The 57,671-nt window shown below is 34.3% G+C and carries 53 protein-coding genes and 1 tRNA gene (2 of these 54 running past the window's edge); 28 read left to right on the top strand and 26 right to left on the bottom strand.

Translation table 11 applies throughout. The features are described from left to right. From AAYQ05_RS01235 to flxA, 7 genes are all read right to left on the bottom strand, one after another. Positions 1 to 524: the 5' portion of an NADPH-dependent FMN reductase family protein gene (locus AAYQ05_RS01235; RefSeq protein WP_198854996.1), read on the bottom strand. The gene continues 379 nt to the left of window position 1, outside the view; only the first 524 of its 903 coding nucleotides appear in the window; its start codon is at positions 522 to 524; its stop codon lies beyond the left edge, outside the window. A gap of 137 nt (positions 525 to 661) precedes the next feature. Further along, the gene (locus AAYQ05_RS01230; RefSeq protein WP_343540616.1) at positions 662 to 1,561 is read right to left on the bottom strand and encodes a lysophospholipid acyltransferase family protein; all 900 of its coding nucleotides are present in this window, start codon (positions 1,559 to 1,561) and stop codon (positions 662 to 664) included. After that, positions 1,562 to 1,816, bottom strand: a complete 255-nt coding sequence (locus tag AAYQ05_RS01225; protein ID WP_008465907.1) for an acyl carrier protein — start codon at positions 1,814 to 1,816, stop codon at positions 1,562 to 1,564. Continuing rightward, positions 1,809 to 3,044 carry a beta-ketoacyl-[acyl-carrier-protein] synthase family protein gene (locus tag AAYQ05_RS01220; RefSeq protein WP_343540615.1) on the bottom strand — a complete coding sequence of 412 codons (1,236 nt, stop codon included), beginning with the start codon at positions 3,042 to 3,044 and terminating at the stop codon, positions 1,809 to 1,811. The genes AAYQ05_RS01225 and AAYQ05_RS01220 overlap by 8 nt, the downstream gene beginning before the upstream one ends. 175 nt (positions 3,045 to 3,219) lie before the next feature. Continuing rightward, positions 3,220 to 3,951 (bottom strand): flexirubin biosynthesis SDR family reductase FlxB, encoded by a 732-nt coding sequence (flxB, locus tag AAYQ05_RS01215; RefSeq protein WP_343540614.1) that lies wholly within the window; start codon positions 3,949 to 3,951, stop codon positions 3,220 to 3,222. A 95-nt stretch (positions 3,952 to 4,046) separates the two neighbouring features. Continuing rightward, complete coding sequence (locus AAYQ05_RS01210; RefSeq protein WP_343540613.1) at positions 4,047 to 5,255, bottom strand: WG repeat-containing protein; 1,209 nt, start codon at positions 5,253 to 5,255, stop codon at positions 4,047 to 4,049. A gap of 40 nt (positions 5,256 to 5,295) precedes the next feature. Beyond that, on the bottom strand, positions 5,296 to 6,816 hold the full coding sequence (gene flxA / locus AAYQ05_RS01205) for a flexirubin biosynthesis tyrosine ammonia-lyase FlxA (protein ID WP_343540612.1): 1,521 nt from the start codon (positions 6,814 to 6,816) through the stop codon (positions 5,296 to 5,298). A gap of 101 nt (positions 6,817 to 6,917) precedes the next feature. Here flxA and AAYQ05_RS01200 point away from each other — a divergent pair, with 101 nt between their 5' ends. Then, entirely contained in the window at positions 6,918 to 8,168 is a 1,251-nt protein-coding gene (locus AAYQ05_RS01200; protein WP_198854991.1) for an NAD(P)/FAD-dependent oxidoreductase, read from the top strand. Positions 8,169 to 8,216: 48 nt separating this feature from the next. On the opposite strand, the gene AAYQ05_RS01195 is transcribed toward AAYQ05_RS01200, so the two are convergent. The 5 genes from AAYQ05_RS01195 to AAYQ05_RS01175 form a co-directional block, all read right to left on the bottom strand. Then, complete coding sequence (locus AAYQ05_RS01195) at positions 8,217 to 8,822, bottom strand: hypothetical protein (protein ID WP_278019942.1); 606 nt, start codon at positions 8,820 to 8,822, stop codon at positions 8,217 to 8,219. Positions 8,823 to 8,975: 153 nt separating this feature from the next. Further along, positions 8,976 to 9,311: an L-rhamnose mutarotase gene (locus AAYQ05_RS01190; RefSeq protein ID WP_343540611.1), complete on the bottom strand. Its 336-nt coding sequence runs from the start codon at positions 9,309 to 9,311 to the stop codon at positions 8,976 to 8,978. A 10-nt stretch (positions 9,312 to 9,321) separates the two neighbouring features. Further along, complete coding sequence (locus AAYQ05_RS01185; protein WP_111423052.1) at positions 9,322 to 10,176, bottom strand: fumarylacetoacetate hydrolase family protein; 855 nt, start codon at positions 10,174 to 10,176, stop codon at positions 9,322 to 9,324. A gap of 252 nt (positions 10,177 to 10,428) precedes the next feature. Continuing rightward, the gene (locus tag AAYQ05_RS01180; protein WP_343540609.1) at positions 10,429 to 11,193 is read right to left on the bottom strand and encodes an SDR family NAD(P)-dependent oxidoreductase; all 765 of its coding nucleotides are present in this window, start codon (positions 11,191 to 11,193) and stop codon (positions 10,429 to 10,431) included. Between the two features lie 37 nt (positions 11,194 to 11,230). Next, the gene (locus AAYQ05_RS01175) at positions 11,231 to 12,886 is read right to left on the bottom strand and encodes a UxaA family hydrolase (RefSeq protein WP_343541151.1); all 1,656 of its coding nucleotides are present in this window, start codon (positions 12,884 to 12,886) and stop codon (positions 11,231 to 11,233) included. Positions 12,887 to 13,056: 170 nt separating this feature from the next. Between AAYQ05_RS01175 and AAYQ05_RS01170 the strand changes: the two genes are divergently transcribed. Continuing rightward, complete coding sequence (locus tag AAYQ05_RS01170; RefSeq protein ID WP_343540608.1) at positions 13,057 to 13,953, top strand: AraC family transcriptional regulator; 897 nt, start codon at positions 13,057 to 13,059, stop codon at positions 13,951 to 13,953. A gap of 152 nt (positions 13,954 to 14,105) precedes the next feature. On the opposite strand, the gene AAYQ05_RS01165 is transcribed toward AAYQ05_RS01170, so the two are convergent. The 5 genes from AAYQ05_RS01165 to AAYQ05_RS01145 all read right to left on the bottom strand — a co-directional run bounded on the left by AAYQ05_RS01165 (position 14,106) and on the right by AAYQ05_RS01145 (position 20,396). After that, positions 14,106 to 14,885, bottom strand: a complete 780-nt coding sequence (locus AAYQ05_RS01165) for an L-fucose dehydrogenase (RefSeq protein ID WP_343540606.1) — start codon at positions 14,883 to 14,885, stop codon at positions 14,106 to 14,108. Positions 14,886 to 15,140: 255 nt separating this feature from the next. Further along, positions 15,141 to 16,826, bottom strand: a complete 1,686-nt coding sequence (locus AAYQ05_RS01160; RefSeq protein WP_343540604.1) for a sodium/sugar symporter — start codon at positions 16,824 to 16,826, stop codon at positions 15,141 to 15,143. Between the two features lie 249 nt (positions 16,827 to 17,075). After that, positions 17,076 to 18,137, bottom strand: a complete 1,062-nt coding sequence (locus tag AAYQ05_RS01155) for a UDP-glucose--hexose-1-phosphate uridylyltransferase (RefSeq protein ID WP_343540603.1) — start codon at positions 18,135 to 18,137, stop codon at positions 17,076 to 17,078. Between the two features lie 16 nt (positions 18,138 to 18,153). Further along, positions 18,154 to 19,314, bottom strand: coding sequence for a galactokinase (gene galK / locus AAYQ05_RS01150; RefSeq protein ID WP_343540602.1), 1,161 nt, complete (start codon positions 19,312 to 19,314; stop codon positions 18,154 to 18,156). 29 nt (positions 19,315 to 19,343) lie between these two features. Further along, entirely contained in the window at positions 19,344 to 20,396 is a 1,053-nt protein-coding gene (locus AAYQ05_RS01145) for an aldose epimerase family protein (RefSeq protein ID WP_343540600.1), read from the bottom strand. A 101-nt stretch (positions 20,397 to 20,497) separates the two neighbouring features. Here AAYQ05_RS01145 and AAYQ05_RS01140 point away from each other — a divergent pair, with 101 nt between their 5' ends. Further along, complete coding sequence (locus AAYQ05_RS01140; protein WP_343541149.1) at positions 20,498 to 21,496, top strand: GntR family transcriptional regulator; 999 nt, start codon at positions 20,498 to 20,500, stop codon at positions 21,494 to 21,496. 82 nt (positions 21,497 to 21,578) lie between these two features. Here the strand turns inward: AAYQ05_RS01140 and AAYQ05_RS01135 are convergent, their stop codons facing one another. After that, a complete protein-coding gene (locus AAYQ05_RS01135; RefSeq protein WP_343540598.1) occupies positions 21,579 to 22,268 on the bottom strand; it encodes an NUDIX hydrolase in 690 nt (229 codons plus the stop codon). A 398-nt stretch (positions 22,269 to 22,666) separates the two neighbouring features. Here AAYQ05_RS01135 and AAYQ05_RS01130 point away from each other — a divergent pair, with 398 nt between their 5' ends. The 9 genes from AAYQ05_RS01130 (at position 22,667) to AAYQ05_RS01090 (ending at position 33,487) form a co-directional block, all read left to right on the top strand. Beyond that, entirely contained in the window at positions 22,667 to 24,205 is a 1,539-nt protein-coding gene (locus AAYQ05_RS01130) for an alpha-N-arabinofuranosidase (RefSeq protein WP_343540597.1), read from the top strand. A 9-nt stretch (positions 24,206 to 24,214) separates the two neighbouring features. Next, positions 24,215 to 24,439: a hypothetical protein gene (locus AAYQ05_RS01125; RefSeq protein ID WP_343540595.1), complete on the top strand. Its 225-nt coding sequence runs from the start codon at positions 24,215 to 24,217 to the stop codon at positions 24,437 to 24,439. Positions 24,440 to 24,469: 30 nt separating this feature from the next. Then, complete coding sequence (locus tag AAYQ05_RS01120; RefSeq protein ID WP_343541147.1) at positions 24,470 to 26,194, top strand: glycoside hydrolase family 127 protein; 1,725 nt, start codon at positions 24,470 to 24,472, stop codon at positions 26,192 to 26,194. Positions 26,195 to 26,501: 307 nt separating this feature from the next. Beyond that, entirely contained in the window at positions 26,502 to 28,193 is a 1,692-nt protein-coding gene (locus tag AAYQ05_RS01115; protein ID WP_343540594.1) for a ribulokinase, read from the top strand. Beyond that, positions 28,177 to 28,878 carry an L-ribulose-5-phosphate 4-epimerase gene (locus tag AAYQ05_RS01110; RefSeq protein WP_115887881.1) on the top strand — a complete coding sequence of 234 codons (702 nt, stop codon included), beginning with the start codon at positions 28,177 to 28,179 and terminating at the stop codon, positions 28,876 to 28,878. The genes AAYQ05_RS01115 and AAYQ05_RS01110 overlap by 17 nt, the downstream gene beginning before the upstream one ends. Before the next feature lie 182 nt (positions 28,879 to 29,060). Beyond that, positions 29,061 to 30,569 carry an L-arabinose isomerase gene (gene araA, locus AAYQ05_RS01105; RefSeq protein WP_111368490.1) on the top strand — a complete coding sequence of 503 codons (1,509 nt, stop codon included), beginning with the start codon at positions 29,061 to 29,063 and terminating at the stop codon, positions 30,567 to 30,569. Positions 30,570 to 30,708: 139 nt separating this feature from the next. Beyond that, positions 30,709 to 31,893 carry an aldose epimerase family protein gene (locus AAYQ05_RS01100; RefSeq protein ID WP_343540592.1) on the top strand — a complete coding sequence of 395 codons (1,185 nt, stop codon included), beginning with the start codon at positions 30,709 to 30,711 and terminating at the stop codon, positions 31,891 to 31,893. A gap of 169 nt (positions 31,894 to 32,062) precedes the next feature. Next, positions 32,063 to 32,941, top strand: coding sequence for an alpha/beta fold hydrolase (locus tag AAYQ05_RS01095; RefSeq protein ID WP_343540591.1), 879 nt, complete (start codon positions 32,063 to 32,065; stop codon positions 32,939 to 32,941). Between the two features lie 75 nt (positions 32,942 to 33,016). Next, positions 33,017 to 33,487 (top strand): OsmC family protein, encoded by a 471-nt coding sequence (locus AAYQ05_RS01090; RefSeq protein WP_343540590.1) that lies wholly within the window; start codon positions 33,017 to 33,019, stop codon positions 33,485 to 33,487. 37 nt (positions 33,488 to 33,524) lie between these two features. On the opposite strand, the gene AAYQ05_RS01085 is transcribed toward AAYQ05_RS01090, so the two are convergent. Then, positions 33,525 to 33,604, bottom strand: a tRNA-Leu gene (locus AAYQ05_RS01085). Positions 33,605 to 33,892: 288 nt separating this feature from the next. Here AAYQ05_RS01085 and AAYQ05_RS01080 point away from each other — a divergent pair. The 4 genes from AAYQ05_RS01080 (at position 33,893) to AAYQ05_RS01065 (ending at position 37,506) form a co-directional block, all read left to right on the top strand. Next, complete coding sequence (locus tag AAYQ05_RS01080; protein WP_177211423.1) at positions 33,893 to 34,834, top strand: ribose-phosphate pyrophosphokinase; 942 nt, start codon at positions 33,893 to 33,895, stop codon at positions 34,832 to 34,834. Positions 34,835 to 34,954: 120 nt separating this feature from the next. Beyond that, entirely contained in the window at positions 34,955 to 35,566 is a 612-nt protein-coding gene (locus AAYQ05_RS01075) for a 50S ribosomal protein L25/general stress protein Ctc (protein WP_111368498.1), read from the top strand. A 511-nt stretch (positions 35,567 to 36,077) separates the two neighbouring features. Then, on the top strand, positions 36,078 to 36,755 hold the full coding sequence (pth, locus tag AAYQ05_RS01070; RefSeq protein WP_343540586.1) for an aminoacyl-tRNA hydrolase: 678 nt from the start codon (positions 36,078 to 36,080) through the stop codon (positions 36,753 to 36,755). Between the two features lie 139 nt (positions 36,756 to 36,894). Then, on the top strand, positions 36,895 to 37,506 hold the full coding sequence (locus AAYQ05_RS01065; protein ID WP_091490394.1) for a superoxide dismutase: 612 nt from the start codon (positions 36,895 to 36,897) through the stop codon (positions 37,504 to 37,506). Positions 37,507 to 38,349: 843 nt separating this feature from the next. On the opposite strand, the gene AAYQ05_RS01060 is transcribed toward AAYQ05_RS01065, so the two are convergent. From AAYQ05_RS01060 to AAYQ05_RS01040, 5 genes are all read right to left on the bottom strand, one after another. Further along, a complete protein-coding gene (locus AAYQ05_RS01060) occupies positions 38,350 to 40,248 on the bottom strand; it encodes an amidophosphoribosyltransferase (RefSeq protein ID WP_343540583.1) in 1,899 nt (632 codons plus the stop codon). Between the two features lie 83 nt (positions 40,249 to 40,331). Continuing rightward, entirely contained in the window at positions 40,332 to 41,255 is a 924-nt protein-coding gene (locus AAYQ05_RS01055; RefSeq protein ID WP_177211420.1) for a PfkB family carbohydrate kinase, read from the bottom strand. Positions 41,256 to 41,544: 289 nt separating this feature from the next. Further along, a complete protein-coding gene (locus AAYQ05_RS01050) occupies positions 41,545 to 42,447 on the bottom strand; it encodes an alpha/beta hydrolase family protein (RefSeq protein WP_343540582.1) in 903 nt (300 codons plus the stop codon). A gap of 8 nt (positions 42,448 to 42,455) precedes the next feature. Beyond that, positions 42,456 to 42,860: a hypothetical protein gene (locus tag AAYQ05_RS01045; protein ID WP_343540581.1), complete on the bottom strand. Its 405-nt coding sequence runs from the start codon at positions 42,858 to 42,860 to the stop codon at positions 42,456 to 42,458. Continuing rightward, positions 42,844 to 43,431 (bottom strand): RNA polymerase sigma factor, encoded by a 588-nt coding sequence (locus AAYQ05_RS01040; protein ID WP_343540580.1) that lies wholly within the window; start codon positions 43,429 to 43,431, stop codon positions 42,844 to 42,846. Before AAYQ05_RS01040 ends, AAYQ05_RS01045 begins: the two co-directional genes overlap by 17 nt. Positions 43,432 to 43,759: 328 nt before the next feature. Between AAYQ05_RS01040 and AAYQ05_RS01035 the strand changes: the two genes are divergently transcribed. After that, complete coding sequence (locus tag AAYQ05_RS01035; RefSeq protein ID WP_343540579.1) at positions 43,760 to 44,107, top strand: DUF6249 domain-containing protein; 348 nt, start codon at positions 43,760 to 43,762, stop codon at positions 44,105 to 44,107. A 51-nt stretch (positions 44,108 to 44,158) separates the two neighbouring features. Here AAYQ05_RS01035 and rnhA read toward each other — a convergent pair whose 3' ends face one another. Further along, the gene (gene rnhA, locus AAYQ05_RS01030; RefSeq protein ID WP_281634457.1) at positions 44,159 to 44,635 is read right to left on the bottom strand and encodes a ribonuclease HI; all 477 of its coding nucleotides are present in this window, start codon (positions 44,633 to 44,635) and stop codon (positions 44,159 to 44,161) included. Between the two features lie 149 nt (positions 44,636 to 44,784). Continuing rightward, positions 44,785 to 45,348 (bottom strand): phosphoribosylglycinamide formyltransferase, encoded by a 564-nt coding sequence (gene purN, locus AAYQ05_RS01025; RefSeq protein WP_343540577.1) that lies wholly within the window; start codon positions 45,346 to 45,348, stop codon positions 44,785 to 44,787. A 175-nt stretch (positions 45,349 to 45,523) separates the two neighbouring features. Here purN and AAYQ05_RS01020 point away from each other — a divergent pair, with 175 nt between their 5' ends. From AAYQ05_RS01020 to AAYQ05_RS00970, 11 genes are all read left to right on the top strand, one after another. Further along, a complete protein-coding gene (locus AAYQ05_RS01020) occupies positions 45,524 to 45,760 on the top strand; it encodes an acyl carrier protein (RefSeq protein WP_007137004.1) in 237 nt (78 codons plus the stop codon). A gap of 237 nt (positions 45,761 to 45,997) precedes the next feature. Further along, the gene (gene fabF / locus AAYQ05_RS01015) at positions 45,998 to 47,251 is read left to right on the top strand and encodes a beta-ketoacyl-ACP synthase II (protein ID WP_343540575.1); all 1,254 of its coding nucleotides are present in this window, start codon (positions 45,998 to 46,000) and stop codon (positions 47,249 to 47,251) included. 9 nt (positions 47,252 to 47,260) lie between these two features. Continuing rightward, entirely contained in the window at positions 47,261 to 48,001 is a 741-nt protein-coding gene (gene rnc, locus AAYQ05_RS01010; RefSeq protein ID WP_177211413.1) for a ribonuclease III, read from the top strand. A 125-nt stretch (positions 48,002 to 48,126) separates the two neighbouring features. Continuing rightward, the gene (locus AAYQ05_RS01005) at positions 48,127 to 48,615 is read left to right on the top strand and encodes an IPExxxVDY family protein (protein WP_095930692.1); all 489 of its coding nucleotides are present in this window, start codon (positions 48,127 to 48,129) and stop codon (positions 48,613 to 48,615) included. Positions 48,616 to 48,620: 5 nt separating this feature from the next. Further along, a complete protein-coding gene (pyk, locus tag AAYQ05_RS01000) occupies positions 48,621 to 50,054 on the top strand; it encodes a pyruvate kinase (protein ID WP_343540574.1) in 1,434 nt (477 codons plus the stop codon). Between the two features lie 595 nt (positions 50,055 to 50,649). Beyond that, positions 50,650 to 52,329 (top strand): arylsulfatase, encoded by a 1,680-nt coding sequence (locus AAYQ05_RS00995; protein WP_343540572.1) that lies wholly within the window; start codon positions 50,650 to 50,652, stop codon positions 52,327 to 52,329. A gap of 61 nt (positions 52,330 to 52,390) precedes the next feature. Continuing rightward, positions 52,391 to 53,404 (top strand): HAD family hydrolase, encoded by a 1,014-nt coding sequence (locus AAYQ05_RS00990; protein WP_343540571.1) that lies wholly within the window; start codon positions 52,391 to 52,393, stop codon positions 53,402 to 53,404. Positions 53,405 to 53,469: 65 nt separating this feature from the next. After that, entirely contained in the window at positions 53,470 to 54,273 is an 804-nt protein-coding gene (locus AAYQ05_RS00985; RefSeq protein WP_343540570.1) for a hypothetical protein, read from the top strand. A 53-nt stretch (positions 54,274 to 54,326) separates the two neighbouring features. After that, a complete protein-coding gene (locus AAYQ05_RS00980; protein WP_343540569.1) occupies positions 54,327 to 55,775 on the top strand; it encodes a DUF1254 domain-containing protein in 1,449 nt (482 codons plus the stop codon). 11 nt (positions 55,776 to 55,786) lie between these two features. Next, positions 55,787 to 57,187 carry a DUF2252 domain-containing protein gene (locus AAYQ05_RS00975; protein WP_343540567.1) on the top strand — a complete coding sequence of 467 codons (1,401 nt, stop codon included), beginning with the start codon at positions 55,787 to 55,789 and terminating at the stop codon, positions 57,185 to 57,187. Positions 57,188 to 57,485: 298 nt separating this feature from the next. Beyond that, positions 57,486 to 57,671, top strand: partial view of a DUF4136 domain-containing protein gene (locus AAYQ05_RS00970; protein WP_111422276.1) — the 5' portion only. Its footprint extends 393 nt past the window's final position; 186 of the gene's 579 nt are visible here — the first part of the coding sequence; its start codon is at positions 57,486 to 57,488; the stop codon falls past the right edge of the window.

Raw genomic sequence — 57,671 nt, 5'->3', positions numbered from 1 at the left:
TTTTTCTTAACCCCAGAAAACATCCATTCTACAATTGTAATAACGCTGATTAGATTTCCAACACGATCTACCAAAGCTACATTTCCAACCAATTTGCCATTTGCTTTTCGCAGCAAAACTTTGATTTTTTCCTGAGCCATAATCCACATGTTTCTGGAACCGCTAATGGTAATAACAGGTGTATTGTTCAAAATTTTCTTGGCATCATCACTTTTCAAAAATGAATTGATCGGAATAGAAGGTGATAAATACCAAACTTGATAATGAAATAATACCAAGTCAAATTTTGTATTTAAAATTTCCTCAGGAACAGGTTTTAATGCGGTTGGAATCTGTAAAAAAGATTCTGGAAAGGCATCAAAAAATGATTCTTTGTTCCATGGAAACGGAAACGGTTTTTCTAATTGTATTTCGTGAAATGTAAGGTTTATTTCGTCTGAATTTAAGAATGGTTTTGCAATATTTTTTGCAATAGATTCCAACTGTCCAGATTGGGTATAATAAATTACGAGAACATTTTTCATTTAGGTTTTTTGGCTTTGGTGGTCAGCAAAAATAAGTAAATTTATTTAAACGAATTTTCTTATTCCTACGAATGGCCTAGAATTCCTAAATTTTTGATTTATTCAAAAAAAATGAAGTTAAAAGAGTTTATTCGGTGTTATTTTGGCAATGAATTTTTGTTTTCTAACTGGTTCCAAAAATCAAAATAATTGAACCATTGTAAAGGGTAACGATTCAAAATGCTTTCTACGCTTTTTACATATTCTTTCAAAAGCGCTTTTTCGTCACGATGTTTTACTTCGGCTTCTCTTGCGTACAAATGATAATGAAGGTTTGGTTCTTTCATTACGTAAACAAAAACTACTGGGACTTTTAATCTTGAAGCAATTAAAAACGGACCCGCAGGAAAATTGGCTTCTTTGCCCAAAAGGTTTTCAGAAAGTGATTTTGTTCCTTCAAAATAACGGTCGCCAGTAAAGCAGATTAATTCATTATTGGCCAAAGCGGCATTGATCTCAAAAATATGAGAGAGATCTTCTTTAATGATGATAAATTTTACGGTTGGTTTTTGAGAAACACTTTCTAGATAATTCTTAATAGCAGAATGTTCTAAATCTGTTGTAACAAGATTAATTTGGAAATTAAGGTCAATGTCTCCTAGAAAATGTTCTGCAATTTCAAAATTACCAACATGAGCGCTAATTAAAACACCGCCTTTTTTCTCGGCAAGTAATTTTTTTAGTGTTTCTATTCCATCAAATTCATAGGTAAATTTGTTTCGCATTCCTGCCGAAATAGAAACTTTATCAATAATGGTCTGTCCAAAAGTATAATAGCTTTTGAAAACCATTTTTTTGGATTTGAAATAGGAGTATTGAAGTCTTTCTTTAAAATAATAGAAAATGGCTTTGTTGCTTTTTCTTAGAAATAAAAAATAATAAGAAGCAACAAAATAAAGTAAGACATAAGCAGCTTTCACACCCGCTTTTTGAATTAAAAAAACGAATATTTTATAACCTAAAACAGTTCCTTTGGATTTACCATCCCATTGACTCATTTAAGCTGATTTGGCTTTTATTTTAGTTTCGATTAAGTCATAAAAACTTTGAAAATCAGAAATTCCAACAAAATCTGCTTCAACTAGTTTTACACCAAAGTTTGCCTCTATTGAAACGACTAAGTCAACATAATCCAGACTGTCTAACCCAAGTGTATCTTTTAAATTAGCATTTGGTTCAATGTCGTCATTATCAACTTCAAATTCATCAACTAAAAAACCATTAATTTTTGCTATAATCTCTTCTTTATTCATTGTTCAATTTAAACTTTTTAACCACCAACGCAGAGTTGGTTCCTCCGAAACCGAAAGAATTGGACAAAAATATGTCAAATTTTTTGTTTAACGTAGTTTTAACTAAATTTAATTTTGACGCATCTTCATCTGGGTTTTCCAAATTGATGTTTGGCGCGATAAAATCGTGCTGCATCATGAGGATAGAATAAATGATTTCGCTTGCTCCCGCCATCCAGCATTCGTGGCCTGTCATGGATTTTGTAGAACTTACCGGAGGATTTTTTTCTCCAAAAACTTCAAAAATAGCTTTGGCTTCATTAGCATCTCCAACAGGTGTTGAGGTTGCATGAGCATTTATATATTCAATATCTGAAGCTTTTAATTTGGCATCATCAAGTGCACGTTTCATAGCTGTTGCAGGTCCTTCAACGTTTGGAGTTGAAATGTGCCCTCCGTTTGAAGAAAATCCGTAACCGCCAATTTCTGCAATGATATTGGCACCGCGAGCAATTGCAGATTCGTAACTTTCCAAAATTAAAGTTGCGCCACCACCACTCGGAATTAATCCGTCGCGACCAATATCAAAAGGTCTTGAAGCTTTTGTCGGATCGCCTTCTCGGTTAGAAAAAACACCTAATCCATCAAAACTGCTCATGGCATATTTATTAATTTCCTGAGCGCCGCCAGTAATGACAATATCTTGGAAACCGCTTTTAATTAAAAAATAAGCCAAACCAATAGAGTGAGAACCGCTGGCACAAGCCGCACTCACAGTAAGATTGATTCCGCGAAGTTTAAAAATCGTCGAAAGATTCATCGTTACCGTAGAATTCATCGACTTAAAAATAGCACCAGAACCAATTAAGGCAGTGTCTTTTTTCTCGCGTACAATGTCTGTTGCGTCAATGATTGCTTTAGAAACACTGTCGTTTCCGTACATGATGCCTACTTCGTGTTCGTCAAAAAAGGCATCATCAATGTTCGCATTTTTTAATGCTTCTATAGTTGCCATATAAGCATACTCGGTTTCTTCACCGATGCTCATACGTTGTCTTCGCGTCAATAAATTTTTAAGATCGGCTTTCGGAACCATTCCTGTTAAGGCCGACTGGAAACCAAATTCTTTACGTTCAGAATCAAACTGAATACCAGATTTTCCTTCGTATAACGAATCTTTTACTTCGTCTAAAGAAGTTCCGATACAAGAATAAATTCCCATTCCAGTAATTACAACTCGTCTATTCATCGTCTTTCAAAAGTAATTTTTTATCCTTAAAGTGTAATTTTTTAATCTTGCCGCAAAGGCACTAAGGCACTAAGTTTTTTTAAAGTCTTTTTGCTTAAACTTTGCGACTCGGTGTCTTTGCGAGCAATTTTCTATGTATAAAAATCTTAAAATAATCTCGCAAACATAGTATTCTTTAAGAATATATTCCGCCATTTATGTTGATAATTTCTCCTGTAATATAGCTTGCTTTTTTAGAAATCAAAAAGCTTACCAAATCTGCTACTTCTTCGGCTTCTCCAAAACGGTTAACCGGAATAAGTTTTAGTAATTCTTTTTCGTCCAGTTGACTTGTCATATCGGTTCTAATGAAACCTGGAGCGACAGCATTTACAGTAATATTTCTTTTGGCAACTTCTTGAGCCAAAGCTTTGGTCGCTGCTACAATGGCACCTTTTGCAGCCGAATAATTGGTTTGTCCTGCAGTTCCTTTTACTCCAGAAACAGAAACCATATTTACGATTCGGCCGTATTTATTACGTAACATTTTTTGAATAAAAAACTGCGTAACATTAAAGAAACCGTTTACGCTTGTATTCATAACGCCATTCCAGTCTTCTGGTGTCATCCACATAAAAAGACCATCTTTTGTGATTCCGGCATTGTTTACAATTGCTTCAACCAATTTTTCAGGATTTGCTTCCTGCCAAGCAGTTAAAACATTTTGTACTTCTTCAAAATTAGAAACATCAAATCCCAAGATTTCGCCTGTTGCGCCTAATTTTTGTACTTCTTGTAATGTTTCTTCGGCAGCTGTTTTATTCGAATGATAATTAATCAGAATATGATAATCGGATTCTACGGCCAGTTTTTTACAAATCGCACTTCCAATTCCTCTCGAACCGCCTGTTACTAATACACACTTCATTGATGTAGGGTTTATTTTTTATTCGCCATAAATGAAACCGCTTTATAGCATGCGATTTCATTAATGCAAATGTCTAATTTATTTGGAGATAAATATTATTTCTTTTTTTTTGGTGCTGGTTTTGCCGCAGGTTTAGTTTCCTGTTTTGGTTTTTCAGCAGGAGCAGCTACTGGTTGTGGTTTTTCGGCACTTTTAGAAAACAATTCAGCATTTTCAAACCATTGGTTGGCCAATACAGTTCCGTCAGGTCTTAAAAATCCCCATTTTCCTTCGTTTTTTACTCGAGCAACGCCATCAATAAATCCTTTGTCTTGTTGTACAAACATTGCAATTATAGCATTTGCAGTAATGCCGTATTGAGTTGGAATTACCAGTTTTCCAGATTCATTGATAAATCCCCAATTGCTTTCTTTTACTGGAGCTAAACCGTTTGTGCTAAAAACTTCTGCATCGTTGTAAGTTGGTTCAATCACAAATTTTCCCTCTGGATTAATGAATCCCCATTTTTTTCCAACTAGAACTGGAGCTAAATTTTTTGAGAACGCTTTTCCTTTATCATAAATAGGAAGAATTGCCCAATTTCCTTTTAAATCGATGTAACCGATTTTTCCGTTCTTTTTAGCGAAAGTCAAATCTTGAGTTTCAAAATCCCAGATTTTTTCAGCTCCGTCAACAGGAACAAATTTTCCGCCGCTTACAAGACCGAAAGTTTTGTCTTTTCTTGCCCAAGTTGTTCCTTTAAAATAATTTCCAACTTCGGCATAAACTGGTTCAACCAATTCTTTTCCGTTAGTATCAATAATTCCCCAGTTTTTGTTCAGTTCCACTCTGGCATAACCATTTTCAAAAGGTTTGATCTGATCGTATTTTGGTTCTAAAACAACATTCATTTTGTTGTTGATTAACCCCACTTTATTATTTTGTCTGAAGAAAGCAACGCCGTCATTAAAATCAAATACTTTGTCAGTAGTTGGTCCTTTTTGAATTTCTCCCTTTGTATTAATGTAAACCCAGTCTTTGTCTTTTTGTACAACTGCAATTCCGCTGTTAAAATCTTTAGCGTCTTTAAAATCAGCAGGGATTACCCAAGTTCCTTTTGCGTCTATAAATCCCCATTTTCCGCCATTTTCTACAGCAGCCAATCCTTCAGAAAAACTTTTAGCAGACTTATATTGAGGTTCGATTTTAAAAGATCCGTCTTTAGACAGATATCCAATTTTAGAATTTTTCTTAACTAATGCTAATTCTTGACTATTAACAAATTGAATGCAGCTTAGCAATAAAAAAACAAGAGACTTTTTCATGATTTTAAGATTCAATATTAATACTGTAAATTAAAGATTTTTAACTGTTTATCAAATAATCTTTTACTTTTTGAACAAAAGGATACATCACTTGGTCCTCCTTAAATTCTGGAATTATATTTCTGATATCGTCGTACCATTTTTTTGTTGTAGACGAAATTTGATCTTTTTGTTTTAAATAATCGATTGCCTGAACAATTGTGATTAATTCGATTGCCAAAACTTCAAATGAGTTTTCAATAACTTTTGATGTAATGACCGCAGCATTGGTTCCCATACTTACAATGTCTTGATTATCATTGTTGTTTGGGATACTATGTACGTACATTGGGTTAGACAACATTTGGCTTTCTGCCGTTGTTGAAGTCGCTACGAACTGAACGCCCTGCATTCCGAAATTAAATCCTAATGTTCCTAAGTTTACGAATGGAGGAAGAATTTCGTTGATTTTAGAGTTCAAAAGATAATTCAATTGACGTTCTGCCAGCATCGTTAATTTCGTAATAACGATTTTCAGTTTATCCATTTCAAGCGAAATATAATCTCCGTGGAAATTTCCGCCATGGTAAACATGTTTGTTTTTTACGTCTATAATTGGGTTATCGTTTGCCGAGTTAAATTCGTCTTCTAGAATAGAAGCTACATTATTTATAGTTTCTAAAACTGGTCCTAAAATTTGAGGAACACAACGTAATGAGTAATATTCCTGAACTTTTTCTTTGAAGATTTCTTCGGTATTTTCGCCAGAATATAAATGGTCTTCTCTTTTACGGATTAAAGTACTGTCAGAAAGATTTTGTCTCATTCTTTCTGCAACTTCCTGTTGTCCTTTATGACGTTTAGTTTGGTTTAATTCTTCTGAGAAATGATCGTCATAAGCTTGAACCAATTCGTTAATTGCACAAGAAGCTTTTAACGACCAGTCTAATAATTTTTTCGCATAATGAACATTTACAACTCCAATCCCTGTCATTACAGAAGTTCCGTTAATTAACGCCAAACCTTCGCGAATTTCTACCTGAATTGGTTTTAAGCCTTCGATTTCGAAAACTCCTGCAGTTGCGCGTCTTTCTCCTTTATAAAAAACTTCACCTTCGCCAATTAAGACTAAAGCTAAGTGTGATAATTGTACTAAATCTCCACTGGCACCAACACCGCCGTGTTCGAAAATTAAAGGCGTAATATCTCTGTTGATTAATTCTGCCATTAAATGAATTACAGAAGAATGAACTCCCGAATTTCCTAAAGAAAGTGTATTTAATCGAGCTAGAATTGCCGCTTTTGCGCACTCTGCATTTAATGGTTTTCCTGTTCCAGAAGAGTGGCTTCTAATTAAATTATATTGCAGCTGGATTTGGTCAGACTCTTTAATTCTGTATTGAGCCATTGGTCCAAACCCTGTATTTACGCCGTAAATTACTTTGTTTCCTGAGAATTCTTTTAAGAAATTAAAACTTTCGTTTACTCGATTTAAAACCACATCGCTTATGGCAACTTTGCTTTTTCCAAAGATTATAGCTTCAAATTCTGCTAAACTTAAATATTCATTTATTGTATTCATTAAATCGATTTTGATTGCGCTAATTTAATTTTATTTATCAAAATAAATGTAGTTATTTTGATGATGGCAAATGTAGGTTAATTAATGATAATAATTCTAATATGACAAAGGAGTTTGTTGATGTTTTAGTGATTGGTGCAGGACCATCTGGATGTGTTTCGGCATCTTATCTTTATAAAAACAATGTAAAGGTTAAAGTTGTAGAAAAAACAAAGTTTCCAAGACTTGTAGTAGGCGAAAGCCTTATTCCGCGTGTAATGGATCATTTTGCTGAGGCAGAATTGTTTGAAGCTCTAGATGCAATGAACTTTGAAAAGAAATTAGGAGCTCGTTTTATCAGAGGAGAAGAAATCTGCAATTTTGATTTTAGTGTAAAATTTGGCGAAGGCTGGGATTGGACTTGGCAAGTTCCAAGAGCTGATTTTGATAATACAATGGCTCAAGAAGTCATAAGAAAAGGAATTGATTTAGAATTTGAAACTGAAGTTTTGGAAGTTTCTTTTGAAGGAAAAAATTCAAAAACTATCGTAAAAGACAAAGACGGAAACCTAAAAGAAATTCACGCTAAATTTATCATTGACTCGAGCGGATACGGACGCGTTTTGCCGAGACTTTTAGATTTGGATACGCCTTCAAAACTAGATCCGCATTCTTCGATTTTTACGCATGTTAAAGATATTAATAGAGAAGAAGGAGTAGAGGGAACTCAAATTTCTTTTGATATTCTGGAAACCGAAGTTTGGCTATGGGTGATTCCGTTTTCTAACGGAAATACAAGTTTAGGCGTTGTTGGTCCGACGGATTTTATCAATTCTCTTTCTGAAAATAAAGACAATGCAGAGGCTTTGAGAAACGCCATTCAGAAGTCTGATTATTATATTAAAAGATTTGCTGGAACAGAGTTTTTATTTGAGCCTGTTAAATTAGAAAATTACTCAAGAGCGGTAAAAAGAATGTATGGCGATGGTTTTGCTTTGACAGGAAACAGTTCAGAATTCTTAGATCCAGTTTTCTCTTCGGGAGTTGCTTTTGCAACCGAATCTGGAATGCTGGCAGCAAAATTATATTTAAAGGAATCGCAAGGAATTCCGGTTGATTGGGAAGTGGAATTCACGCAATACATGAAACGTGGAATTGCCGTTTTCACGACTTATGTACAAGAATGGTACACAGGAAATCTTCAGACTTTGTTTTTTCACCAGCCTGAAAATCCAGAAGTAAAAGAAAAAATATGTGCGGTTTTAGCAGGTTATGTTTGGAACGAAGAAAATTCGTTTGTCAAGAAACATGATCACGTAATTGCTAATATGGCGTATTTATTAAATATGCAAAAAGAACAAAGCCCTGAATAATCAGGGCTTTTTTTATTGAAAAACAATTCACTATGTAGGAATATGTTTTTATTTATATGCTTTTTTTACAATAAGTTTAGACATTGTTTTTGCAGTTTTTGCAAATCCTTCGCCAATTCGAGTTTCATTATTAAAATTGCTTCCCCATTGATCTCCAGGAGCCTCCTCACTGTTAATTTCTAACAAGACATTTGATTTGTTAGCCGTTTCAACAAACTTTAAATTGGTTGTTACTTTTGCTGGCTGTTTCATGATTCCAGCATCCCAACCTGGATAAATCCAAACTGCCTGTACAATTAAAGTATAAGGAGTATTTAATCCTTCTTGAAAGTTTAATTCTTTCTTTTCCTTAGTCAAAACAACGTTTGCAATTTCTAAGAATTTTGGGGTCCATATTTGATCTTTTGCCACGATCCATCTTTTTTCCCAAAGATTTCCATTTCCTTTTGCCTTTTCATCTAAATCTGCTTTGTGCTCTTTTACGTATTGCGCTTCAGACTTTTTCTCCTTCATCATAGTAAAATTACTATAATCAAATACGGTATTGATTTCTTTTTGATCTTTTAAAAAGTCAAAATTGCCTTGAACAATATTAATGTCCTGAGCAAACATCGCTCCTGAAATAAAGAAGCATGCAATAATTAGTTTTTTCATTTTTTTGGTTAATTGATTAGTTTTTTTGTGGGCTAAAATAATTAAAAGGATTTAAATTGCAAGCATTAAAAAAGTAATCTTTTTCTTGGATATTGTTTTAAAAAAAAGACTGCCACAATTGACAGTCTTTTAAAAATTTATTGAATGTTAATGTTACAATCCAAAAATCTTATCCATTAAAATCCATTTTTGCCCAGGCTTTGCCCAAGGTAAAGCATGCTGGAATTTCCACATTAAAGTTTCCCATTCCTGAACTTTTTCGTTTGCAGCATCAGCCGCATCTTTCTTTTCGAAAGTAAAATCGGCATCGGCTTCAATGATCATGAACAATCGGTTTCCGGTGCAGTAGATATCAAGAACTTCGATTCCAGAATCTTGAATGCTTTTTTTAATTTCTGGCCATACATTTTCATGCAGTTCTTTATATTCTGCAATTAAGTCTGCATCATCTTTTAGGTCTAAAGCCAGATAGAATTTTTGTGTTGCCATAATCTAAAATTTATCCTTGGTAAGCTACAGCAGTTTGCTTGCTTGTGCCTAAACCTTCAATTCCTAATTCGATTACGTCACCCGCTTTAATGTAAATTGGATCTGGTTTAATTCCTAATCCAACTCCCGGAGGTGTTCCCGTACTAATAACATCGCCAGGAAGCAAGGTCATAAACTGACTTAAGTAATGTACTAAAAATGGAATTTTAAAAATCAAGTTTGATGTATTACTGTTTTGGAACGTTTTTCCGTTTACCGTAAGCCACATTTTAAGATTATTTACATCGCCAACTTCGTCTGGAGTTGCCATAATTGGCCCAAGAGGAGCGAAGGTATCAGAACCTTTTCCTTTTGCCCATTGTCCGCCTCTTTCGATTTGGAATGCTCTTTCGCTGTAATCATTCAAAAGGCAATATCCTGCAATGTAGTTTGGTGCATCTTCTTCAGAAACATAGCTTGCTTTTTTACCTACAACAAATGCTAATTCTACTTCCCAGTCTGTTTTTTCGCTGTTTTTTGGAATGATCAAATTGTCATTTGGTCCGCATAAAGAAGTTGTAGATTTAAAGAAAATAATTGGTTCTTCTGGAATTGCAGCGCCAGTTTCTTCGCAGTGATCCACATAATTTAATCCGATGCAGATAATTTTTGAAGGACGTGCCACTGGCGAACCTAAACGTACTGAATCGCTTACTTCTGGCAATGAAGGATTATTTTTTAAAGCTTCTTCTAATTTCGCTAAACCGTCATTTTCAAAAAAAGCTTCGTTGTAATCTGTTACAATAGACGAAACATCGTATCTTTTTTCATTTAGTAAAACTCCTGGTTTTTCCTTTCCTTCTTCTCCGAATCTTATAAGTTTCATATTTTAATTTTTTTAGTAATGTGTTTATTTTTTTGCCACAGATTTAAAGGATTAGAATGATTTCTTTTAGATTGTCACCCTGAGCGAAGTCGAAGGGCGTTCCAATTGGACGTGGGCTTCGACTTCGCTCAGCCTGACAAAAGCAGGAAATAAAAATCTTTTTAATCCTTTAAATCTGTGGCTTTATTTTTTTGCTCGCAGATTTAGCAGATCGAGTAGTTTTAATCTTTTAAGTCTGTGGCTAAATAATTTTTAGTTATTCAATTTAATAAAACCTCCATCAATTGGGTAATCTGAACCTGTGATGAAAGACGATTCGTCGCTGCATAAGAATAATGCTAAAGTTGCGATTTCGTCTGGTTTTCCCATACGGCCAATTGGCTGTGATTGTGATAATTTTTCGAAAATCTCTTCTTCTTTTCCAGGATAATTTTTAGCAATAAATCCGTCTACGAAAGGTGTGTGAACTCTCGCCGGAGAAATAGAATTACATCTGATTTTATCATTCAAATAATCTTTTGCAACCGATAAAGTCATAGCCATTACAGCGCCTTTAGCAGTAGAATAAGCAAAACGATCAGGAATTCCAACCCAGCAAGCGATTGAAGCTAAGTTTAAAATTACACCTCCGCCAGAATTTCTTAGTGCCGGAATCGAAGCATGAAGACAGTTGTAAACTCCTTTTACGTTTACATTCATAATACGGTCAAAATCAGATTCTGAAGTTGTATCTACTTTTCCAACGTGGGCAATTCCCGCGTTGTTTACTAGAATATTGATATTTCCGATTTTTTGGAAAGTTGAATTTACTTGTTCGTGGTTTGAAACGTCGCAAGCGTGAGCAAAAACATTTCCGCCAGCCGATTTAATTTCTTCAACAGTTTCTTTTGCGCTTTCTTCCGTCAATTCTAAAATATGAACTTCAGATCCTTGTTTAGCAAATAAAACCGAAATAGCTCTTCCAATTCCGCTTCCACCGCCAGTGATAATTGCTTTTTTATTTTGTAATGAAAACATTTGATATAAATTTTTATGAGTTGTTTTTAATAGTCTTTTACAAAGATACGCCGCGTTTCCACGGAATAAAATCGTCTTGGTTTAATTGAACTGCTTTCGGAATAATTTCGCCGCTTGCCGCTTTGATGCAATATTCTAAAATTTCCTCGCCCATTTCCTCAATAGATTTTTCGCCACTAATGATTGGTCCGCAGTCAATATCGATAATATCTTTCATTCTGGTTGCTAGAACAGAATTTGTTGCCACTTTAATTACAGGACAAACTGGGTTTCCTGTCGGAGTTCCCAATCCAGTTGTAAACAAAATTAAAGTTGCTCCAGAAGCGGCTTTTCCAGTTGTTGCTTCAACGTCATTTCCTGGCGTACAAACCAAACTTAAACCTGGTTTTGTAACCAATTCGGTATAATCTAAAACATCAACTACGGGAGACGTTCCGCCTTTTTTGGCTGCTCCAGCACTTTTGATGGCGTCCGTAATTAATCCGTCTTTGATATTTCCTGGAGAAGGATTCATATGAAAACCAGAACCCACTTTATGAGCCAGTTCATCATAAGATTCCATTAAGTCGATGAATTTTTTAGCGTTATCTTCAGTAACACATCTGTCGATTAAATTTTGCTCGGCACCGCATAATTCTGGGAATTCAGCCAAAAGAATTTTTCCGCCTAAAGCTACGACTAAATCTGAAGTATAACCCACAGCAGGATTTGCAGAAACACCGCTGAAGCCGTCACTTCCGCCACATTTTACACCAATGCATAAATCGCTCAAAGGGGCATCGGTTCTTTCGTATTTATTGATTTCAATTAAACCTTCAAACGTTTTTTTGATGGCATTGGTAATCAAAACTTCTTCGCTTTCTGTCTGCTGCTGTTCAAAAATAAACAATGGTTTATCAAATTCTGGATTCTGTCTTTTTACATCGTTTACAAAATCTTGAACTTGTAAATGCTGGCATCCTAAACTCAAAAGCGTGATTCCGCCCACATTTGGATGATTGGCATAAGAAGCCAATAAAGCGCTCAAAGTAGAAGCATCTTGACGAGTTCCGCCACAACCGCCTTGGTGATTTAAGAATTTAATTCCGTCCACATTTTCAAAAACACGTTTGTTTCTTGGAGTCGGATTTAATTCAATGTTGATATCGTTAATGTCGTTTCCGTTCAAATAACCTTCTAGCAATTCGTGCGTAAATTGATTGTATTTGTCCGTTACAGCATAACCCAATTGTTTGTGCAAAGCTTCTTTGATTACGTCCAAATTTCTATTTTCACAAAAAACAGTTGGGATAAAAAGCCAGTAATTTGCTGTTCCAACTCGTCCGTCTTTTCTTTTGTAACCTTTGAAAGTTCTGTTTTCGAATTTTGAAACATCAGGCGCATTCCATTCGTAAGAAGCATTTCTATAAGCGTACGGATCTGCAGCATGTTTAAGGTTTTCGGTTGTCATTAGGCTTCCTTTTGCCAAATCGTTTTGCACTTTTCCAACCAAAACACCATACATATTTACTTCTTCTCCCTGCTTCATGTCCTGCATGTAGAATTTATGTTTGGCTTTGATGAGGTCTTGTAAAACGTAAGTTTCGTTTTCAAAATGAATGGTTTCGCCTTTTTGAAGATCGGTTAAGGCAACCAATACATTATCGTCTGGATGCAGTTTTACAACCAGTTTTTTTGTGTTATTGTCAGACATTGTGTTGTTGTTTTTTTCTTTTTTTGATGTCACCGCTTTCGTTTTAAAACAATTTAATCCTTTGATTTTGTATAGAATTCGGGCAGTTAACGAAAAATAAAATTAGCTTTTTTACACATTGGTTAATAGTCTAATATTATCCGTATCTAATCTTTAATTATCTTTGCAGTATGAAATTGGAACAAACGAAAATAGCGTCTTATCTCAACACGAAAGTTTCGGTCTTAAATCGTATTGAACCTTTTTTTCAAGCGCCGTTTCATTCGCATCCAGAATTGGAATTGGTGTATGTAAAAGAGAGTTATGGCAAGCGAATTATTGGAAATTCGGTTATGCCTTTTGCGCCTGGCGATATGGTTTTTTTAGGTTCTGATATTCCTCATGTTTGGCTGAATGATGAAAAATATTATCAGGGAATTGAGGATTTAAAAGCCAATTCGATTGTCGTATATTTTCATAAAGATATTTTTGGACCGACTTTTTACGAATTAAAAGAAACTCAAAAAATCAATGAACTTTTTTTTCAGGCAGGAAAAGGAATTTCGATTATTGGAAAAACCAACAAACAGATTGCGAAAAAACTGGAGAAATTAGTTTCTAAAAAGGACTTTGAAGTTATTGTTGGACTTTTTGAGATTTTATCTATTCTTTCTGAAAGTCAGGATACGATTTACATTAATGATGAAATTTATTCGTTGATGCAGAAGGATTCGAAAGTAGATCGTCTTTCGGAGGTTTTTCAATACGTCAACAAAAATTATAAAAAGAATATTTCCTTAGAAGAAATTGCCGCTGTCGCAAATATGACAAGAACGTCTTTCTGTAGAATGTTCAGGGTAAAAACGAAAAAGAATTTTATAGATTATCTGCACGAAATTAGAATTTCGAATGCCTGCAAATTGTTATTAGAAACCGATAAAAGCATGTCTGAAATTGCATATGAATGCGGTTATAAAGCAGCTTCGAACTTTAATAAGCTTTTCAAAAAAGTTAAAGGAATTACGCCGACCGATTTTAAGAATAATGCGAAGGTTAGTTTTGCCACTCCCGATAGCTATCGGGAATAAAGATTAAAAGGATTTTTATACAAATCTGCTTGATCTGCCAAATCTGCGTGAGAAATAAATAAGTTGCCACGAATTACACAAATTAACCCGAATTTTTTGTTTAGAAATATAAATTAGTGGAAATTAGTGTAATTCGTGGCAAACTAAAAAAATTAAATAGATCGGTCTAAATGGGTGTAACCACCATCAACATAAATAATCTGTCCTGTGGTATGGCTTGATTTTTCAGACAATAAGAAAACTACCATATTTGCAATTTCTTCTGCTGTTGTCATTCTGTTTTCTAACGGAATATTTTTGGTAATTGCAGCTAGTTTTTCTTCTTTATTTTCAAAAGTATTAATCCAGGTTTCGTAAAGAGGAGTGTAACATTCAGCTACAATTACTGCGTTTACACGAATGCTGTATTTTAATAATTCAACCGCCCATTCTCTGGTTAAAGCGTTTCTACCTCCGTTTGAAGCGGCGTAAGCTGAGGTTCCGCCTTGACCCGTTTCGGCAGTTTTAGAACCAATGTTTACAATTGCTCCCTTTGATTCTTTTAAATACGGAAGTGCGTGTTGTGCCATTAAATAATAGTGCACTAAATTTTTGTGAAGAGAAGCAGTGAAATCTTCATAATTTCCGTTTTCTAATCCAACACCGTCATTAACTCCGGCATTGTTTACAAGTCCGTCAATGCGGCCGAATTTTGCGATTACGGCTTCAACGGCTTTTTTGCAGTCTTCTGGTTTTGTTAAATCGGCGGCAACTTGGTGCGCTTCTTTTCCACTGGCTTTTAATTCTTCTACGGCTTTGATGTTGTCATTTTCGTTACGTCCAACGATAAACGGAATAGCATTTTCTTCGGCTAAAACCTTAACGATTCCTAAACCGATTCCTTTTGCACCTCCCGTAACGATAATGATTTTTTTGGTTAATGATAACTGCATGATTTTTATTTATTATAATTTATTGCTAATATATTTTTAAACACATAGAATCATGGCTCATCTTTGTCTAAAAAAAGCATTTCATTTATCTAAATTCACATAAACTATGTGTTCAAATCTAGATTTGTTTTTTGGCCTTTTTATAGATTAAAAAAATCTATGTTTCCATGTGTTAGAATATTTTTTAAAAATTTACAGCTGTTGTTCATGACAAACAACAGCTGTAAAAATAGAGAGAATAGAACTGATAATTTATTACCAGAACTTAACATAAAGCGCAACAATAATCAATAATGTAATTACGATTAAGACTGTTGTTTGCGGTTTAACTTTAAACATTCCAGGTTCTGTCTCGAATGCTTTAGGGTTTACTTTTGGTCCAGCGAAACTTATCAGAATCATGGCAATCATTGTAAATAAGAATGATAATCCCATACAGATGTGGAACGGAATTTCAAAAGCTCCTTTTCCATTAGAGTATGCTGTGTATAAAAGTGTGTCGTTTCCAAATAAAGCTGGAGCGTATTCGTTGAATAAAACAGATAATAAGAATCCTAGAATTACTCCCACGATTGCAGCTGTTCCAGTAGTTCTTTTCCAGAACATACCTAAGAAGAACATAGCAAAAACTCCAGGGCTGATGAATCCAGTATATTTTTGGATGTATGTAAATCCTCCAACACCACCAATTCCTAGAACGTCATTCCAAGTAAATAAAACAGCTAAAAGCATTGCTGCAAAAACGGCAAGTCTACCAATATTTACCTGTTGTTTTTCGCCAGCTTCTTTTTGAATGTATTTTTTATGAATATCTAAGGTATAGATTGTAGAAATACTATTTACTTTTCCAGCTAAAGAGGCTACGATCGCAGCTGTTAAGGCAGCTACAGAAAGTCCTTTTAATCCAGTTGGAAGGAAGGTTAATACAGCAGAATAAGCTCCATCTTTTCCTCCAACTAATTGAGGTAAATGTCCGTTTGTATATAAAACATAAGCAGCAATACCAGGAAGCATTACGATAAGTGGCATTAATAATTTTAACATACCAGCAAATAAAATACCTGTACGAGCTGTTTGTAAGTCAGCACCAAGGGCTCTTTGCGTAATGTATTGGTTACATCCCCAGTAATTTAAGTTGATGATCCAGATACCAGCAGCGTAAGATAGCAATCCAGGGAAAGTTAAATATTTATCGATTTCCAGCTGAGAAGATGCCGCAGTCGGTTTTGGGATAATCATTTTGAAATGCTCAGGAGCTTCTCTCATTAAAACCTTGAAACCAGCGATTGCATTTTCGCCCACTCCAAAATATTGTCCAACAGTTGTTAAAGCAATATAAGAAGTCACCAAACCTCCAATGATTAATACCGCAACCTGAATAACGTCTGTATAAGCCACAACTTTCATTCCCCCAAGCGAAATAAATAAAGCAAAAACAGCTAATCCGATCATAATAGCGTGAAGGTATTCTCCTCCCGCAAGACCGTTAATAGCAACAGCTCCCAAATATAGAATAGAAGTCAAGTTTACAAAAACATATAAAAATAGCCAGAAAACAGCCATAATCAAAGCAGTAGACTCGTTGTAACGCGTTTTTAAGAACTGTGGCATCGTGTAGATCTTGTTTTTAAGATAAACAGGAATAAACCATACGGCCACGATAATAAGGGCTACAGCAGCAAGCCATTCGTAAGCAGCAACTGCGATTCCTAAAAAGAAACCTTCACCACTCATTCCTATGAATTGTTCTGCAGAGATATTAGAAGCAATAAGAGAAGCTCCAATTGCCCACCAAGTTAAATTTCCTTCAGCCAAAAAGTAAGCTTTAGCATCTTGTTCGTCTTGTTTACGTTTGCGATAAACGGTGTAACCGTAGACAGAGACTACGATAAAATAAATAATAAAAACCGCATAATCTGCGAAAGCGAGGTTTTGGTTCATTGTTAGTAGTATTTTAAAAAATTATTATAGGGTTGTTTGTTTATTTGGTTCTAAATAAGTTTTTGTGTTGTGTAATCTTGTTAAATATGCAAGATGTGTTTTATTTCTGTTATTTTTTTGCGAAAAAAAAGCAGAAGCCAAATGTAAAATAAAAATTTATAAATCAACCATCAGTAAATGTGTTTTTTACATTTATCTGATTGAAATTGTGTTAAATTTTTTTAGTTTTATGCTTTATTCAAAAACAAGTTATTGGGCTTTTACTAGACTTTTGTAATGTACGTCTGAAAGCTGTCTTAAAATTTCGGCACTTTTTTCAGGTGTAATATCACGTTGCGATTCGCCCAACATTTCGTATCCTACCATAAATTTCTTTACAGTTGCAGATCTTAACAACGGCGGATAAAAATGCATGTGGAAATGCCATTCTGGATGCAGTAAACCATCTGTTGGCGATTGGTGAATTCCTGAAGAATATGGAAATGAAGTATTAAACAAATTGTCGTACTTCGTTGTTAACTGTTTTAATATTTTCGCGAAAGCGGTGCTTTCTTCGGCAGTAAAACTGGTGATTTTGTTTACGGCTCTTTTGCTTACAATCATCGTTTCGTATGGCCAGATTGCCCAAAACGGAACTAGTGCAACAAAATGATCATTCTCGATTACGATACGTTCACCAGCTTTCAATTCAGCTTTAACATAATCTTCCAATAATGTTCTTTCGTTTTTATCGTAATATGATTTTAAGCTGTTTTGTGTTTTTTCAACCTGAGTCGGTAATGAAGACTGCGCCCAAATTTGCCCGTGCGGATGCGGGTTGCTGCAGCCCATTACACTCCCTTTGTTTTCAAAAATCTGAACGTGGTTAATGTATTTGATGCTTCCTAAATCGGTATATTCTTTCTGCCAAGTTTTGATGATGTTTTCAATATCAGCAATTTCCATTTCTGGCAAAGTCAAATCGTGTCTTGGTGAAAAACAAACCACTCTTGAGATACCCTGTTCTGGTTTTGCTTTGAAAAAAGTATGTTTAATATCGTCTTCAAAAATAATTTCGTCCTGCTTCATGGCAGCAAAATCATTTTCAAAAACAAAACTGCTTTCGTATTGTGGATTATTCACTCCATTGGCACGAACATTTCCAGGACACAAATAACAAGTTGGGTCGTATTTAGGAAGTTCTTCTGTAGAAATAGTTTCATTTTGTCCTTGCCAAGGGCGTTTTGCACGATGAGGTGAAACCAATACCCATTCGTTAATTAATGGATTGAAGCGTCTGTGCGGATCTTCGTTAATGTCAAAATTTTTCATTGTACTGTGTGTGGTTTTAAAGTAGCGTTGTTCCGTTAGAGATTTTTACATCATAGAATTTTAATTCAATTCCAAATGTATCTAAATAAAGCTTCGAAAACTTACGCTTAACCTCATTTTCATGTCCTTTTTTAACTAAATTGATGGTGCAGCCGCCAAAACCGCCTCCCATAAGTCGAGAACCAATAATGGCATTGTCTTCTTTTGCTGTATCAACAAGCATGTCTAATTCTTCGCAGCTTACTTCATATTCTTTTGATAATCCGTAATGAGTTTCAAAAAGTAATTTTCCTAACTGTTCAATATTTCCTTGATCTAAAGCTTCGCACGCTTTGATAACACGATTGATTTCTTTTACCACAAAATGAACTCTGCTGAACACTTTTTCAGTCATTTTATCTTTAAGGCTCAAAACCTGTTCTTCTGTAGCATTTCTAAAAGTTTTTACTTCTGGAAAATGGTTTTTTATAATAGATAAACCTTCTTCGCATTCAATTCTTCTGGTATTGTATTCTGATGTAAAAAGAGAGTGCTTTACATTAGAATCAAATAAAATCAGAGAATAATCTTTAAAGTCGGCATTATGATATTCAAAATCTAAAGTATTGCAGTCTAGTTGAATTACTTTGTTTTCAAGACCATGAACACTTGAAAATTGATCCATAATTCCGCAGTTGATACCAACCCAGTGTTCTGCTTTTTGTCCTAATAACGAAATGTCTTTTTTTTCAATTTTTAAATCAAAAAGAGATTTAATTCCGAAAATCATCCCGCATTCTAAAGCCGCAGAAGAAGATAATCCGGAACCAACCGGAATATTACTGCTGAAAGCACAGTTGAAACCATCAAACGAAAATCCGTTGTCCTGCAATTGTTTAATAACGCCTCGAATATAATTTGTCCAAACCACATCGCTCAGTTTTACTTCTTGAGTCAAATCGATTTCAAATTCTTCGTTTAAATCGATAGCGATTATTTTGGAAGTTTTAGTGTTGTTTTTTTCAAAAGTAAAGCAAATCACTTTGTCAATTGCAGCAGGTAAAACATAACCGTCATTGTAGTCAATATGTTCTCCAATAATGTTGATTCTGCCTGGAGAAAGTACCGTTTTCTGAGGAGTAGATCCGAAAGATTTCTCAAAAAAAGCAACGGTATTTTGTATTAAAATATCATTCATTATAGTTGCGTAATTGTGGTATTGTATAGTTAGTTTAAGGTTTCAAATTTGTAGAGCGTTTTTTGGGTGTATTCTTCTCCTTTTCTCAAAACAGCATTTGGAAAATGATTTTGATTTGGAGCATCTGGAAAATTCTGCGTTTCAAAACAAATACCGCTTTGAGCATTGTAATCTACATTTTCTTTTCCCTTCAATTTTCCGAAACAGTTTCCGCCAACATATATATGTACGCTTGGCTGATCGGTGTAGACATTCATTCTCAATTTGTTTTTTAAACTGATTAACTGTGCTACGATTTCAGTTTTAGAATTTACCACAAAAGAATTGTCAATTGGAAACGGACAGTTTTTAGGTGTTCTAAAATCAAAATCATGATTGTTCAAATCGGTATAATTTCCGGTTGGAATATTGTCTGGATTTGTTTCCAGCATTTTAGCCGATTTGATAAACATCTGCTGTTCCAACACATTTCCATCGTGTCCATCAAGGTTAAAATAGCTATGATGCGTCAAATTGATAACAGTATCTTCTGTTGAGGTTGCTTTGTATTCTAACTTCAATTCATTTTCTTCAGTTAACGTATAAGTCAAATAAACCGTCATTTCGCCAGGGAAATTTTCGTCTAAATGTGCACTCAAAAGACCAAAAGTAATTGACGGATTTTCGCCAGAAGTTGCATTAACAACACTCCATGCTTTTCTTCCAAATCCCATTACTCCTCCGTGAAGTGTGTTGCCGTTATTGTTTCCGTCTAGCTGAAACTTTTTATCGTCAAGACTGAAAGTAGCATTATGAATACGACCGGCATAACGGCCAACCGTTGTTCCAAAATAAGGAGCGCTTGGTAAATTATAGGATTCTAAATACGATTCTAAATTATCAAACCCTAATACAACATCGATTAACTTTCTGTCTACTGGAATTTGGATCGAAGTTACCGTTGCGCCATAATTGATGACTTGAACTTTCATTCCATTTTTATTAACTAAATCAAAAGAATAAATTTCTTCCTTATTGGGCATTAAACCAAACAATTTGCAATTGTGAGTCTCTTTTAAATGCGATATGTGTTTTATTTCCATATAATTTTTAGCAAAAATGAAATCCAAAAATAGAAACATTTTCTATATTTGCATACCAGTACCTACCAGTTTTTAATTATAATAGTCAAAATGACTTTATCATAATCATGATTTCAATTCAAAATAATATTGGGTTGCCAAAATATAGGCAGATAATTCTTTCAATCGAAAAAGCGATTGAAGAGGGGAATTTAACTAAAGGTGATCGACTTCCGTCAGTCAATAAAGTTTGCCTAGCTTTTTCTTTATCTCGAGATACGGTCTTATTGGCTTATGATGAATTGAAGAAAAGAGGGATTATTTATGCTATTCCGGGCAAGGGTTATTATGTTAAAAGTGTTGAAATCACTATAACTCAGAAGATTTTTTTACTTTTTGATGAGTTGAATATTTTTAAAGAAGATATTTATAATTCGTTTTTAAAAAACATTGGAAAAAATGTGCAGGTTGATATTTTCTTTCATCATTTTAATGTTCAGGTTTTTAAAAAACTGATAAATGATAGCAACGGAAATTATACAAAATATATTATCATGCCGACGAACTTAAACGATATCGTCGATTCGATAAAAACCCTACCAGTAAGCGACGTAATTATCTTGGACCAGACCAATCCGGAGTTAAAAATGTTTCCGGCAATTTATCAAAATCACCAAAAAGATATTTATGAAGGCTTAATGAAAGGCAAATCCCGATTGTCTAAATACAAGAAACTAATATTGATTTTTCCCGGTTTTAGAGAACCTGCTGGAATGAAATTAGGTTTTGAATCATTTTGCCAAGCCTATAGTTTCGATTATGAAATTATCTCAGATTTCAGCAACCAGTCTATTGATTTTGGAGACTTATATATTATTCCTCATGATCGAGATTTGCTTTTGGTTATAGAAAATGCGATGGGCAGAAACTTAAAATTAGGGGAAGATTTTGGTATTATATCTTATAATGAAACTCCACTGAAAAAAATCGCTGCAAACGGAATCACGACGATTTCGACCAATTTTGAATTGATGGGAAAAATTCTAGCCGATATGGTTTTGAAAGGAATAAAAGAGCAGATCGAAAATAAATCTGCTCTTATATTGAGGAATTCTTTATAAATTTCTCCCGCAGATTTAGCAGATTTTTTTTGAAAATTGATCAGCCAAATCCATTAAATCTGCAAGAGAATAAATAAAACTCTTATAAATTGAGTGCAAAGTTGTTTTGCAGTTTCTCTTCGTATTTCTCCTTATTAAAGGTATATAAATAAGAGCCTTTTCGAGAAGATTGCATGTCTTTTTCGTCAAGTTTGTTTAAAATATCAAGCGAATTAATTTTGCTGATGAAATTTCGCTTGTCCAATTCTTTGCTTAGAATAGCTTCGTACAATTCTAAAAGCTGGCGCATGGTGAATTTTTCAGGAAGCAATTCAAAACCAATTGGTTTTACAGAAGTTTTGTAACGAAGTCTCTTTATAGCATTTTGAACCATTTCGTTATGGTCAAAAATTAAGTTTGGAGCGTCGTTAATTGGAAACCATTCTGCATGGTAATTTTTAATCAATTCAGCATTGTGGTTCTCGATATTAATTAAAGCAAAATAAGAAACCGAAATGGTTCTTTCTACAGGGTCACGATCAATTTCGCTGTAAGCATACAGCTGTTCCATATAAATATCGTTCAAACCTGTATACGTATTTAAGATTCTGGTTGCGGCAGCATCTAAAACTTCATCACGCTTTAAAAACCCTCCAATCAAGGACCATTTTCCTTTTTCAGGTTCAAAATCTCTTTTAATTAAAAGGATTTTCAGACCATCATTATCAAAACCGAAAATGATGCAGTCTACCGCCAGTAAAACTTTATCAGCAGAGCTATAACTATTTAGCATATATAATTAATTTGGATGGGTAAATATATAAACTTCTTAAAAGGTTTCATAATTATTAATGTGAGATTTACACTTAATTATGATTTGTTACGAAATAAGTGTTTTTTGTTTTGTAATTATGGGGGATTGCGGATAAAATTTTGCTCGGCTTAGAAGTGACCAAATTTAGTGCAAAGTTTTTTATTAGAAGAGATTTTCTAAATATTGCTTTCTAATTATTTTAAAGGAATTGTTTAGAATTATGCTTTTAATTATGGTTAAATTGACTATTAGTCATTTTTTTAACTACATTTACAAATGTTTAAAACACACTTAACTATTGTTTGAATCTTTTTTTAACCTTAAAAAAAAATCAAATTTCCTTATAGAAAACCTTACTTACTATTAAAAACCACATTATGAAAAAACCACTTTTCCTTTTGATGATGGCACTGTTTTATCAGTTTGCATTTTCTCAGGTTACTACAATTTCGATAAAAAATAACAACGATTCACCCACTATTAGCAAGAACATTTACGGTCATTTTGCAGAACATTTGGGACACTGTATTTATGGCGGATTTTTTGTTGGAGATACTTCTAAAATTCCAAATACAAAAGGAGTTCGTAATGATATTATAAAAGCATTAAAAGATTTAAAAATTCCAAATTTGAGATGGCCGGGCGGATGTTTTGCCGATACGTATCATTGGAAAGACGGAATTGGTCCAAAAGAACAGCGTCCGACAATTGTAAACCAATGGTGGGGAGGAGTTACAGAAGACAATAGTTTTGGAACGCACGACTTTTTGAATATGTGTGAATTGCTTGGCGCGGAACCGTATTTGTCTGGAAATGTTGGAAGCGGAACCGTTCAAGAACTAGCCGATTGGGTTCAGTACACAAATTTCGCAGGGAAAAGTCCAATGAGTGATTTGCGTAAAAAAAACGGTAGAACAGAGCCATGGAAGGTGAAATATTGGGGAATTGGAAATGAAGCTTGGGGTTGCGGCGGTAATATGACGGCAGATTATTATGCAAACGAATATAAAAAGTTTGCCACTTTTATGTCTGATTGGGGAAATACAGGTGGAATTACAAGAATTGCGTCTGGAGCAAACAGTTCTGATTACAATTGGACAGAAGTTTTAATGAAAAACATTCCGTTAAGCATGCTTGGTGGTGTTGGCGTTCATCATTATGCTGTAATCAATTGGAATAAAAAAGGCTCTGATGTTGATTTTACTGAAAGAGAGTATTTCTTAACCATGCAGTCGGCCTTAAAAATGGAGGAATTAGTGACCAAACATGCTGCTGTTATGGATAAATACGATCCAGAAAAAAAAGTTGCTATGATTGTAGATGAGTGGGGCGGCTGGTATGATGTGCAAAAAGGGACAAATCCTGGTTTTTTATATCAGCAGAATACTATGCGCGATGCAGTTTTAGCGGGTGCAACTTTAAATATTTTCAACAATCATGCAGATCGTGTTCGTATGGCAAATTTAGCACAATGCGTTAATGTGCTTCAGGCTGTAATCTTAACAGACAAAGCCAAAATGATTACAACGCCAACCTATCATGTAATGAAAATGTATAGCGTGCATCAAGACGCGAAATTACTTCCAATAGATTTTAAATCTCCATCTTATACTTTTAACGGACAAACAATTCCTGCAGTTTCGGCTTCTGCATCAAAAGATCAAGGCGGATCGGTTCATATTTCTCTTGTAAATATTGATGCTGTAAATAAGAACAAAATAGAAATTGATGTAAAAGATCTGGGTGTAAAAAACTTTACAGCAAGTATTATTACAGCTTCAAAACTACAAGACTATAACTCTTTTGAAAATCCGAACAAAATTGTTCCTGTGGCTTTTAAAGGATTCGAAAATAAAAAAGGAAAATTGGAAATAACATTACCGCCTTACTCAGTATTGGTTTTGGAAGGGAAATAATGTAGAAAAATGAAAAAATATCAATTTTATTTATTGAGTATTTGTCTATTGCTTCTGATTTCCTGTAAAGAAACCAAAAGTCAAATTGTACAAAATGATAAAACTTCTGTGTTAAAAGGAGGCTATAAAATAGAACCAGTAAACATTCAAAATGTAAAACTGACAGACTCTTTTTGGCTTCCGATTATCAAGAGGGTTCAGGAAATAACTATAGAATATGCCATTAAAAAATGAGATGAAGAAGGCCGTTTTGAGAATTTCTCAATTGCAGGAAAACAAAAAAGCGGTACAACAAGAGGAGAAATGCCCTTTGATGATACCGATGTTTATAAAATTATAGAAGGAGCATCAAATACTTTAATCAGCGCGCCAAATCCGAAATTAGAAAGAGTTCTGGATTCGATGATTGCTATTGTAAAAGTTGGTCAGGAACCAGATGGGTATATTACGACATGGCGAACTATAAATCCGGCAAAACCACCCGCGAGCTGGGTTCCTGTTATTGAAGGGAAACGCTGGGAATCGTTGCAGATTAGTCATGAATTATACAATCCGGGACATTTAATTGAAGCCGCGATTGTGCATTATGAAGCAACAGGCAAAACCAATTTTCTTGAAATTGCCATAAAAGCTGCCGATATGCTGGTTCGAACTTTTGGCGATAACCCAGGACAGGTAAAAGGTGTTCCGGGACATCAGATTGTAGAAACAGGATTGCTGAAATTGTATCAAATTACTGGAAACAAAGATTATCTTAAACTGGCAAAATATTATTTGGACAATCGAGGCAATCCGAATAATCATAAATTATATGGAGAAAATGCCCAAGATCATATACCTGTTGTACAGCAAAAAGAAGTTGTAGGTCACGCAGTAAGAGCGGTATATATGTATGCAGGAATGACAGATATTGCGGCATTGACAAAAGATAAAGCTTATGAAAATGCTGTAAATAATCTATGGGACAATATGGTGAACAAGAAAATGTATATCACCGGCGGAATAGGGTCAAGACATGATGGAGAAGCTTTCGGAGCAAATTATGAACTTCCGAATTTAACAGCTTATAATGAAACTTGTGCCGCAATTGGCGATGTATACTGGAATCATAGATTGCATAATTTATATGGAGAATCAAAATATTTTGATGTCATCGAAAGAACAATGTACAACGGATTAATATCGGGTATTTCGCTTGACGGAAAACAATTTTTTTATCCAAATGCCTTAGAAGCAGACGGAGTTTATAAATCGAATCGTGGCTCTTGTACAAGGCAAGGCTGGTTTGACTGTTCTTGCTGTCCAACTAATTTAATTCGTTTTATTCCGTCAATTCCAGGATTGATTTATTCAAAAACAAAAGATGTTTTGTATGTCAATTTATATGCTTCAAACAATGCGTCTTTTCAATTAGGAAAAACAGATTTACAGATTTCGCAGCAGACTTCTTATCCGTGGAACGGAAAAATTGCAATTTCGGTTAATCCAAAAAAAGAGAGTCATTTTACAATCAAACTTCGCGTTCCGGGTTGGTCTAGAAATGAGGTTTTGCCAGGAGATTTATACAGTTATAAAAAGGCTTCAGATCAAAAGACGACAATAAGTTTAAATGGAGAAACTCTAGCAATTCAGCCAGAAAATGGATATTTCACAATCACTAGAAATTGGAAAAAAGGAGACAGAATTAATCTCAATTTTCCAATGGAAGTTCAAGAAGTAATAACAAATCCAAAAGCAGCAATCAATACAAACAAAGTTTCTCTGGAATACGGACCAATAGTTTATGCAGTTGAAGAAATTGATAACAAAAACAATTTCGATAAAATTGATGTAAACGCTTCTGATACTTTCAAAGTAAAAAAAGAAGCCAATTTATTGCAAGGAGTAAATGTAATTGAGAACTCAAAATTGAAGGCGATTCCGTATTATTCTTGGTCGAATCGAGGAGTTGGAAAAATGAAAGTTTGGTTGAATTATAAGAATCAATAAAAATTCTAGAGTCACATATTTTGCAGATTAAAAGGAATAAAAAATCATTTAAATTCTTTCAATCTGTGGCAAAAAAAATAAAATTCAGTACAATTTTAAAGCACGATTTATTAACGATTTAAAGATTAAGTTGAAATAATCGCAACGTTATAAATGTATTGCTAACATTTATTTTTTGTTTGAAAGCTAAAATGCTGTTTTAATGCATTTATAGCAAAAATGAATCATACAATTTAAGTTAAGTGTTTTTTATACACTTATAAAATAATTATATCTATATTTGTCAATATTTTAAAAATAAAATAGAATGAAAAATTATGTAATAGGATTGGACTACGGAACAGATTCTGTTCGCGCGGTGCTGATAGACGCTGAAAATGGACAAGAATTGGCATCCAATGTTTCTCATTACAAAAGATGGAAAAACAAACAATATTGTGACGCTTCTATAAACCAGTTTCGTCAACATCCTTTGGATCATATTGAAGGATTGGAAATTACAATTCAGAATGTTGTTAAAGAAAGTAAAGTAGATCCTTCATTAGTAAAAGGAATTTGTATCGATACAACTGGATCTTCTCCGGTTCCAGTTACAAAAGACGGAACGCCATTAGCATTAACAAAAGGTTTTGAAGAGAATCCAAATGCCATGATGGTTTTATGGAAAGATCATACATCAATTAATGAAGCAAACGAAATCAACGAACTAGCAGTTAGCTGGGGCGGAGAAGATGTTACCAAATATGTTGGAGGAATTTATTCTTCTGAGTGGTTTTGGGCAAAAATTCTTCATATCGCAAGACAAGACGAAGCCGTTCGAAATGCGGCACACACTTGGATGGAGCATTGCGATTTAATGACGTATTTGTTAATTGAAGATAAAGATTTAAAAACCTTCAAAAGAAGCCGTTGTGCAGCAGGTCACAAAGCAATGTGGCACACAGACTGGAACGGATTACCGCCAGTTGAATTCTTAGAAAAATTACATCCGTATTTAGCGCAGCTTCGTAGCAATTTATATGATGAAACTTATACGTCTGATTTAGTTGCTGGAAATTTAAGCAAAGAATGGGCAGATCGTTTAGGACTTTCAACAGAAACAGTTGTAGCTGTTGGAACTTTCGATGCGCATTCTGGTGCAGTTGGAGCTAAAATCGAAGAAAATACTTTGGTTCGTGTAATGGGAACTTCAACTTGTGATATTCTAGTGGGTTCTTATGATGAGGTGGGAACAAAAACCGTTCGCGGAATCTGCGGACAAGTTGATGGTTCTGTTATTCCAGGATTTATTGGTTTAGAAGCAGGACAATCTGCTTTTGGTGATTTGTTGGCTTGGTACAAAGAACTTTTAATGTGGCCAACGGAACATTTATTAGGTGCTACGTCACTTTTAAATGATGCTCAAAAAGAACAATTAAGAGAAGAATTCAGCGATAAATTAATTGTAGAATTAACGAAAGAGGCAGAGAAAATTCCAGTTTCAGAAAGTCTCCCAATTGCTTTAGACTGGATTAACGGACGTAGAACTCCAGATGCAAATCAGGAATTAAAAAGCGCGATTTCGAATCTTTCTTTAGGAACAAAAGCGCCTCATATTTTTAAAGCTTTAGTAAACGCAATCTGCTTTGGAGCGAAGAAAATTGTAGACCGTTTTGAGGAAGAAGGTGTAAAAATCGACAGCGTAATCGGAATTGGCGGTGTGGCGAGAAAATCTCCTTTTATCATGCAGACTTTGGCTAACGTTTTAAACAAGCCAATTAAAATTGCGGCTTCAGACCAAACTCCAGCTTTAGGTGCGGCAATTTACGCAGCTGTTGCAGCAGGAATTTATCCAAACGTAATCGAAGCAAGCCAAAAAATCGGAAGTGATTTTGATGGAGAATATTTCCCTCAGACAGATAAAGTTGAAGCGTATCATAAGCTTCTTTTAGGATATGAAAAATTAAGTGCTTTTGCAGATCCAAACCTTAAAATATCGAAACATGAGCTCTCAATATAAAGATTTAAAACAAGAATGTTACGAAGCCAATATGCAGTTAAATGCATTGAATTTGGTGGTGTATACATTTGGAAATGTAAGCGCCGTGGACAGAAAAAATGGTGTTTTTGCCATTAAGCCAAGCGGAGTTCCTTACGAAGATTTAAAACCTGAAGATATTGTAATTGTCGATTTTGACAATAATGTTATCGAAGGAACCATGCGCCCGTCATCTGATACTAAAACGCATGCTTATTTATATAAAAACTGGCCAAATATTGGAGGTGTTGCGCATACACACGCAACTTATTCTGTGGCTTGGGCACAATCGCAGCAAGATATCCCAATTTTTGGGACAACGCATGCCGATCATTTAACAGCTGATATTCCGTGTGCACCGCCAATGGCAGATTCTTTAATTGAAGGAAACTACGAACACAATACTGGAATTCAGATTCTAGATTGTTTCAAAGAAAAAAATCTTTCATACGAAGAAGTAGAAATGATTTTAATTGGAAATCACGGTCCGTTTGCGTGGGGAAAAAATGCTGCAAAAGCAGTTTATAACAGTAAAGTTTTAGAAGTTGTGGCAGAAATGGCATATCTGACTTTGCAAATAAATCCGAACGCGCCAAGATTAAAAGATTCATTAATAAAGAAACATTACAACCGTAAACACGGAAAAGACTCGTATTACGGACAATAGAAATTTTGTTTCAAGTTTCAGGTTTTTTTTGTTTCAAGTTGTTGGAACGTGAAACCTGAAACCTGAAACAAACAAAAAAACAATAAAATAACAAATCGAGTTTTCAGATTCCAACAACTTGACTCGAGAGCTATGCTCGAACAGGCGAAGCAAACCTGAAACTTGAAACAAAAAATAACAAAATGATTGATATATCTCAAAAAGAAGTATGGTTTGTAGTAGGAAGCCAGGAATTATATGGTGAAGAAACACTTAGAAAAGTAGCAGAACATTCGCAAATTATTGCAAAAGGATTAGATGCTTCATCTTCAATTCCTGTAAAAGTAGTTTATAAAGATGTGGTGAAATCGCCTTCGCAGATTTTAGATGTTTGTTTAGCAGCAAACTCAGCTAAAAACTGTATCGGAATTATTGCTTGGATGCATACTTTCTCTCCAGCAAAAATGTGGATTGGCGGGTTAAATATCCTTAAAAAACCATTGTGCCATTTGCATACACAATACAACGCTGAAATTCCGTGGGGGAGCATTGACATGGATTTCATGAACTTGAACCAATCGGCTCACGGAGATCGTGAATTTGGTTTCATCATGTCTAGATTGCGCAAAAAACGTAAAGTTGTGGTTGGACACTGGGAAGATCAAAGAGTTCAAAAACAATTAGGAATCTGGTCAAGAGTGGTTTTAGGTTGGGACGAACTTCAAAACCTAAAAGTAGCTCGTATTGGAGACAACATGCGTGAAGTTGCGGTTACGGAAGGAGATAAAGTGGAGGCTCAAATTCGTTTCGGAATGTCTGTAAACGGATATGATTCTTCAGATGTTACAAAACATATCGAGAAAGTAACAGACAAACAATTAGCTGATTTATTGGCAGTTTATGAGTCTTCTTATAACTTAACAGATTCTTTAAAAGAAGGCGGAGCACAAAGAAGTTCATTAGTTGAAGCTGCTAAAATCGAATTAGGATTAAGAGCTTTCCTTGAAGAAGGAGGATTCGGCGCTTTCACAGATACATTTGAAAACCTTGGAGTTTGGAAACAATTACCAGGAATCGCGACACAAAGATTAATGGCTGATGGTTATGGTTTTGGTGGAGAAGGAGATTGGAAAACAGCTGCAATGGTTAGAGCATTAAAAGTAATGTGTGTTGGTTTAGAAGGTGGAACTTCTTTCATGGAAGATTACACCTACCATTTCACACCACAAAAATCATACGTTTTAGGATCTCATATGTTGGAAATCTGCCCATCTATTGCTGACGGAAAACCTTCTTGTGAAGTGCATCCTTTAGGAATTGGAGGAAAAGAAGATCCAGCACGTTTGGTGTTTAATTCACCTGCAGGAGATGCAATTAATGTTTCTTTGGTTGATATGGGAACTCGTTTCCGTTTAATTGTAAATGAAGTTGAAGCGGTTAAGCCAATGGCAGAATTACCAAAATTGCCAGTTGCACGTGTTCTTTGGGATTGTAAACCAAATTTAGAAGTTGCAGCAACAGCCTGGATTTTGGCTGGTGGAGCGCACCATACGGTTTACAGCCAGTCTATCACAACAGAATATATGGAAGATTTCGCAGACATCGCTGGAATCGAATTATTGGTAATTGATGAGAAAACAACTGTAAGAGAATTCAAAGATAAAATCAACGCCAACGAAGCATATTTTCATTTATTTCAACACGGCCTGTAAGGCGGTAAAACGTAATTTGTAAGATGTAAAATGTGAAAAAACTTAAAAAGGTAATTTTTACATTTTTAAAATGATTAAATTTCACGTCTAACATTTTACATCTAACATTTAACTTTTTACAAACCAAAAAATATCATTTATGAATGTATTAAAACGCTCTCTTTTCATACTAAGCTTGCTTGGAACTGCTATTGTTTTAGTTCAATGTAAAAGCGATAAAAAAGCTGATACAGAAAAAGTTGCCACTGAAGGAAAAGATTTAGTTACAATTGAAAAATCAGAATACGGAACTACTGCAAAAGGAGAAAAAGTCGAAAGTTATAAACTGAAAAACCAAAACGGGATGGAAGTTGACATCATCACTTTTGGCGGTAGAATTACAGATTTGAAAGTACCAAATAAAGAAGGTGTTTCAGAAAATGTAGTAATCGGATTTAATTCTTTGGCGCAATACGAAAAAGAAAATCCGTTTTTTGGAGCATTAATTGGAAGATACGGAAACCGTATTGCAAAAGGGAAATTTTTATTAGATGGAAAAGAATATCAATTGGCAATTAACAATGCACCAAATGCTTTACATGGTGGTCCGCAAGGATTTTTTAATGTGGTTTGGAAAGCAGATGAGGTTAAATCTGGCGAAAACGCTTCTCTAAAATTATCTTATGTAAGTAAAGATATGGAAGAAGGATACCCAGGAAACCTAAAAGTTTTTGTGACTTATACATTAACAAATGATAATCAATTAGAAGTTTTGTACGAGGCAACAACAGACAAAAAAACGGTTGTTAACTTAACACAGCATTCATATTTCAATTTATCTGGAGATTTTACTAAAACGATCTTAGATCACGAATTGACATTAAATGCAGATAAATTAGTTCCAGTAGATGCAGATTTGATTCCGACAGGAAAATTAGAAGATGTTGCGGGTACGCCTTTCGATTTCAGAACTCCAAAATTAATTGGAAAAGACATCAATGCTAAAAATGACCAATTAGAAAAAGGAAAAGGTTATGATCACTGCTGGGTGTTGAATAACCCTGAAAAAGGAAAAACAATTATTGCAAAAGTATACCACGCAGCAAGCGGAAGAGTTATGGAAATGACAACAGACGAGCCTGGAATTCAGTTCTACTCTGGAAATTTCCTTGACGGAACTTTGCCAATGCCAAATGGAGGGACTTTTGCACACAGAACAGGATTATGTCTAGAAACAGAACATTATCCAGATTCTCCAAACCAGAAAAATTTCCCAACAACGGTTTTAAACCCGGGAGAAAATTATAAAACTAAAACTACTTTTAAATTCTCAGTAAAAAAATAGTTTTAGAATCTGTTAATTAGTTTAGTAATTCTCTAAAAACCTCGAAAGCTTGTGCTTTCGAGGTTTTTTTTTTGTAAATATTAGAGTGAATGCTTTCGATAAGTATTTTGTTAATTTTTTAGAATCTTTCTTACATTTGAGAAATAACTATCCTAAAAAGAACTTACTTATGAAGAAACCAGTCAAATTGCTAATGGCCGTATTAGCTTATTCTGTATGTGTAATAGCAAACGCTCAGGTTCAGATGAATTTTAAATTTGATACGCCTTATGGTAAAAATTCCACTGTCGGAAAATTTGTTGAACTCAATGGTGCTAAAATCTACTATGAAGAATACGGAAAAGGCGAACCTTTGTTATTGATTCATGGAAATAGTGGAAGTATTGAGACAATGGGAAATCAGATTGATTATTTTAAAAATAAATACAGAGTCATTGCTGCCGATAGTAGAGGACATGGCAAATCAGAGTTGAAAACGGATTCTTTAACATTTGTCCAAATGACAAAAGATACTGAAGCATTAGTTAATCACTTAAAACTGGATTCAATAAGTATTATTGGATGGAGTGATGGAGGAATTGTTGGATTGCAAATGGGTATTTCAGGGAAGTCAAAAATAAAAAAAATTGTAGCGATGGGTGCCAATTTACGACCTGATTCTACTGCTATTTATTCATGGGCGGTAAAAGGTCTTCAGAACGAGAGAAAACTGTTTAGTGCAAAAATTAAAGAAAAAGACACTAGCGAGAACTGGAATCTATTGAAACAAATTTCTGGACTTTTAGCAGATCAGCCTAATATTGTAGCAAAAGATTTATCAAAAATTAAAGCAAAAGTGCTTGTAATAGCAGGAGATAGAGACGTAATCAGAAATGAGCATACAGTTGAAATTTTCGAAAATATACCAAAAGCACAGTTATGCATTATGCCTGGAGAAACTCATTTTGCGCCGGCTTCAAGTCCGGAAGTATTTAATGCAATAGCAAATAAGTTTTTATCAGAACCTTTTAAAAGACCAGATTCAGATTTTACTAAATGGGGTAAATAAAATTAGATCAAGAGAATTGTATTATTTTAGCCATGAATTTCAACTTTATGTAATTCGTGGCTAAAAAACAAAAAAATGACTTTCAAACACCTATTCAAAGCTGAAGTAAATTGGACTTCCAAAAAAGACCCAATAGATTCTTCCAAAAGATTCTATAGTAAAAGTCATCAAATTAAAATTGAAGGAAAACCAATTTTACCTGTTTCGGCAGCAAAAGCTTTTAAAGGAGATCCTTCATTATATAATCCAGAAGATTTATTGTTAAGCAGTTTAGTTTCCTGTCACATGATGTCGTATTTATATGTTTGCTCACAAAACGGAATAGAAGTTTTGGAGTATTCAGACAACGCAGAAGCAACATTAGAAGTAAATCCAGACGGAAGCGGTCGTTTTGTAGAAGCAAGATTATATCCGAAAGTAAAAATCTCAAATCCAGACCAAATCGGATTAGCTTTAGAACTTCATAAAAAAGCAAATCAATTGTGTTTTATTGCTAATTCCTGCAATTTTCCTGTTTTGCATAATGCAAGTTGTGAAGTAGTATAAAAGAAAAAACCTCTTCCGTTAAGAAGAGGTTTTTATGTACCCGGAGCCGGAGTCGAACCGGCACGGTTTCCCACAGGTGTTTGAGACCAGCGCGTCTACCAATTCCGCCATCCGGGCGTAGCAGACGAAAAAATAAATGATAAATCAATTATTTTAACGCAATAGAATGAAGTCATAAATGGCGTCATTCCTTTAACACGGTGCAAATGTAAAAAATAATTTTAAACGAACTACTAAAAATACTTAAATTTTTGCTTTCAGTGTTCAATAAATTTTATAAATTTGCAGCTCGTTAAAACGAAGCACACACAACTAACTACATCCGAGACATTTATACACATTCTGCTTTATTGAAATATAAAGTTGAATTTTTTTAAAAGTAACGGGATAAAACAACAAATTACAATGTCGCACCTAGAACCAGAAGCTAAAATTTTTGCTTGTTCACAAAGTGTTTATCTTGCAGAAAAAATTGCAAAAGATTACGGAATTCCGTTAGGAAAAGTAACGATGTCAACGTATAGTGATGGAGAATTTCAGCCATCTTACGAAGAATCAATAAGAGGTTTACGAGTATTTATCGTATGTTCAACTTTTCCAAGTGCAGATAATCTGATGGAATTGTTGTTAATGATTGATGCGGCAAAACGCGCATCAGCAAGACATATTACAGCTGTTATGCCTTATTTTGGTTGGGCAAGACAAGATAGAAAAGACAAACCAAGAGTTCCAATTGGAGCTAAATTAGTAGCAAATCTACTAACAGCTGCAGGAGCAACAAGAATCATGACAATGGATTTGCACGCAGACCAGATTCAAGGATTCTTCGAAAAACCAGTAGATCATTTATTTGCGTCTACAATCTTTTTACCATACGTAGAAAGTTTAAAGTTAGAAAATCTAACAATTGCATCTCCAGATATGGGAGGTTCAAAAAGAGCATATGCTTACTCTAAGTTTTTAGAATCAGATGTAGTAATCTGTTACAAACAAAGAAAAGCAGCCAACGTTATCGATACTATGGAACTAATTGGTGAAGTAAAAGGACGTAACGTAATCTTAGTAGACGACATGATCGATACAGGAGGAACTTTAGCGAAAGCAGCAGACCTTATGATCGAAAAAGGAGCGCTAAGTGTAAGAGCAATTTGTACGCACGCTATTTTATCTGGTGGAGCATACGAGAAAATTGAAAACTCGAAACTGACAGAATTAATCGTAACAGATTCTATTCCGTTAAAGAAAGAGTCGAAAAAGATAAAAGTGGTAAGCTGTGCACCTCTATTTGCTGAGGTTATGCAGATGGTTCACCACAACAATTCCATCAGTGGAAAATTTATTATGTAAAAGCAGTAAGCTGTAGGCTTTAGGCCGTAAGCTTATATACTTTGCATAAAAAGCCTAAAGCATATTGCTTAAAGCTTACAGCAAAATAGAATATTTTATTAATAACTATATTTTTTTACAATGAAATCGATTACAATTAAAGGATCAGAAAGAGAAAGCGTGGGCAAAGTGTCAACTAAAGCCTTACGTAATGCTGGACAGGTACCTTGCGTTTTATACGGAGGAAACCAGGCAGTACACTTCTCAGCAGACGTTACTGCATTCAAAAACTTGGTTTACACTCCAAACGCTCACACTGTTGTGATCGAACTTGGAAAAGGAAAATCATTCAATGCAATTTTGCAAGATATCCAAGTTCACCCAGTATCTGACAAAATTTTACACATTGACTTCTTCCAATTATTTGATGATAAAGAAATCACAATGGAAGTTCCTGTAAAAATCGTTGGTACATCTAAAGGTGTTCTTGCGGGAGGTGTTTTACGTTTAAACCAACGTAAATTAAAAGTTAAAGCTTTACCAGCAAATCTTCCTGATTTTGTTGAAGCAGACATCACTCCACTTGAAATGGGTAATAAATTATACGTTACTAAAGTTGGAAAACCAGAGTACAAAATTATGCACCCAGACAACACTGTTGTTTGTCAAGTAAGAATCTCTCGTGCTGCTATGAAAGCTGCTCAAGAGGCTGCAAAAGCTGCAAAAGCTCCTGCAAAAGGAAAGAAAAAATAATTTTTTTCAAATCAATACAAAAGCCTCAATCTTACGATTGGGGCTTTTCTTTTTAAGTTTCTAAGAGACTGAGATGCTAAGTTTTTTTCTCAATTTCAGGCTGGGACGAAGTCGAAGCTCTTTTTTATGATTATTTTTTTAGAAGCAGAAAATCTTCGTTTTTGCAAGACGTGACGTTCCTGCCATCCGCTATATCTTTTCCCTGCTAAAGGAGCAGGAAAAAGGATGCCACTTCTGTCAGGGCTAGCAGGAAAATATCTTTTTTATAAGATCCTAAGTTGCTAACATTCTGAGAGACTAAGTTTTTTAGTCATTATCAAGCTCAGCGAAATCGAAGTCTTTGTGTTCTTTGCACATCTAGATAGAAACTATTTCTTCGCGCACTTTGCGTAAATCCTTCGCGTACTTTGCGGTTAAACCACGGCCAATAAAAAATTATCTAATTGTCGCATTTTCAAATTATCTAATTATCCAATTGCCACATTCTCTAATTAATCTTACTTTTGCGATCATGATAAAATGGATAACAAAACTGTTTTCATCACTATCAAAAGAAGAGAACATAGAAGACAATATGAAACCGGAGGTTCACGAACACCAAAAAAACAATATAAAAAACGTGAGTAAAAAATATTTAATCGTAGGATTAGGAAATATCGGAGCAGAATACGTAAACACCAGGCATAATATCGGATTTAAAGTCTTAGACTTTTTGGCCAAAAAAGAAGGACTTTCTTTTGAAACCGTAAAATTAGGTTCAATGGCTGAATACAAATTTAAAGGAAGAACTTTTTTTCTTTTAAAACCAAATACTTACATGAATTTAAGTGGTAAGGCGGTGAAATATTGGATGGATAAGGAAAACATTCCATTGGAGAATATTTTGGTCATTACAGACGATTTAAACCTGTCATTCGGAACTATTAGAATAAAGCCAAAAGGTAGCGACGGTGGTCATAATGGCTTGAAAAATATTAATTTAGTTTTAAATACTCAAAATTATACACGCTACAGATTTGGTATCAGTGACGAATTCAAAAAAGGACAGCAAGTAGATTATGTTTTAGGAGAGTGGACCGCTGAAGAAGAAGCAAAACTTCCAGAACGCTTAGAAACTTCAGCAGAAATTATTAGAACTTTTGGAACAGCTGGTTTAGAAAACACAATGACAACATTTAATGGTAAATAAAGATTTTCAGATGTTTATGTTGTAAAAATGTAAATTATCAATGAATTTAATTCAATTATAACGAAATAGTATTTTCAATTCCAAAGTTAAATGTCTAAATTTGGAATAAATTATTATAAACCATAAAAATTAGAATATCATGGCTTTTGAATTACCACAATTACCTTATGCATACGATGCATTAGAACCACATATTGATGCACGTACAATGGAAATCCATCATACAAAGCACCACAACGCCTATACTACAAATCTTAATGCGGCTATCGCTGGAACAGATTTAGAAGGAAAAACAATCGAAAACATCTTAATCAACTTAGATAAATCTAACGCTGCAGTTCGTAACAATGGTGGAGGTTTCTACAACCACAATTTATTCTGGACTGTAATGTCTCCAAACGGAGGTGGATTACCAACAGGAGATTTATTGGCTGCAATTGAAGCTTCTTTTGGATCTTTCGAAGAATTTAAAGCAAAATTTGCTAAAGCTGGAGCAACGCAATTTGGTTCTGGATGGGCTTGGTTAACAGTTCAAAAAGGAGGAAAATTAGAAGTTGTAGGTACTCCAAATCAAGATAATCCATTAATGCCAGAAGTTGCTGGTCACGGTGGAACTCCAATCTTAGGAATGGATGTTTGGGAGCACGCTTACTACTTAAACTACCAAAACAGAAGGCCAGATTATATTGAAGCTTTTTTCAGTGTAATTAACTGGACAGAAGTTGCTAGAAGATTTGCTTTAGATAAATAAGAAAATAGAGCATAGAATATAGAAAAAAGACGAGCCATAGGTTCGTCTTTTTTTTATGCTCAATTTTTAAAAGTCTTTATTCTGCACTCTATTTTCTTTTTTTCTGAAAAAAAAAGAAAATAAAAAAGGTGGAACTTCTTCCACCTTTTTTGCCCCAAATCTACCATAAACTTAACCTACTAATGTTATGGTTCTGTAAAAGTATGGCAGATATTTTTTTGAATGAAACATTTCAGATAAAAGGCAAGTATATCCGATAAAAGACCTGTGTTGCTAGTTTTTAAAATTTTCTAGATTTATTTCAATAAAAAAGGCGGAATTTCTTCCACCTTTTTTGCCCCAAATCTACCATAAACTAACCTACTAATGTTATGGTTTAGTAAATGTATGGCAGTAATTTTTATAAAGAAAAATTTTTAGATGAAAAGCAATTATACTCGATGAAAAGTATTTAATCAGCTGTTTTTCAGTCAATTACAATTAAAAAATAAAAAAGGCGGAAGTTACTCCGCCTTTTTTGCCCCAAATCTACCATAAACTAACCTACTAATGTTATGGTCTAGTAAATGTATGGTAGTTATTCTTGTGAAGAAAAATTTTCAGATAAAAGGTAAGTAAATCCGATGAAGAGATATAATCGGCTGTTTATAAATAGTTTGAGTTTATTCCAATAAAAAAGGTGGAATTGCTTCCACCCTTTTTGCCCCAAATCTACCATAAACTTAACCTACTAATGTTATGGTATTTCAAAAGTATCATAGCTTTTCAACTTCACCAAAGAAATAGGATGAACGGCAAAAAAAACCGATGAAATGCACAATTTAACCTTTTATTAGTATTTTATTAATACGCTCTAGCGTCTTTTCCTTCGTAAAAATTCATGAAAGCACGATTTACAACTCGATTTCCACCTGGAGTAGGATAATCTCCTGTGAAATACCAATCACCTAAATTTTTAGGACATGCTTTGTGCAAATCGTCAACTGTTTGGAAGATGATTTTTACTTCAGCATTAATTTCTGGCGAGCTTAACATTTCTGCAATTTTATCTGAAATCTCCTCGTCTGTAAATTGGTCATAAATTGCTGTTACATAGTTTACAACATCTTTATCAAGGAAATTTTCTTGAGCTTTACATTTTGCATAAACTTCATCTACAATATGATAAAGGTTTCTTTCTTTTAATAAAGCAAGTGCTGCTCTAAAAGCAACTAAACCTTCTAGTTTTGCCATATCAATTCCGTAACAATCCGGATAACGAATTTGCGGAGCAGATGAAACGATTACGATACGTTTTGGTTTTAAACGATCCATCATTTTAATGATGCTCATTTTCAATGTAGTACCACGAACAATACTATCGTCGATAATAACCAAATTATCTTCTGGTTTAATTACACCATAAGTAACATCGTAAACGTGCGCTACTAAATCATCACGGCTGCTATCTTCAGTAATAAAAGTTCTAAGTTTAGCATCTTTAATCGCGACTTTCTCTGTACGAATCTTTACAGCTAAAAGTTCCTGAAGGGTTTCTGTTGTTAATGTATTTCTATTTTCAAGAATATAATTGTTTTTTCTCTGATTTAAGAAATCCTGAGCAGCTTCAACTAAACCATAAAATGATGTTTCGGCTGTATTTGGAATATAAGAGAAAACAGTGTTGTCTGTATCGCTATCAATCGCTTTAAGAACAGCAGGTAAAATTAATTTTCCTAAATCTTTACGCTCTTGATAGATTTCAGCATCACTTCCTCTTGAGAAATAGATTCTTTCGAACGAACAAGCTTTTTTGATTGTTGGTTCCAAGATTTGATTCATAGAAACATTTCCGTTTTTCTTGATGATCAAAGCATGACCAGGATCAATTTCCTGAACGCTTTCAAAAGGAACATTAAATACAGTTTGAATAACCGGTCTTTCAGAAGCTACAACGACAACTTCGTCATCTTGATAAAAATAAGCTGGACGAATTCCTGCTGGATCTCTAAAAACAAATGCATCACCATGACCTAATAAACCTGCCATAGCATAACCTCCGTCTAAGTTTTTAGCAGAACGAGCTAAGATTTTAGCAATATCTAAACGTTCTGCAATTACTGGCGAAGCATCTCTTTTAGAATATCCTTCAGCTTTACAGTCCTGATATAATTGCATTACTTCTTTGTCTAAGAAGTGACCAATTTTTTCCATTACAGTAACAGTATCAGCCATTTCTTTTGGATGCTGTCCTAATTCAACTAGATTTTCGAAAAGTTCTTTAACATTAGTCATATTAAAGTTTCCGGCCAAAATTAAGTTACGGTGCATCCAGTTGCTTTGACGCAAAAATGGGTGAACGCTTTCGATGCTGTTTTTTCCAAAAGTTCCGTAACGAACGTGACCTAAAAACAATTCTCCAACATAAGGAATATTTGCTTTTAGCTCTTTCATATCGTCTCCAAGTTCTGGATGCGCTTTTAGTTCTTCGCTAACGCGCTCATTGATTTGTTTGAAAACATCTTGTATAGGTTGCGAATGATTAGAACGAACTCGGCTAATGTAGCGCTGTCCAGGTTCTACATCAAATTTAATGCTAGCAAAACCAGCTCCGTCTTGTCCGCGGTTGTGCTGTTTTTCCATCATTAAATACATCTTCTGAATTCCGTAAAAAGCAGTTCCGTATTTTTCTTTATAATATTCAAGCGGTTTTAGTAGTCTAACTAAGGCTATACCACATTCGTGTTTTAAAGCGTCGCTCATTGTTTTTTGTTATTTGTGTGTTGTTGTAAGTTGTGTGTATTAACGTAATAAAAAAAGCCCCGTTTTATCGAGGCTCTTAGGCATTATATTTCTATGTCAAACTGAGTTAACGACTTAAATTGCTGTAATCGAATCGCTACTTCGGCTTTGCTTAATGATTCCATCCTTTCGGTTCCAAATTTTTCAACGCAGAACGAAGCTAAATTTGAACCGTAAATAATTGCATTCTTCATGTTGTTGAATGAAATGTTTTCGCTCTGTGCAATAAATCCAGAGAAACCACCTGCAAAAGTGTCACCTGCTCCAGTTGGATCAAAAACATCTTCTAATGGTAAAGCTGGTGCAAAGAAAACTTCTCTGTTATGGAATAAAAGTGCTCCGTGTTCTCCTTTTTTGATCACCACATATTTTGGTCCCATGTCTTGGATTTTAGAAGCTGCTTTTACTAATGAATATTCGCCAGAAAGCTGTCTAGCTTCTTCGTCATTGATTGTAATAACATCTACACGTTTAATAACGTCTAATAATTCTGGAAGAGCGCAATCCATCCAAAAGTTCATAGTATCTAAAACTACTAATTTTGGTTTTTTCTCCATCTGATCTAAAACACTGCTTTGAACTAATGGATGTAAGTTTCCTAGCATCACAACATCAGCATCTTTGTAGTTTTGAGGAACTTTTGGCTGAAAATCAGCTAAAACGTTCAATTCTGTTACGAGAGTGTCTCTAGAATTTAAATCGTTGTGGTATAAACCGCTCCAGAAAAAAGTCTTTCCACCTTTTACAATTTCGATACCAGAGATATCAATATTTTTTGAAGTTAAAAGATCTAAATGTTCTTGAGGGAAATCGTCGCCAACTACAGAAACAATGGCCGATTGCAAGTTAAAAAATGAAGCTGATAAACCAATATACGTTGCAGCACCACCTAATATTTTATCTGTTTTTCCGAAAGGAGTTTCAATCGCGTCGAAAGCAACTGTTCCAACAATCAATAGTTTATTCATTTTATGAATTTCGAATTAGGGTGCAAAGATACTTCATAAGTTACAATCTTGCAACGGTTTAGGGTCTCAAAATTTTCTTAAAAAAATGAAGGTGTTTTTGAAGTAAAACTATTGTAAATGAATGGATTAAAATTGATTTTTCGCAGTGTTTATAATAGGTTTTTTGAATTTAAGATGCAACTTTTTTGAAAATAATTGCGAATAATTTACACCTGATTCTTCCATCTTATTTTTTTAAATGAAGAGAATTTTCTTGTTTTCGATTAAAACACGAAAAATGATTTTTAATTTATTTTATATTTTTAATCCAATTGATTGCATCGTTCATTGGCTCTTCAGACTTTGAAAAAGCTGTATTGTGACCCAAGTTTGGAAATAATTTATAGTCATAAGGTTTCCCTTTAGATTTTAATGCATCAAGATATTCGATTGATAGATTCGCAGGGACTTGAATATCTTTACCTCCAAAAATCCATATTCCTGGAATTGATAATTTAGCAAGAATACCTTTAGGGTCTGTGTCAACAAATTCGTATTTATCTGGGTCATTGAATACATGTTTTCTTGCCTCTTCCTCTGAATGTGTGTCCCAAAAATTTTTATCTCCATTTGTATAGAATTGGAATCTCAATTGTTCTTTAACCGATATAAGAGCGCCACTAAAGATGGTCATAAATTTAACTTTCTTATTTTTCTCTGCGGCCAATGGAATTATCCATCCAGCTTGACTGCCTCCGATTAAACCGATTGATATTTTATTATTTGATAAGGATTTAGATAAAGTATTTACAGCGGCACTTACATCTAAAGACAAAAGATTTAGATTTGAAAAATCAACATTGTTTGTTCCTACTTCTGGTCCAGCATATATGCCGCCAGATTCTCCAACTCCACGTTTGTCATACGTTAAAACTGCAACTCCATTGTTGGCTAAAGTTGTAGCAAAGTCTATCATTCTTTTTTCTTGTCCAGATCCATGAACAATTACAACGGCTGCTTCTGCATTGTTGGGTATAAAAAGAGTTCCAGCAAGTGAAACTCCTTCGCTAACAAATTTTATTTCTTTAGTGGTAAAGTTTGATGGAATTGCTGACGCATAATTTGTAATAAATAACAACAACATTATAATAGAATGTGTGTATGTTTTTTTTGTTCTTAGAGGGTGTTTAAAAACCGTTGTTTTATTTTTCATCTTTAAATCTATAATTGATATTTTTTGTCAAAATAATTCTTCAAAATTCCAACTTGAACCAAAATCATAATTGGAACAATCAGAATGGCATACAAGATATTTTTAGAAAAATGAACTCCAGAAAATGCTGTTGAGATTCGGTCAGAATATAATTTCCCGACTTCGTCAATTTTGAAATCAGTTTCTGAAACCGAGAATAGAGAAACATAAATTATTAAAGCTGCGACAGCTAAGCCAATTGAAATCCAGATTGGTTTAGAAATTAAAGGTTTGTATGTTTTGAGTTTTTTCTCTTCTAAAAGATGAATATCTGCCATTATTTTAGAAGTAAAATCTATTGATGGAGACTGCAGTTTGTCTTCCGCCATCATTTTCTCAATAAGTTGTTCTATATTTTTATCGCTCTCTTTCATAACATTCTATTATTTCTGGTTCTAACTGCTGTCTCAAAATTACAGCTAATTTCTGACGGCTCCTAAATAACTTTACTTTGGCATTGTTGGCCGATATATTCATGATTTTTCCAATTTCTTCTAAATTTTGATCATCAAAATAAAATAAGGTCAAAAGGAAGTTTTCATCACTCGGTAATAAATTTAAACATTTCTGAATGGTATACTTTCGTTCTTTTTCTTCTAAAGCACTCAAAGCGTTGTCCATTGTTTTAATTAAATGAGAAGAAAAATCATCAATAGAAATATTCAAATCTTCTTTCTTGTTTTTCTTCAAACGATCCAGACAGGTATTATAAGCAATTTTGTAAATCCAGGTCGAAAATTTAGATTCGCCTTTAAATTTTGTCAATGAATTATAAATTTTTATAAAAGTGTCTTGAGCTATTTCTTCTGCTTCTTCACGATTTTTAACCATTTTAAGAGCTAAAGTAAAGATCATATCTTTATATCGATCCACAAGAACGGCAAATGCATTGGTCTCGCCTTGCAAAATTTTATCGATATAATGTTGATCATGTATTGTGCTCATATTATATAGGACGATAGTTTGCTTGTTTAGGTTACAAGAAATTGGAAAATAAATTCCAAACTTTTTAAATTGCTTCGCCCGTTCGCTATCGCTCGGGTCCAAATTTCAATCTTTAATATATAATAAAGTATAGGAGTTGAACTTTGTCAAAGTTTTAAACTTTGTCAAAGTTGCGGTGATCAATTGATTTTTATTCAAAATTAATTGATAATCAGTTAGTTTTGGAATTTTGGATTTAAAAATTGAAATTTTTCACCAAAAGTTGTAACCTCATTTTAAAAAGTCTCGTCATATGAGGTATATCAATCAATTAAAAACATAAAATATCATGGACGAAAAAATTTTAATTCCAATCAGTCTTTTCTTAATGATCTTCGGGATTGTTTATTTAATTTATTCAACAAGAAACAGAGAGCGTTTGGCTCTTATAGAAAAAGGAGTAGATGCAAGTATCTTTTTACAAGGAAAAGGAAACGGGGTTCCGGCCTGGAAAGTGTTTGTTGTAAATATAGCTTTCCTATTAATAGGATCGGGTGTTGGAATTTTTCTAGCGTTATTAATTACAACTTATACGTCTCTAGATGATGGTGCCGTTTATCCTTCAATTATTTTCATCATGGCAGGAATTGGACTTTTGACGGGTTTTAAAACTGCTAAAGATTTAGATAAAGAATAAATAAGAAATAAAGTTAGTACAAAAAACGCATCAAGTAATTGATGCGTTTTTTTATTGTTTAGACCCGATGGTTTCGTAATATACGTCAACCGAAAGTTTAGGTTGCATGGATGCCATAACGGCCAATTGATCGCAGCGCTCATTTTGCGGATGATTGTTGTGACCTTTAATCCATTTAAAATCGACTTGGTGTTTGCGGTAGACAATTAGAAAACGTTTCCATAAATCTGGATTTTTTTTATCCTTATAGCCTTTTTTCTCCCAGCCAAAAACCCATTTTTTTTCAACAGAATCTACAACGTATTTTGAATCAGAAATGACCAAAACTTTCATATTTGGCTTTTTTAATTTTTCTAATCCCACAATTACAGCCAGAAGTTCCATTCTATTATTTGTAGTAAGACGAAAACCTTCGTAAAATTCTTTTTTATGAGGAGTGCCAACCAATTCCATTACCACGCCGTAACCGCCATTGCCAGGATTTCCTTTTGCCGCGCCATCTGTATATATATGTACTTCGTGATTCATTTATTTTAGACTTCTTAGAATTTTAGATTATTAGACTTCTTAGATTGTTGAATTATTAGAATTTCAGATAAAAGAGGGTCTTAAGTTTTATTCGAAAAATATAAAAGCTAAGAAGTCTTATGTCTAAGAAGTCTAACAATCTAAACAATTTATTGTTCTAATATTTTATGAATAATCTCTGGGAAATGTTTTTGTTCCAGTTCATGAATCTTTTCTGCAACGGTTTCTGGAGTGTCTTGGTCTGTTAAGGCCACATTTGCTTGAAATATAATAGCGCCTTCGTCATAATTTTCATTAACGTAATGAATTGAGATTCCGGTTTCTTTTTCCTTATTATTAACTATAGCTCTATGTATGTGCATTCCGTACATTCCTTTTCCACCATAATTAGGTAAAAGTGCCGGATGTATGTTTATTATTTTGTTTGGATATTGTTCGATGATGTTTTCGGGAAACTTCAATAAAAAACCAGCCAGAATTATCAAATCTGGGTCGATTTCCTGTACTTTTTGTAATACATTTCTCTCTAAAAGTTCGTTTTTTGAGAAGATTTCGACTGGAATTTGATGATTTTTTGCTCTTTCAATCACTTTTGCCGAAGCATTATTTGTAAAGACCGAAACGACCTTTGCAATTTCGGTGTTCGAAAAATATTTTATAATGTTCTCTGCGTTAGTTCCTGATCCTGAGGCAAAAACGATAATTTTTTTCATAAAGCTGCGTGTTTTAAGACTGCAAAAAACGGAATAAAAATTGAAAATAAATAGCTTTAAAAGACCTTTCTTGAAATTAATTTTATAAATTAGTGTCACATTTATAAACTAAATAGTTGTTTTAAAATAAAGTTTTTTATTTTTGCCAACAAATTAAATTCTAAAATTAAAGATTATGTCAGACATTGCATCAAGAGTAAAAGCGATTATCGTAGACAAATTAGGTGTTGACGAAAACGAAGTTGTAACAGAAGCAAGCTTCACTAATGATTTAGGAGCTGACTCATTAGACACTGTTGAGCTTATTATGGAATTCGAAAAAGAATTTGATATTCAAATTCCGGACGATCAAGCAGAAAACATTGCTACTGTTGGTCAAGCTATTTCTTATATCGAAGAAGCAAAAAAATAATAATACCACACCCGATTTCTAAAAGTCCCAATTTTTGAGATTCCAAATTCCAGGTTGGATTTTGATTTTTGATTTTTGAAATTTTTAAGGATCGGGTGTTATTATTTTTTTAAAATTTAAATTTCGATTGGTTTTCAATCAAAAAGATATATTTATATTGTAATTCCCATGGCTCTTAAGTAACAATAAGTTAAGAAAGCGTGGGTTTTATTTGTTTAAAGTACAAAACACATATTTATGGCATTAAGGCGAGTTGTTGTAACAGGATTAGGTGCACTTACTCCTATCGGGAATAATATCCAAGAATATTGGAACGCACTTGTGAATGGGGTTAGCGGAGCGGCTCCTATAACATATTATGATACAGAAAAGCATAAAACGAAATTTGCCTGCGAAGTAAAAAACTTCAATATTGAAGATTACATGGATCGTAAGGAATCTCGTCGATTAGATAAATTTGCACAATATGCAATTGCTGCCAGTGATGAAGCTATTAAAGATGCAGGAATCACAAATGATAACGTAAACAAACAAAGAGTTGGTGTTATCTGGGGAGCTGGAATTGGAGGTTTAGAAACTTTCCAAGATGAAGTGCTTTATTATGCAAAAGGTGATGGAACTCCAAAGTTCAACCCTTTCTTTATCCCTAAAATGATTGCCGATATTGCTCCTGCACATATTTCTATGCGTAATGGGTATATGGGACCAAATTATACTACGGTTTCTGCTTGTGCATCTTCTGCAAACGCATTAATCGATGCTTTCAACTACATTCGTTTAGGAATGTGCGATGTTATTGTTTCTGGTGGTTCTGAAGCTGCTGTTACAATTGCTGGTATGGGAGGATTTAGCTCAATGCACGCTTTATCAACAAGAAACGAAAGTCCAGAAACAGCTTCAAGACCTTTTGATGCAACCAGAGATGGTTTCGTTTTAGGAGAGGGAGCAGGAGCTTTAGTTCTTGAAGATTACGAACATGCTAAAGCCAGAGGTGCAAAAATCTACTGCGAAATTGGTGGTGGAGGTATGTCATCTGATGCTTACCACTTAACTGCGCCACATCCAGAAGGAATTGGAGTTATTGCAGTAATGGAAAACACATTGAGAGATGCTGGTATGACTCCTGATCAAGTGGATCATATCAATACTCACGGAACTTCTACTCCATTAGGAGACGTTGCTGAATTAAAAGCGATTAGCAAAGTTTTTGGAGATCACGCTAAAAACATCAACATCAACTCTACAAAATCAATGACAGGACACTTATTGGGTGCGGCTGGAGCTATTGAAGCAATTGCTTCGATTTTGGCCATGCAACACGGAATTGTTCCTCCAACGATTAACCATACAGTTGTTGACGAAAATATTGATCCATCTTTAAACCTTACTCTAAACAAACCTCAAAAAAGAGAAGTAAATGTTGCTATGAGTAATACATTTGGTTTTGGTGGACACAATGCGTGCGTATTATTTAAAAAATTAGTTGACTAATTTCTGTATATGAATATTATCAAAAAAATATTTTCTAAATCCCGTTCTCTAGAAGACGGGATTTTTTTTGACACTATTCAGAAAATTCTTGGTTTTCAGCCTTCAAGTATAGATTTTTACAGACGTGCATTTACACATCGTTCATCTAATAAATTAGATCAGAATGGGCATCCTATTAATTATGAGCGTTTAGAATTTTTAGGAGATGCTATGTTAAGTGCTGTCATTGCTGCGCATTTGTTTAATAAAGCTCCAAATGGCGATGAAGGTTATTTAACCAAAATGCGTTCTAAAATTGTGAGCCGTGAACATTTGAATGAATTAGGTAAAGATTTAAATTTAGTGCAATTTGTAGAAAGCAAAGTGCCAATTCAGCATTTTGGAGAAAACATTCACGGTAATATTTTTGAATCTCTTATAGGAGCTATTTATTTAGATAAAGGCTATTCTTTTTGCGAAAAATTTATTCAAAAAAGAGTAGTGACTCCTTATGTCGATATTGCGCGACTAGAAGGAAAAGTTATTAGTTATAAAAGTCTCGTTATCGAATGGTGCCAGAAAGAAAAAAGAGTTTTTCATTATGACATTTTTGAAGATAACGGAATAGACGGCCAGCGATTATTTGGTGTTAAATTAAGTATTGATGACAAAGTTGTTGCGAGAGCGAGAGCAACTTCAAAAAAGAAAGCCGAAGAGAAAGCCTCTCAGAGAGCTTATTTTGCGTTTCAAGAAAAAATTGACAAGAAATAGCTGCAAAAATGTTGTAACTATCACAATGCTACAACGTTTTCGTTTATAATTTAACAAAACAAGCATGTCATAACTGTTGAAGCTCCGTTTAGAAATAGTATATTTACAACTTGATTTTTCAAGACATGGCTATTCATAAATTGGATTTAGACGAATTTGACGAAATTGATTATTATTTAATGGCAATTCATACTTCATTAGAAGATTATAGATTGGCCTATTTTATCAATAAAATCCTTCCGATCAACTTAAGTAAGAGCAAAAACGAGATCCATGCTCAAACTAAGGAAGGTGAAGCAAATTTTTCCAGATTCTATTATTATGATGAAGAAAAAGCTGTTTCCTGGAATTTAATTCAGAATAAAAATGAAATCATTTCTGTGAGTACAAATGATTTCCAGAATTTGTTTTCTAATGAAACAAGTGAGGTTTCTACAACAATTCATTTACTTCCTGAATTCAAGAAAGTCGATTTTTTCCTGAAAATTGATAATAGCGAAGAGGCGCTTAATTTTTCAGAAATTCAACAAAAATTAAACACAATAGAAAGTATTGCGGCTATTTATGCTGTGGATACTGATAAAATAAAATCAAAAAACAATCTAATTTTTTAAAAAAAATGTTAACAAACAAGAAAACCAAAATTGTTGCTACACTTGGCCCCGCTTGTAGTACAAGAGAGATCATTAAAGATATGATCGATGCAGGTGTTAATGTGTTTAGAATCAATTTTTCGCATGCAGATTATGAAGGAGTAAAAGAAAAAATCAATATCATTAGAGGCTTAAACGAAGAGTTTGGTTACACAACTGCTATCCTTGGGGATTTGCAAGGACCAAAACTTAGAGTTGGTGTAATGGAAGAAGGTACTGTTGTAAATGATGGAGACGAAATCACTTTTACAACTGCTGAAGATATTATCGGAACATCAAAAAGAGTGTTCATGAAATATCAAAATTTCCCAAATGATGTGAACCCAGGAGAGCGTATCTTGCTTGATGATGGTAAACTTATTTTCGAAATTGTTTCTACAGATAAAAAAACTGAGGTTGTTGCTAAAGTTATTCAAGGTGGAGAATTAAAATCTAAAAAAGGAGTTAATCTTCCAAACACAAAAATTTCTTTACCAGCTTTAACTGAAAAAGATATTGCAGATGCGATTTTTGCCGTTGAGCAAAAAGTAGACTGGATCGCACTTTCATTTGTGAAAACACCACGTGATTTACAAGATTTACAAGAATTAATCGCAAAACATTCAGATGTTAAAATTCCAATCGTTGCTAAAATTGAAATGCCAGAAGCTCTTGAGAACATGGATAAAATTGTAGCATATTGTGATGGTTTAATGGTTGCTCGTGGAGATCTTGGTGTTGAGCTTCCAGCTCACGAAGTTCCGTTGGTGCAAAAAGATTTGATCAGAAGAGCTAAAACGGCTAGAATTCCTGTTATCGTTGCGACTCAAATGATGGAGACAATGATTACAAGTTTAACTCCAACTAGAGCAGAGGTAAACGACGTTGCTAACTCAGTAATGGACGGAGCAGATGCTGTAATGTTATCTGGAGAAACTGCTACAGGAAACTATCCAGTACAAGTAATTCAAAGAATGGCACAAATTTGCGAAGCTGTAGAAAATTCTCCGCTTATTCAAGTTCCTCAAAATACACCACAAATCAAAACTAAACGTTTCGTTACTAAAACAGTTTGCCACCAAGCAGCTTTATTAGCAAATGAAATCGAAGCTAAAGCAATTTGTACTTTGACAAATAGCGGTTATACGGCGTTCCAAATTTCGGCTTGGAGACCATCAACAGCTCATATTTTAGTATTTACTTCAAACAGAAGAATCTTAACACAATTGAATTTATTATGGGGAGTTAAATCTTTCTACTATGATAATGAAGAAAGTACAGACGATACTGTGACAGATGTAAATCAAATTGCAATCGAGAAAGGTTATGCGCAAAAAGGAGATTATTTAATCAACCTTGCTGCAATGCCAATTAAAGATAAAGGAATGGTTAACACGATGAGAGTTTCTGAAATCGAATAACAATCCTTCAAATAATTTTAAAAAGCCGCTTATTTTTTAAGCGGCTTTTTGTTTTATAAAAGTAAAATACTTTTCGAATTTGATATTTTGTCTTTTCCGGGTCATTTTATGACTTAATTTTCTGATAATCTGATAAAATTTTAGACGAAAAAAAAGATTTTTTTTGTTTCATTTCACTAAAATTTCAAAAAATATCTATACAGAAAATCACCTCAAGCTATTTTTTGCTCTCTTTCCACTCTGTTATAGCCAAAAACATAACTTCTTAATTTTCTGTTAGTTTGATATGTTTCATTTTGTAAAATGAAACATTTTGGTGCAAATTCTCCAATTATCTTGTTTCATTTTATAAAATGAAACAAGCTCATGCCGAATAAACATGATTGTTCGCTCTTTTATTAGTTAATTTGAGATACTTAAGAAAAAGTTAAAAATATTCTGTTTCAGATTTTAAAATAAAATGAATTTGAAACACATCAAAAAAATGCAACCTTGGTGGAGAGTATTTTTTGAAAGCGTACCATTTTCCCCATTTGTTTTTTTGGATTTTCAAGCTCATATAAATAACAAGAATCATTAACGAATTTTTATTATCATGAAACAAGTCAAATTTAAGTGCGGATTTGCAGATACTTTAAAGGTATTGGCATTGCTGTTTTTTTCGGGAGTTTCTGTTACAGCACAGAGCAAAAAACCAAATATTCTGGTGCTTTGGGGTGATGATATTGGAACGACTAATATTAGTGCCTATAGTGATGGAGTTATGGGATATACAACCCCTAATATTGACCGTTTGGCTAATGAGGGACTAAGGTTTTTACATTATTATGGAGAGCAAAGTTGTACTGCCGGACGTGCGGCATTTTTAACGGGACAGCATGGTCTTCGTACTGGTCTTACAAAAGTAGGTTTTCCTGGAGCTCCCATGGGAATGAGTCAGCTAGATCCATCTGTAGGAGGAATTATGAAAAGCTTAGGATATGTAACGGGACAATTTGGTAAAAATCACGTAGGAGACCGAAATGAAAGTTTACCAACAGTTAATGGTTTTGATGAATTCTTTGGAAATCTGTATCACTTAAATGCGGAAGAAGAGCCAGAATTACCAGATTATCCAAAAGATCCAGAATATTTGAAAAAATTTGGACCTAGAGGGGTTTTAAAATGTACAGCAACAAATGTTGATGATCCAACAACTGATCCTCGTTTTGGTAGAGTAGGAAAACAAAAAATTGAAGACACAGGAGCACTTACTAAAAAAAGAATGGAAACCGTTGATGATGAAACTTCTGCAGCAGCAATCGATTTTATCAAGAGACAAAGTGCATCTGGAAAACCATTTTTCTGCTGGTTCAACGCTACTCGTATGCACCTGCGTACGCATGTTAGAAAAGAGCATAGAGGAAGATATACACATGGAGATAGCGAATATATTGATGGTATGATCGAACATGATGAAACTATTGGAAGCATCTTGAAAGCATTGGATGATTTAGGAATTGCTGATAATACGATTGTAGTGTATTCTACAGATAATGGTCCTCATATGAATACATGGCCAGATGCAGCAATGACACCATATCGTTCAGAAAAAAATACTAACTGGGAAGGAGCTTTCCGTGTACCATGTATTGTACGCTGGCCAGGGCATATCAAACCAGGAACTGTAACTACTGAATTGATGAGCCATAATGACTGGATTCCTACATTCGCTTCAATTGCAGGAGAGCCAGATATTGTCAATAAACTTTTAAAAGGTTACTCCGCAAATGGAAAAACATACAAAGTGCATTTGGACGGTTTTGATCAAAGTAAATTTTTAGAAGGTAAAACTCCAAAAAGTGCTAGAGATAAATTCTTTTATACAGATGATGACGGACTTTTGGTAGGTTTGAGAGAAGGAGATTATAAATATGTTTTTGCGGAGCAACGCTTAGAAGGTACAATGGGAGTTTGGGCAGAGCCGTTTACAAAACTTCGTCTGCAAAAGATATTTAATTTGTACCAAGATCCTTATGAAAGAGCCGATATAACTTCAAATTCATTTTGGGAATGGCAATTAAATCATGTGCAAATGATGTACGGAGCAATACAAGATGTAGTTGTTTTTGCAGAAACATTCAAAGAATATCCTCCAAGATCAATTCCGCCAAGCTTCTCTGCTTATACTATTATGGAAGAAGCTATGAAAGATATCAAAGCAAAACAATATATAGAGAAAAATGTTTTGCCTAAAGTAAAAGAAGAAGAGACAGCTTCAAAAAAGAAAAAATAAATAATCTAAAAAGAGATTCAGGTTGAAAAATCTGAATCTCTTTTACTAACATAAAAACATCATGAAAAAAAGTATATATATATTGTCGTTGGTGGTTTTGTTTTTCTTTTCCTGTAAAAAATCGGATACAGTAACTTCTCCAACAGAAAATAAACAAGCAGAAACTACTGCAACAAATGGTGATCCGTTGCCAAGCTGGAATGATGGAGCGTTAAAAAAAGATATTATTGCTTATGTTGAAAAAGTAACCAAAGAAGGAAGTCCAGATTTTATTCCGGTAGAAAGCAGAATTGCGACCTTTGATAACGATGGGACTTTATGGGCTGAAAAACCATACGTTCAAGAACTTTTTGCTTTTTATAGAGTTAAAAAGATGGTAGAAACAAAACCTGAATTGGCACAAAAACAGCCTTTTAAGGCAGTTATAGAGAAAGACAAAACGTTCTTCGAAAAAGGAGGTGATAAAGCACTTATAGAACTCGTTGCAGCAACTCATACTGGAATGACCGAAGATGAATTTGAAGCTTCTGTTAATGACTTTTTTAAAACGGCACAATATCCGGGTAAAAATGTTCCAGTAAAACAAATGCGTTATCAGCCTCAATTAGAGCTATTGAACTATCTCCGTGCTAACGGATTCAAAACCTATATCGTTACTGGCGGAACAATCGAAGTCGTACGAGCAATATCTCAAGATTTTTATGGAATTCCGAAAGATCAGGTGGTAGGAACTTCTTTTAAATATAAATATGATGCAGCTAAAAATGCAGTACAGCGAGAAGCAGCTTTAGATCATTTTAATGATAAAGAAGGAAAACCAGTTGGTATTCAGTTGCACATTGGACAGCGACCTGTTTTTGCTTGTGGTAACGAAGGTGGTGCAGGCGATATTGCGATGCTGAAATATTCTCAAGGAAATAAATATCCTTCTTTTCAATTGCTTGTAAATCATAATGATTCTATAAGAGAATATAAATATCAAGAAAAGGATAATACATCATTAAATGCTGCAGCTCAAAACAAGTGGCATGTTGTAGATATGCAGAAAGATTGGAAAAAAGTTTTTGCAGATTAAATAAAAAAGTTTGCCGTATAAAGGTTAAAGAGTCGAAGTTTTTTTAGTAAATAAATTTAAGCCGTATGAAAAATTCTTTTTTAGCAATAGCATTGATGCTTGTAACTTTTACAATTTCGGCTCAGGAAGAAGCTGCAAAATCAGGAAACAGTGCACAAGAACTTGCCGATAAAATGGCAAATCCTGTAGCAAGTTTAATTAGTGTCCCGTTGCAAAATAATCTTACTTATGGAATTGGTCCTTATAATGGAATAAAATACCAGATTAATATACAGCCTGTTGTTCCTTTTAAGCTGAGTGAAAATTTAAATTTAATTACTCGCTATATTCTTCCGGTTGTAGATCAGCAAGATGTTACAGGAGAAAACACTCATGAATTTGGTTTAAGCGATGCAACAGTAACAGCATTTTTTGCGCCAAAAAGTAAAAAATTAATTTATGGAATTGGTCCTGCTTTTTTAGTGCCAACTGCGACAGAAAAATTTTTAGGAACAGAAAAATTCGGAATTGGACCAAGCGTTTTGGTCATGCATCAAGGCAAAGGGCTTTCTATAGGTTTTTTGGCCAATCAAATTTGGTCTGTTGCAGGAAATGCCGACAGAGCAGATTTCAATCAGTTTTATACCCAAATATTTCTAACACATAGCTATAAAAGTGGCGCAAGTCTAGGTGTTACTTCAGAAATAACGCAAAACTGGCAAGGAAATACAACTCTTATAACTCTTAGTCCAAACGTTGGTGCAATTACAAAATTAGGAGGTCAGACGATGCAATTTGCTGTTATGCCTTTAATACCAATCGTTGGACACCAGTCTATAAAACCAGATTGGGGATTAAGAGCGGTCGTAGCATTTATATTTCCACAATAATCTTTCGCAAGAGTTTTTAGAAAATATCATTTTAATTTTTAATCGTATATAAAATGAAGACTAAAATATTTTCACTTTTTCTTATTGCTTTATTTATTTCTTGCAATAAAACTTCGACAGAAAAAACAGAAACGGCTTCTGCAGAATCTACTTCAAGTACTTTCAAACCAGCTAATCTACAAGAACAAGTAATTTATAATCGTGCAATAGAAACTGTAATTTGGGGAGTACCAGCGGTTAATTTTGAATTGTTAAATGAAAGTTTAATTAGCGCAAAAGGCAATTTCAATCAAGTAATTTACTGGTCGGGACTTATAAATTCAAAAAATCAGACACTAACACCAAATCCAGATGTGGTGTACATCAATCCGTTATACGATACCAGAAAAGGCCCAGTTGTATTAGAGATTCCGCCAGCCGAAGGCGCTTCATCAATCACAGGAAGTTTAGATGACGGATGGCAGACTGCAATAGAAGATATTGGTCCAGCAGGTGTAGACAAAGGAAAGGGAGGGAAATACCTGATTTTGCCACCAGATTATAAAGATAAAGTACCGTCAGGATATATTCCGATGCCATCTTCAACTTATACTGGTTTTGCAATTTTACGTTCCAATATTACAGATGGAAGTCCAGCAGATCTTAAACGAGCAATCGATTATGGAAAACGCATTAAAATTTATCCTTATTCTCAGGCAGGTGCTCCGCCTGCAACACAGTTTTTAGATTTATTAAATACTCCTTTTAATAATGTTATACCTTATAATTTTCATTTTTTCGAGCTTTTAAATCAATTTGTGCAACGTGAACCATGGCTGAATCGTGATTTAGTAATGGTTGATTATTTAAAATCAATTGGAATTGAAAAAGGAAAACCTTTTGAAGCAGATGCTAGAAAAAAAGAAATTCTTAACGCAGCAATAAAAGATGCCCACACTTGGATTGATTTGCAATATCAAAATGCTTTTAAACCACCTTTTTATGATGGCACAAATTGGGCATTGCCAGTTTCGCCCGATTTTGTAAAAGCGATAGGTTCAAATTATACAATACCAAACTTTTATCCTGTTGGAGAAAGAGCAGTTGCTTATTCTATGGCCTATTTTAGCTCAAAACATTTAGGAACGGGACAATTTTATTTAGTGTCGATAAAAGACGATAAAGGACAAGAATTTGATGGCTCAAAATTGTATCAATTGCACTTGCCTCCAAATGTTCCTGTAAAATTATATTGGTCTGTAACGGCTTATGATCGTGAAACGCATGCTTTAATAAAAGACATGAAATATTTCAGTCGTGCTTCAACATCGCCTGGACTTCAAAAAAACAGCGATGGTTCAGTAGATATTTATTTTGGTGCAAAAGCTCCTGCTGGAAAAGAGTCAAACTGGGTTCCGACAGATCCAAAAGGGAAATTTGAATTGTTGGCTCGTTTCTATGGTCCAGAAAAAGGATTTTTTGAAAAAACTTGGAAAATGGGCGATTTGACAGAAGTGAAATAAAACCATTAGATATGACCGAAGATTCAAAACATACAGCCGAAACCCCATTTAACCCGATTGCATCAAAGGCAGAACGTTATGAAAAAGGAGCTTCGATTAGAAAGAAAATTCCTTTGGAGAAACACAGGGAATGGAATTCTTTAAAAAACCGTAAAAATCCAGTAGATATTTTGATTCAGACCAGCGAAGGAAGAGTTGAAAGTCTGTTGCCTATTCGGTATAGAAGAATGATGGAATCTCCTTTTGCATTTTACAGAGGCGCCGCTGCTATCATGGCTGCCGATTTGGCTCATACTCCTGTATCTGGAATAAATCTCCAGCTTTGCGGTGATTGCCACTTGATGAATTTTGGCGGATTTGCAACTCCAGAACGCAAATTGGTTTTTGATATTAATGATTTTGACGAAACTTTTCCTGGACCGTGGGAGTGGGATGTAAAAAGACTGGCTGCAAGTTTTGTTATTGCCGGAAGATGGCGAAAATTCTCCCATAAAAACTGTAAAGAATTTGCTTGGAATGTTGCAGATAGCTATAAAAGGCATATGTTGGATTATAGTAAATTATCTGCACTTCAAATCTGGTATGCCGATATTGATTTAGCAGAACTGATCGAATTAGGCCGAGATAAAGAATTTAAAGAATTTGACCAGAAAAGAATTAAAAAGGCATCAGAGTATACCGCTCACGAAAAGGAGTTTGCAAAGATGACCTATTTTGACGGAGCTAGAGCACGTATAAAAGACGATCCACCCTTGATATTTCACCCAACAGGAGAACTTGAAAAACAAGTGGCAAAAGAAGGCGAAATTATTCATAATAGATATTTGGAATCCCTCTCGGAAGAAAAACAGGTTTTATTAAGCAGATATAAGCTTCATGATATTGTTATAAAAGTAGTGGGTGTTGGCAGTGTTGGAACATTGTGTGGCATTAGTCTGCTAATGTCGGCAACAGGAGAACCTATTTTTTTACAGTTTAAAGAAGCCCGAAAAAGCGTCTTGGAAGGAAATGTAAAAGCAAAAGGAAAATACAGCCATCAAGGCGAACGTATTGTAATGGGACAAAAGCTAATGCAGTCTGCATCGGATATGTTTTTAGGATGGACAGACGATAGCAAAGATAGATTCTTCTACATCCGTCAGCTAAGAGATGCCAAAGTAAAACCGGTTCTAGAAGTTATGAAGTCCAAAAATATGGCAGAATATGCCAAAGCTTGCGGATGGGCGCTTGCAAGAGCTCACGCACGTTCGGGAGATCCGTCTTTAATTTCGGGTTATATTGGAGATACAAACGAGTTTGCCGATGCCATTTCAGAATTTTCGGTTTTGTACGCCGATCAAAACGAATCGGATTATAATAAAATGCTCGAAGCGATAAAGCATGGAAAACTACCAATAGCTGCAGAAATCTGATTCTTTATAATTAAAAGAAATAGAACAGATATGTAGCTGTACAAAGTAAATAAAACTTTAAAAAATCTTAAAATATTGAACAAAATATGCTTGAAAACCACAAAGTAAGATTTTATTTATTTAATACTGTTAATTAAAGAAAATGATTTATCTTTGAGAGTGATCTAAGTAATTGTTTAGTAATGGTTTGTGTTATACGAGCAATTATTGACATCTGTTCCGCCCCACGTTCAAGATTTTTACGATTTTAATACATGAGTTAAACTGATTTAATTATTAATTTAATAAATACCACAACATGAATATTAAAAGAACAAGTCTTCGTATAATCCCAGTCTTATTTTTGGGTTTATTTTACAGCTGCTCTCCAACTGTAAAAGTTACAACTGATTATGATCATTCTGCTAACTTCAGCGAATACAAAACTTTTGCGGTTTATGACTTAAAAGCGCAGCAAGGCCAAGTAAATCAGTTAAATGTTGAT

The organism is Flavobacterium movens, assembly GCF_039581425.1.
GTDB classification, from domain to species: Bacteria; Bacteroidota; Bacteroidia; order Flavobacteriales; family Flavobacteriaceae; genus Flavobacterium; species Flavobacterium luteolum.
The sequence above is the reverse complement of the archived record's forward strand: the minus strand, read 5'-3'. Positions and strand labels throughout refer to the sequence as shown.

Excerpts from the sequence above, each read along its gene's own strand:
- AAYQ05_RS01145 (WP_343540600.1), bottom strand. The coding sequence starts at position 20,396 with ATGGAAATAAAACACATATCGCATTTAAAAGAGACTCACAATTGCAAA.
- flxA (WP_343540612.1), bottom strand. The coding sequence starts at position 6,816 with ATGAATACAATAAATGAATATTTAAGTTTAGCAGAATTTGAAGCTATA.
- AAYQ05_RS01065 (WP_091490394.1), top strand. The coding sequence starts at position 36,895 with ATGGCTTTTGAATTACCACAATTACCTTATGCATACGATGCATTAGAA.
- AAYQ05_RS01200 (WP_198854991.1), top strand. The coding sequence starts at position 6,918 with ATGACAAAGGAGTTTGTTGATGTTTTAGTGATTGGTGCAGGACCATCT.
- AAYQ05_RS01190 (WP_343540611.1), bottom strand. The coding sequence starts at position 9,311 with ATGGCAACACAAAAATTCTATCTGGCTTTAGACCTAAAAGATGATGCA.
- AAYQ05_RS01165 (WP_343540606.1), bottom strand. The coding sequence starts at position 14,885 with ATGCAGTTATCATTAACCAAAAAAATCATTATCGTTACGGGAGGTGCA.
- fabF (WP_343540575.1), top strand. The coding sequence starts at position 45,998 with ATGGCATTAAGGCGAGTTGTTGTAACAGGATTAGGTGCACTTACTCCT.
- AAYQ05_RS00990 (WP_343540571.1), top strand. The coding sequence starts at position 52,391 with ATGAAAAAAAGTATATATATATTGTCGTTGGTGGTTTTGTTTTTCTTT.
- AAYQ05_RS01230 (WP_343540616.1), bottom strand. The coding sequence starts at position 1,561 with ATGAGTCAATGGGATGGTAAATCCAAAGGAACTGTTTTAGGTTATAAA.
- AAYQ05_RS01020 (WP_007137004.1), top strand. The coding sequence starts at position 45,524 with ATGTCAGACATTGCATCAAGAGTAAAAGCGATTATCGTAGACAAATTA.
- rnhA (WP_281634457.1), bottom strand. The coding sequence starts at position 44,635 with ATGAATCACGAAGTACATATATATACAGATGGCGCGGCAAAAGGAAAT.
- purN (WP_343540577.1), bottom strand. The coding sequence starts at position 45,348 with ATGAAAAAAATTATCGTTTTTGCCTCAGGATCAGGAACTAACGCAGAG.
- AAYQ05_RS01110 (WP_115887881.1), top strand. The coding sequence starts at position 28,177 with ATGAGCTCTCAATATAAAGATTTAAAACAAGAATGTTACGAAGCCAAT.
- pyk (WP_343540574.1), top strand. The coding sequence starts at position 48,621 with ATGTTAACAAACAAGAAAACCAAAATTGTTGCTACACTTGGCCCCGCT.
- AAYQ05_RS01100 (WP_343540592.1), top strand. The coding sequence starts at position 30,709 with ATGAATGTATTAAAACGCTCTCTTTTCATACTAAGCTTGCTTGGAACT.
- AAYQ05_RS01090 (WP_343540590.1), top strand. The coding sequence starts at position 33,017 with ATGACTTTCAAACACCTATTCAAAGCTGAAGTAAATTGGACTTCCAAA.
- AAYQ05_RS01125 (WP_343540595.1), top strand. The coding sequence starts at position 24,215 with ATGAAAAAATATCAATTTTATTTATTGAGTATTTGTCTATTGCTTCTG.
- AAYQ05_RS01040 (WP_343540580.1), bottom strand. The coding sequence starts at position 43,431 with ATGAGCACAATACATGATCAACATTATATCGATAAAATTTTGCAAGGC.
- AAYQ05_RS01045 (WP_343540581.1), bottom strand. The coding sequence starts at position 42,860 with ATGAAAGAGAGCGATAAAAATATAGAACAACTTATTGAGAAAATGATG.
- AAYQ05_RS01005 (WP_095930692.1), top strand. The coding sequence starts at position 48,127 with ATGGCTATTCATAAATTGGATTTAGACGAATTTGACGAAATTGATTAT.
- AAYQ05_RS00975 (WP_343540567.1), top strand. The coding sequence starts at position 55,787 with ATGACCGAAGATTCAAAACATACAGCCGAAACCCCATTTAACCCGATT.
- AAYQ05_RS01225 (WP_008465907.1), bottom strand. The coding sequence starts at position 1,816 with ATGAATAAAGAAGAGATTATAGCAAAAATTAATGGTTTTTTAGTTGAT.
- AAYQ05_RS01185 (WP_111423052.1), bottom strand. The coding sequence starts at position 10,176 with ATGAAACTTATAAGATTCGGAGAAGAAGGAAAGGAAAAACCAGGAGTT.
- flxB (WP_343540614.1), bottom strand. The coding sequence starts at position 3,951 with ATGAAGTGTGTATTAGTAACAGGCGGTTCGAGAGGAATTGGAAGTGCG.
- rnc (WP_177211413.1), top strand. The coding sequence starts at position 47,261 with ATGAATATTATCAAAAAAATATTTTCTAAATCCCGTTCTCTAGAAGAC.
- AAYQ05_RS01130 (WP_343540597.1), top strand. The coding sequence starts at position 22,667 with ATGAAAAAACCACTTTTCCTTTTGATGATGGCACTGTTTTATCAGTTT.
- AAYQ05_RS01170 (WP_343540608.1), top strand. The coding sequence starts at position 13,057 with ATGAAATTGGAACAAACGAAAATAGCGTCTTATCTCAACACGAAAGTT.
- AAYQ05_RS01060 (WP_343540583.1), bottom strand. The coding sequence starts at position 40,248 with ATGAGCGACGCTTTAAAACACGAATGTGGTATAGCCTTAGTTAGACTA.
- AAYQ05_RS01035 (WP_343540579.1), top strand. The coding sequence starts at position 43,760 with ATGGACGAAAAAATTTTAATTCCAATCAGTCTTTTCTTAATGATCTTC.
- galK (WP_343540602.1), bottom strand. The coding sequence starts at position 19,314 with ATGAATGATATTTTAATACAAAATACCGTTGCTTTTTTTGAGAAATCT.
- AAYQ05_RS01080 (WP_177211423.1), top strand. The coding sequence starts at position 33,893 with ATGTCGCACCTAGAACCAGAAGCTAAAATTTTTGCTTGTTCACAAAGT.
- AAYQ05_RS01135 (WP_343540598.1), bottom strand. The coding sequence starts at position 22,268 with ATGCTAAATAGTTATAGCTCTGCTGATAAAGTTTTACTGGCGGTAGAC.
- AAYQ05_RS01115 (WP_343540594.1), top strand. The coding sequence starts at position 26,502 with ATGAAAAATTATGTAATAGGATTGGACTACGGAACAGATTCTGTTCGC.
- AAYQ05_RS00995 (WP_343540572.1), top strand. The coding sequence starts at position 50,650 with ATGAAACAAGTCAAATTTAAGTGCGGATTTGCAGATACTTTAAAGGTA.
- araA (WP_111368490.1), top strand. The coding sequence starts at position 29,061 with ATGATTGATATATCTCAAAAAGAAGTATGGTTTGTAGTAGGAAGCCAG.
- pth (WP_343540586.1), top strand. The coding sequence starts at position 36,078 with ATGATAAAATGGATAACAAAACTGTTTTCATCACTATCAAAAGAAGAG.
- AAYQ05_RS01155 (WP_343540603.1), bottom strand. The coding sequence starts at position 18,137 with ATGAAAAATTTTGACATTAACGAAGATCCGCACAGACGCTTCAATCCA.
- AAYQ05_RS01180 (WP_343540609.1), bottom strand. The coding sequence starts at position 11,193 with ATGTTTTCATTACAAAATAAAAAAGCAATTATCACTGGCGGTGGAAGC.
- AAYQ05_RS01075 (WP_111368498.1), top strand. The coding sequence starts at position 34,955 with ATGAAATCGATTACAATTAAAGGATCAGAAAGAGAAAGCGTGGGCAAA.
- AAYQ05_RS01160 (WP_343540604.1), bottom strand. The coding sequence starts at position 16,826 with ATGAACCAAAACCTCGCTTTCGCAGATTATGCGGTTTTTATTATTTAT.
- AAYQ05_RS00980 (WP_343540569.1), top strand. The coding sequence starts at position 54,327 with ATGAAGACTAAAATATTTTCACTTTTTCTTATTGCTTTATTTATTTCT.
- AAYQ05_RS01195 (WP_278019942.1), bottom strand. The coding sequence starts at position 8,822 with ATGAAAAAACTAATTATTGCATGCTTCTTTATTTCAGGAGCGATGTTT.
- AAYQ05_RS00985 (WP_343540570.1), top strand. The coding sequence starts at position 53,470 with ATGAAAAATTCTTTTTTAGCAATAGCATTGATGCTTGTAACTTTTACA.
- AAYQ05_RS01055 (WP_177211420.1), bottom strand. The coding sequence starts at position 41,255 with ATGAATAAACTATTGATTGTTGGAACAGTTGCTTTCGACGCGATTGAA.
- AAYQ05_RS01175 (WP_343541151.1), bottom strand. The coding sequence starts at position 12,886 with ATGTCTGACAATAACACAAAAAAACTGGTTGTAAAACTGCATCCAGAC.
- AAYQ05_RS01220 (WP_343540615.1), bottom strand. The coding sequence starts at position 3,044 with ATGAATAGACGAGTTGTAATTACTGGAATGGGAATTTATTCTTGTATC.
- AAYQ05_RS01210 (WP_343540613.1), bottom strand. The coding sequence starts at position 5,255 with ATGAAAAAGTCTCTTGTTTTTTTATTGCTAAGCTGCATTCAATTTGTT.
- AAYQ05_RS01050 (WP_343540582.1), bottom strand. The coding sequence starts at position 42,447 with ATGAAAAATAAAACAACGGTTTTTAAACACCCTCTAAGAACAAAAAAA.
- AAYQ05_RS01095 (WP_343540591.1), top strand. The coding sequence starts at position 32,063 with ATGAAGAAACCAGTCAAATTGCTAATGGCCGTATTAGCTTATTCTGTA.